The organism is Streptomyces sp. NPDC023573 (assembly GCF_055559735.1).
In genome coordinates this window covers 1-44,644 of record NZ_JBVHKB010000019.1, presented here as the reverse complement: position 1 = coordinate 44,644, position 44,644 = coordinate 1, and the positions used below count along the sequence as shown (strand labels likewise).

At 67.3% G+C, this 44,644-nt stretch carries 46 protein-coding genes; 15 read left to right on the top strand and 31 right to left on the bottom strand.

The window, feature by feature from the left end; translation table 11 throughout:
* Positions 1-340: 340 nt before the first annotated feature.
* Positions 341-1,606 (top strand): PIN domain-containing protein, encoded by a 1,266-nt coding sequence (locus ACZ32T_RS35640; protein WP_467371605.1) that lies wholly within the window; start codon positions 341-343, stop codon positions 1,604-1,606.
* 368 nt (positions 1,607-1,974) lie between these two features.
* Here the strand turns inward: ACZ32T_RS35640 and ACZ32T_RS35635 are convergent, their stop codons facing one another.
* Both ACZ32T_RS35635 and ACZ32T_RS35630 read right to left on the bottom strand, forming a co-directional pair.
* The gene (locus ACZ32T_RS35635; RefSeq protein ID WP_467371603.1) at positions 1,975-2,355 is read right to left on the bottom strand and encodes a toxin Doc; all 381 of its coding nucleotides are present in this window, start codon (positions 2,353-2,355) and stop codon (positions 1,975-1,977) included.
* Between the two features lie 3 nt (positions 2,356-2,358).
* Positions 2,359-2,598 carry an antitoxin MazE7 gene (locus ACZ32T_RS35630; protein ID WP_467371601.1) on the bottom strand — a complete coding sequence of 80 codons (240 nt, stop codon included), beginning with the start codon at positions 2,596-2,598 and terminating at the stop codon, positions 2,359-2,361.
* Positions 2,599-2,940: 342 nt separating this feature from the next.
* On the opposite strand from ACZ32T_RS35630, the gene ACZ32T_RS35625 reads away from it, so the two are divergent.
* Positions 2,941-3,531 (top strand): hypothetical protein, encoded by a 591-nt coding sequence (locus ACZ32T_RS35625; protein ID WP_467371599.1) that lies wholly within the window; start codon positions 2,941-2,943, stop codon positions 3,529-3,531.
* Positions 3,532-3,570: 39 nt separating this feature from the next.
* Here the strand turns inward: ACZ32T_RS35625 and ACZ32T_RS35620 are convergent, their stop codons facing one another.
* Positions 3,571-3,843, bottom strand: coding sequence for a hypothetical protein (locus tag ACZ32T_RS35620; RefSeq protein WP_467371597.1), 273 nt, complete (start codon positions 3,841-3,843; stop codon positions 3,571-3,573).
* Between the two features lie 778 nt (positions 3,844-4,621).
* On the opposite strand from ACZ32T_RS35620, the gene ACZ32T_RS35615 reads away from it, so the two are divergent.
* The gene (locus ACZ32T_RS35615; RefSeq protein WP_467371595.1) at positions 4,622-6,307 is read left to right on the top strand and encodes a hypothetical protein; all 1,686 of its coding nucleotides are present in this window, start codon (positions 4,622-4,624) and stop codon (positions 6,305-6,307) included.
* A 470-nt stretch (positions 6,308-6,777) separates the two neighbouring features.
* On the opposite strand, the gene ACZ32T_RS35610 is transcribed toward ACZ32T_RS35615, so the two are convergent.
* Together ACZ32T_RS35610 and ACZ32T_RS35605 are read right to left on the bottom strand one after the other, a co-directional pair.
* A complete protein-coding gene (locus tag ACZ32T_RS35610; RefSeq protein WP_467371593.1) occupies positions 6,778-7,461 on the bottom strand; it encodes a hypothetical protein in 684 nt (227 codons plus the stop codon).
* Positions 7,462-7,686: 225 nt separating this feature from the next.
* Positions 7,687-7,809 (bottom strand): hypothetical protein, encoded by a 123-nt coding sequence (locus ACZ32T_RS35605; protein WP_467371591.1) that lies wholly within the window; start codon positions 7,807-7,809, stop codon positions 7,687-7,689.
* A 180-nt stretch (positions 7,810-7,989) separates the two neighbouring features.
* Here ACZ32T_RS35605 and ACZ32T_RS35600 point away from each other — a divergent pair, with 180 nt between their 5' ends.
* The 3 genes from ACZ32T_RS35600 to ACZ32T_RS35590 all read left to right on the top strand — a co-directional run bounded on the left by ACZ32T_RS35600 (position 7,990) and on the right by ACZ32T_RS35590 (position 11,550).
* Positions 7,990-8,670 carry a hypothetical protein gene (locus tag ACZ32T_RS35600; protein WP_467371589.1) on the top strand — a complete coding sequence of 227 codons (681 nt, stop codon included), beginning with the start codon at positions 7,990-7,992 and terminating at the stop codon, positions 8,668-8,670.
* A complete protein-coding gene (locus tag ACZ32T_RS35595) occupies positions 8,667-11,252 on the top strand; it encodes a helicase associated domain-containing protein (protein WP_467371587.1) in 2,586 nt (861 codons plus the stop codon). The genes ACZ32T_RS35600 and ACZ32T_RS35595 overlap by 4 nt, the downstream gene beginning before the upstream one ends.
* A 115-nt stretch (positions 11,253-11,367) precedes the next feature.
* Positions 11,368-11,550, top strand: a complete 183-nt coding sequence (locus ACZ32T_RS35590; protein ID WP_467371585.1) for a hypothetical protein — start codon at positions 11,368-11,370, stop codon at positions 11,548-11,550.
* Between the two features lie 579 nt (positions 11,551-12,129).
* Here the strand turns inward: ACZ32T_RS35590 and ACZ32T_RS35585 are convergent.
* From ACZ32T_RS35585 to ACZ32T_RS35570, 4 genes are all read right to left on the bottom strand, one after another.
* Positions 12,130-13,095: a hypothetical protein gene (locus ACZ32T_RS35585; RefSeq protein WP_467371583.1), complete on the bottom strand. Its 966-nt coding sequence runs from the start codon at positions 13,093-13,095 to the stop codon at positions 12,130-12,132.
* Between the two features lie 28 nt (positions 13,096-13,123).
* Positions 13,124-13,810, bottom strand: coding sequence for a transcriptional repressor LexA (gene lexA, locus ACZ32T_RS35580; RefSeq protein ID WP_467371581.1), 687 nt, complete (start codon positions 13,808-13,810; stop codon positions 13,124-13,126).
* 129 nt (positions 13,811-13,939) lie between these two features.
* Positions 13,940-14,197: a hypothetical protein gene (locus ACZ32T_RS35575; RefSeq protein ID WP_467371579.1), complete on the bottom strand. Its 258-nt coding sequence runs from the start codon at positions 14,195-14,197 to the stop codon at positions 13,940-13,942.
* A gap of 133 nt (positions 14,198-14,330) precedes the next feature.
* Positions 14,331-15,068 carry an HNH endonuclease family protein gene (locus ACZ32T_RS35570; RefSeq protein WP_467371577.1) on the bottom strand — a complete coding sequence of 246 codons (738 nt, stop codon included), beginning with the start codon at positions 15,066-15,068 and terminating at the stop codon, positions 14,331-14,333.
* Between the two features lie 590 nt (positions 15,069-15,658).
* Here ACZ32T_RS35570 and ACZ32T_RS35565 point away from each other — a divergent pair.
* On the top strand, positions 15,659-16,117 hold the full coding sequence (locus ACZ32T_RS35565) for a hypothetical protein (RefSeq protein WP_467371575.1): 459 nt from the start codon (positions 15,659-15,661) through the stop codon (positions 16,115-16,117).
* 315 nt (positions 16,118-16,432) lie between these two features.
* Here ACZ32T_RS35565 and ACZ32T_RS35560 read toward each other — a convergent pair whose 3' ends face one another.
* Genes ACZ32T_RS35560 through ACZ32T_RS35550 form a run of 3 tightly spaced genes read right to left on the bottom strand, consistent with a single transcriptional unit; the run spans position 16,433 to position 17,905 of the window.
* Positions 16,433-17,050, bottom strand: a complete 618-nt coding sequence (locus ACZ32T_RS35560; RefSeq protein WP_467371573.1) for a hypothetical protein — start codon at positions 17,048-17,050, stop codon at positions 16,433-16,435.
* 4 nt (positions 17,051-17,054) lie between these two features.
* Positions 17,055-17,699 (bottom strand): RNA polymerase sigma factor, encoded by a 645-nt coding sequence (locus ACZ32T_RS35555; protein ID WP_467371571.1) that lies wholly within the window; start codon positions 17,697-17,699, stop codon positions 17,055-17,057.
* Between the two features lie 5 nt (positions 17,700-17,704).
* The gene (locus tag ACZ32T_RS35550) at positions 17,705-17,905 is read right to left on the bottom strand and encodes a hypothetical protein (RefSeq protein ID WP_467371569.1); all 201 of its coding nucleotides are present in this window, start codon (positions 17,903-17,905) and stop codon (positions 17,705-17,707) included.
* A 948-nt stretch (positions 17,906-18,853) separates the two neighbouring features.
* On the opposite strand from ACZ32T_RS35550, the gene ACZ32T_RS35545 reads away from it, so the two are divergent.
* The gene (locus tag ACZ32T_RS35545; RefSeq protein WP_467371567.1) at positions 18,854-20,287 is read left to right on the top strand and encodes a hypothetical protein; all 1,434 of its coding nucleotides are present in this window, start codon (positions 18,854-18,856) and stop codon (positions 20,285-20,287) included.
* A gap of 113 nt (positions 20,288-20,400) precedes the next feature.
* A complete protein-coding gene (locus tag ACZ32T_RS35540) occupies positions 20,401-20,991 on the top strand; it encodes a hypothetical protein (RefSeq protein WP_467371564.1) in 591 nt (196 codons plus the stop codon).
* A gap of 569 nt (positions 20,992-21,560) precedes the next feature.
* Here the strand turns inward: ACZ32T_RS35540 and ACZ32T_RS35535 are convergent.
* Positions 21,561-22,091, bottom strand: a complete 531-nt coding sequence (locus ACZ32T_RS35535; RefSeq protein ID WP_467371562.1) for a hypothetical protein — start codon at positions 22,089-22,091, stop codon at positions 21,561-21,563.
* Between the two features lie 537 nt (positions 22,092-22,628).
* On the opposite strand from ACZ32T_RS35535, the gene ACZ32T_RS35530 reads away from it, so the two are divergent.
* Both ACZ32T_RS35530 and ACZ32T_RS35525 read left to right on the top strand, forming a co-directional pair.
* Complete coding sequence (locus tag ACZ32T_RS35530) at positions 22,629-23,216, top strand: competence protein CoiA family protein (protein ID WP_467371560.1); 588 nt, start codon at positions 22,629-22,631, stop codon at positions 23,214-23,216.
* A 74-nt stretch (positions 23,217-23,290) separates the two neighbouring features.
* Entirely contained in the window at positions 23,291-23,905 is a 615-nt protein-coding gene (locus ACZ32T_RS35525; protein WP_467371558.1) for an RraA family protein, read from the top strand.
* 223 nt (positions 23,906-24,128) lie between these two features.
* Here the strand turns inward: ACZ32T_RS35525 and ACZ32T_RS35520 are convergent, their stop codons facing one another.
* The 4 genes from ACZ32T_RS35520 to ACZ32T_RS35505 all read right to left on the bottom strand — a co-directional run bounded on the left by ACZ32T_RS35520 (position 24,129) and on the right by ACZ32T_RS35505 (position 30,121).
* Positions 24,129-24,983 (bottom strand): IS5 family transposase, encoded by an 855-nt coding sequence (locus ACZ32T_RS35520; protein WP_467371556.1) that lies wholly within the window; start codon positions 24,981-24,983, stop codon positions 24,129-24,131.
* Between the two features lie 56 nt (positions 24,984-25,039).
* Complete coding sequence (locus ACZ32T_RS35515; RefSeq protein WP_467371553.1) at positions 25,040-25,468, bottom strand: RacP protein; 429 nt, start codon at positions 25,466-25,468, stop codon at positions 25,040-25,042.
* 3 nt (positions 25,469-25,471) lie between these two features.
* A complete protein-coding gene (locus ACZ32T_RS35510; protein ID WP_467371551.1) occupies positions 25,472-26,482 on the bottom strand; it encodes a DUF6192 family protein in 1,011 nt (336 codons plus the stop codon).
* A gap of 804 nt (positions 26,483-27,286) precedes the next feature.
* A complete protein-coding gene (locus ACZ32T_RS35505; RefSeq protein WP_467371549.1) occupies positions 27,287-30,121 on the bottom strand; it encodes an SEL1-like repeat protein in 2,835 nt (944 codons plus the stop codon).
* Positions 30,122-30,147: 26 nt separating this feature from the next.
* On the opposite strand from ACZ32T_RS35505, the gene ACZ32T_RS35500 reads away from it, so the two are divergent.
* Positions 30,148-30,366 (top strand): hypothetical protein, encoded by a 219-nt coding sequence (locus ACZ32T_RS35500; protein ID WP_467371548.1) that lies wholly within the window; start codon positions 30,148-30,150, stop codon positions 30,364-30,366.
* A 745-nt stretch (positions 30,367-31,111) separates the two neighbouring features.
* On the opposite strand, the gene ACZ32T_RS35495 is transcribed toward ACZ32T_RS35500, so the two are convergent.
* The 7 genes from ACZ32T_RS35495 to ACZ32T_RS35465 all read right to left on the bottom strand — a co-directional run bounded on the left by ACZ32T_RS35495 (position 31,112) and on the right by ACZ32T_RS35465 (position 36,256).
* Positions 31,112-31,420 carry a hypothetical protein gene (locus tag ACZ32T_RS35495; protein WP_467371547.1) on the bottom strand — a complete coding sequence of 103 codons (309 nt, stop codon included), beginning with the start codon at positions 31,418-31,420 and terminating at the stop codon, positions 31,112-31,114.
* 11 nt (positions 31,421-31,431) lie between these two features.
* Positions 31,432-31,926: a hypothetical protein gene (locus ACZ32T_RS35490; protein WP_467371545.1), complete on the bottom strand. Its 495-nt coding sequence runs from the start codon at positions 31,924-31,926 to the stop codon at positions 31,432-31,434.
* 298 nt (positions 31,927-32,224) lie between these two features.
* Complete coding sequence (locus ACZ32T_RS35485) at positions 32,225-32,938, bottom strand: DUF4145 domain-containing protein (protein WP_467371543.1); 714 nt, start codon at positions 32,936-32,938, stop codon at positions 32,225-32,227.
* Positions 32,939-33,114: 176 nt separating this feature from the next.
* On the bottom strand, positions 33,115-34,368 hold the full coding sequence (locus tag ACZ32T_RS35480; RefSeq protein WP_467371541.1) for a hypothetical protein: 1,254 nt from the start codon (positions 34,366-34,368) through the stop codon (positions 33,115-33,117).
* Positions 34,369-34,655: 287 nt separating this feature from the next.
* The gene (locus ACZ32T_RS35475) at positions 34,656-35,231 is read right to left on the bottom strand and encodes a hypothetical protein (RefSeq protein WP_467371539.1); all 576 of its coding nucleotides are present in this window, start codon (positions 35,229-35,231) and stop codon (positions 34,656-34,658) included.
* 90 nt (positions 35,232-35,321) lie between these two features.
* Positions 35,322-35,930: a DUF6292 family protein gene (locus ACZ32T_RS35470; protein WP_467371537.1), complete on the bottom strand. Its 609-nt coding sequence runs from the start codon at positions 35,928-35,930 to the stop codon at positions 35,322-35,324.
* Positions 35,927-36,256: a hypothetical protein gene (locus ACZ32T_RS35465; protein ID WP_467371535.1), complete on the bottom strand. Its 330-nt coding sequence runs from the start codon at positions 36,254-36,256 to the stop codon at positions 35,927-35,929. The genes ACZ32T_RS35470 and ACZ32T_RS35465 overlap by 4 nt, the downstream gene beginning before the upstream one ends.
* 366 nt (positions 36,257-36,622) lie before the next feature.
* On the opposite strand from ACZ32T_RS35465, the gene ACZ32T_RS35460 reads away from it, so the two are divergent.
* Positions 36,623-37,108 carry an NUDIX domain-containing protein gene (locus tag ACZ32T_RS35460; protein WP_467371533.1) on the top strand — a complete coding sequence of 162 codons (486 nt, stop codon included), beginning with the start codon at positions 36,623-36,625 and terminating at the stop codon, positions 37,106-37,108.
* Between the two features lie 373 nt (positions 37,109-37,481).
* Positions 37,482-38,435, top strand: coding sequence for an SMI1/KNR4 family protein (locus ACZ32T_RS35455; protein WP_467371531.1), 954 nt, complete (start codon positions 37,482-37,484; stop codon positions 38,433-38,435).
* 74 nt (positions 38,436-38,509) lie between these two features.
* Here ACZ32T_RS35455 and ACZ32T_RS35450 read toward each other — a convergent pair whose 3' ends face one another.
* The 7 genes from ACZ32T_RS35450 to ACZ32T_RS35420 form a co-directional block, all read right to left on the bottom strand.
* Positions 38,510-40,519: a hypothetical protein gene (locus ACZ32T_RS35450; RefSeq protein ID WP_467371529.1), complete on the bottom strand. Its 2,010-nt coding sequence runs from the start codon at positions 40,517-40,519 to the stop codon at positions 38,510-38,512.
* Between the two features lie 484 nt (positions 40,520-41,003).
* Positions 41,004-41,678, bottom strand: a complete 675-nt coding sequence (locus ACZ32T_RS35445; protein ID WP_467371527.1) for a hypothetical protein — start codon at positions 41,676-41,678, stop codon at positions 41,004-41,006.
* A complete protein-coding gene (locus ACZ32T_RS35440) occupies positions 41,627-42,397 on the bottom strand; it encodes a hypothetical protein (protein WP_467371525.1) in 771 nt (256 codons plus the stop codon). The genes ACZ32T_RS35445 and ACZ32T_RS35440 overlap by 52 nt, the downstream gene beginning before the upstream one ends.
* Before the next feature lie 265 nt (positions 42,398-42,662).
* Positions 42,663-42,839 carry a hypothetical protein gene (locus tag ACZ32T_RS35435; protein WP_467371523.1) on the bottom strand — a complete coding sequence of 59 codons (177 nt, stop codon included), beginning with the start codon at positions 42,837-42,839 and terminating at the stop codon, positions 42,663-42,665.
* Between the two features lie 269 nt (positions 42,840-43,108).
* The gene (locus ACZ32T_RS35430; RefSeq protein ID WP_467371521.1) at positions 43,109-43,399 is read right to left on the bottom strand and encodes a hypothetical protein; all 291 of its coding nucleotides are present in this window, start codon (positions 43,397-43,399) and stop codon (positions 43,109-43,111) included.
* Complete coding sequence (locus ACZ32T_RS35425) at positions 43,396-43,638, bottom strand: hypothetical protein (RefSeq protein ID WP_467371519.1); 243 nt, start codon at positions 43,636-43,638, stop codon at positions 43,396-43,398. Before ACZ32T_RS35425 ends, ACZ32T_RS35430 begins: the two co-directional genes overlap by 4 nt.
* 51 nt (positions 43,639-43,689) lie before the next feature.
* On the bottom strand, positions 43,690-43,974 hold the full coding sequence (locus ACZ32T_RS35420) for a hypothetical protein (RefSeq protein ID WP_467371515.1): 285 nt from the start codon (positions 43,972-43,974) through the stop codon (positions 43,690-43,692).
* A 264-nt stretch (positions 43,975-44,238) separates the two neighbouring features.
* Here ACZ32T_RS35420 and ACZ32T_RS35415 point away from each other — a divergent pair.
* A partial coding sequence (locus ACZ32T_RS35415) for an IS110 family transposase (protein WP_467371513.1) occupies positions 44,239-44,644 on the top strand: 406 nt, incomplete at its 3' end.

Here is a 44,644-nt window from a genome sequence, read left to right as displayed (position 1 = left end):
CGGCCGAGCAGAGACTCAACTCCCCAGGCTTCGTCGACCGCTACAAGAGCGCCGCAGCCGCCTACCAGGACCAGCTGGAGACCAAGCGACGCGAGAGAGACAAGCGCAAGCGCCGCCAGGTCCTCAAAGCCGTCTCCTGACCGATCGCGGCAGTAGCCCGTGTGGCAGTGCGGCCCGGGTGAGCAGGAAGACTTCGCTCAGTCGGGAACGAGCTGTTCGATCGACTCCGATGCCGACGGCCGCCTACCGCCGGTACCGGAATTCCCCTCCCCAGGTGATCAGAAGCTGAGAGGGTTGGACCCGTACGCCCTTGGAGCCGAGGACAACGGGAGCGCCCGCATTGATCATCCTGGACGCGAACATCGTCAAAGGCACGTCCCTGCGGGGGCCTGTCGCGGACGTGCTCCGCGCTATCCGGGCCGCTGGCGTCGAGCGGGTCGCCACGCCATGGATAGCCGTCGAGGAGGTCGCCGCCCAACAGGCTCTCCTTTACGCGGAGAAGCACCAAGCGGCCATCGATGCGGTGAACAACCTCCGGAAGGCCACGCCCTGGGGCAACGTAGACCACCCCAAGAGGTTCCGGGCCGAGTACGTGCGCGACCACTGGCGGGAGCGGTACGCATCGATCACCGAGGTCCTGGAGACGCCGTACTCGGCCTACCAGGAGGCCCTGTTCCGGGAGGCGAACCAGATTGCCCCGTGCAAGGTGATCGACAGCGGCAGCTACAAGACCGGGGCCCGGGACGCCGCGATCTGGCTGACGGCGGTCGAGTACGCGAAGGCCCGCGAGGACGAGACCGTGTACTTCGTCAGCAGCGACTCGGACATGTCGAAGGGTGGGCAGCTGCATCCGGAGATGCAGCGGGACATCAGGGGTATGGAGGACCGGTTCCACTTCTTCACGTCTCTTGACGGTGTTGTCACGCAATTCGCCACGGAGGTGGAGGCAACCGCTGACGATGTATCGGCGCTCCTGGCTACCGAAGAGAGCCGCGTGGCAATCCTCGGCGCTGTACGGCGCGCGTCCAAGCGCTACGGGCGGATCGACGGTGCGGTGTTGGCTACGGACAACGAACGGCAATTGCTGAGGTTCAGCGTCGCCCGCCCCTACTGGTTCCCACAGGCGGTTGCCCTGGACAAGGTGCTGGAGGTCAGCGGCCGTGAGGTCGGTGGCAACCATTGGTTCACGGCCTGGGTGCGGTGGCTGCTCACGGAGGACCAGACGCTGGGGGGCGAGGTGCGCGAGATGGGGTACGCCTGGGAGACGCGGGTTCTGCTGAGCACAGCAGCGGACCAGCCTTTGACGGTCCTCGACTTCCGGCGGCCGGATCCGATTAGGTTTGAGGACATCCCTCACATGCCGGCGCCTACCAACCCGATGGAGGCCCTCGTGGCGAGCGTGGGCAAAGCCCAGGCCGATTCGCTGATGCGCATTCCGGCGATGCGGGCCCATCTGACCAGCATCATGGACAGCCCCGGGGCGGACGTGGAGACGAGGGAGGTGGTGTTCCGGCGCCTCATGGATGGCGCAGCATCCCGTGGCTTGAGCGAGGAGTACGCGGAGAACATCGCCAACCTGCCCGACGAGGCAGACGACAAGGAGTAGGGCGGGACTACCGGCGTCCTCCGCCCACTTGGCCGTCCCCGAAGCTGCGCCCATACCGGGAGGCGCCCCTCACGCTCCGCGTCGCGTTCGCCGGGGACCGCCGCAAGGTTCTCCGCCCACAGCGCCGTACAGACCGCGTCCCCCTTGTCAGGGGAGCGGCAGAGGCGGGTGACGACGACGTCCTCATTCTGCTCAACGGCGATTCTCGGCGAGACACCGGTCGTGACGTCCCACAAGCAGGTATACGCCATGCTCGGGATCGCCCGCCTGCCCAACCTCGCCCTGCGGGCAGAGGAATAAGTTGCGTGTTGTCAGCCTTGACACCGCAGCCCAGGCCGAGTGTTCGGCAACAGGTCAATTCCTTCTGTTCATTCTGTCCGCAGAGACCGCAGTCGCTCTGCGATGGCGTACGAGTCGAGCTGCAGGGTTCGGATGTCGGCGATCAGGTCGCGCCATGCTTCGAACTTGGTGTTGATTTGCTCCCCGTGCATGCCCAGGTAGGCGACGGCGACGCCGAACCCGTACAGCTCGTTGCGAGCAGGTAGCGGACGCAGGAGAACGCACTCTTCCAGCATCACAGCGGCCCGCCAGAAGGGGCCCGGGGTGTGCTGGTCGTGGCGGGGCGGGTCGGTCTTGTGCCGGGCGGCCAGGCCGGCGAACACGGAGTAGTCGTTGACGGCCAGGTCGTCCAGCAGGTCGGCCTGGCGCTCCAGGAACCAGCGGTAGTCGACGTAGTACTCGGCAGGCACAGGTCAGGCCGCCCGCGGAGCGAGCGCGGCCGCTGCGGGTTCGCCGTATTCGGCGTCGAATGCTCCAGCTGTCGCCGTGTCGCCGGTGACCCGGCGGAAGATCTCTGCACCCTCATTGAGCGCGCGCTCACGCCTCTTCTCCGCGGCCACCTGCGCCAGGTAGCCGTCCAGCGGAAGGCCTTCTGCGTCGGCCAGGGCCTGCAGCGTGTCCAGGGTGGTGTTGTCGATCTCGATGCCAGCCATGCGTCGAGTATGCCGCGCCCATCCGTACCAGGACCACCCACCACTACAGAAAACTGCGGGGGCGGGCTGGCCCCCGCCGCCGGCGCCCCGGCCGGGTGGTGCCGGACAGTACTGCGCCCCGCCCGCTGATCAAGCTTCTTGCGCCAGGCTGGCCTTATCGAGCAGGTTGCTCTTCGACATTCACGAGCCAGCTGATCGACAACTGACTCCGGAACTGTCCTTTGACAGCCAACCCAGTCGCTGCGTCATCCAACCCAGTCGATGCCGCCGACGTCGCAGGGACGACGGCTATTGTTCCCTCTGCCTGGCAGCTGACGGGCAAGGCGGAGAGGAGAGGCACCCATGGACGGCGAACTGGTCACCGCGATCGCCGCGACTGCGGTAAGTGTGGTCGCCACGGGCTATGCGGCAATGCAGGCGCACACAGCCAAGGGCGCCGCCCGTTCCGCCGAGGCCCAAGTGCACGCGGCCGAGGCCCAACTAGCACTGCTGCTGCGGCAGATCGAGGGAGAGGAAGCAGACCGCTTCGAGACCCGCGGGCCGGCGTTCAGCATCGAATCGGCCCACACGGACGAGTCCGACGTGAACGTGCCGCGCGGGAAGCTAGTGATCAAGCAGGACTCGGGTCCGCCACTCAGCTCGGTCACCGTCCGTGCGAATGGCACCGGGGTGGAGGGCATGCGGGGCGCGTACGACCCCGGCAACGGTTACTCGAACTACAGCCGGGAGCAGAGCATCGACATCGGGGCGATGGCTGTCGGCGGGACGCACGACGTCTACGTCGATCTGGACTATCAGACGCGCCGCACACGTATACAGCTCAGCCTGATGTGTCGGGATCAATCCGGCGACACCTGGCAGCGCGGCGTCGCCGCACAAGTCGAGCCGCTGCCCGAACCGCCGCGTGGGCGAGGCCGGGCGGTGCGGGGATGACCAGCTGCAAAACCGGCTCAGTCTCGCCCAGTGCGGATTCTACTCGCGGGAATCGTCACGGACCGTGGGACTGCGGTCGTCATCCGCCCGCCCTTCGCCGGACGTCAGTTCAGGAGGTTCGGTCCGCTGCTCGGGTTCCATCTGTCCTGCCCGCGGGGTAGTCCGCTTCAGCGCTGCGCGCAGTTCGTGGAGTGCGTTGATCACAGGAATGCAGGCGCGGATGAGCTCGGCCGTCGCGTTCGGGATGCGCGCGGCGGCGCCGAGGGTGATCACGATGCCGCCGATCACGGCCAGGATGGTTGTCAGAGTCACGGGTCCCCCCGAATCGCGGTATCCCAGGACGGTGTGCCTGGTGTGGGCGATCTCCGCATGGGAGCGACCGGTCCGGCGATTCCGGAGTTCTCGGAAGACATCGTCTGTGCTGGTGAGCGGGCTACGGTGGGTTTCCTGGTCCGGATCCGGACCGGGGAAGTAGCTGACCGGCGAGGGGAAGCACATGGTCGGAAGAGAATCAGGTCCGGCGTGCACCCGGGAGTCCTTCGCGCTCAGGCTGACTGAGTTGTTGAAAGTGTCCGACCTGACACACGAACGGGCTGCTGAGAAGGCGAAGCAGCGCCGCACCGCAGGGCGAGAGCAACTAAGAATTTCCGGGCGGCTCATCAGCTCGTGGAAACGGGGCCACCACCTGCCCTCGGAGTCAGCCGCGAAGTTGCTGGTCCGGGTACTGATAGAGCACGCACGACAACGAGGTACTCGCCCAGGTGATGTATCGGTCGACCTGTTGGATGAGGCGGCTTGGGAGAAGTGGTTGCGGGAAGCCAGCGCCGCATCATCCGCGCCTACCGGTGATGAGCCGGGGCCGCTTATAGGTGGGGACGAAGGAGTCGCGGGCACTCCCGGAGCAGCCATCCAGGACCACAACCCGCACGACCTCGGAGTCCACCCTTGCGAGCTCGGGCCGATACGGACGGAAACGGGGGCCAGGTCCGAGCCGCAGCAGGGGACGTCCTCACTGTCCGGCTACGTGCGACGGCCCCATGACGAGCAGTTGGCCGCCCTGGTCAACGCGGCTGCGTCCGGAGACAGCAGGATGGCGGTGCTGGTGGGCGGGTCCTCTACCGGGAAGACCCGCGCGTGCTGGGAAGCGATACAGCCCCTGGCATGTAAGGGGTGGCGGCTATGGCACCCCTACGATCCTTCCCACTCGGAAGCCGCGCTGGAAGGCATCGAACGAGTTGAGCCCCACACGGTGGTATGGCTCAACGAGGCCCAGCGCTATTTCGGTGCCGGACAAGAACGAGGTGGACGCATCGCCGCAGCGGTCCGCTCGCTTCTCTCGTCCCCCGCTCGCGGTCCAGTTCTGGTGTTGGCCACGCTCTGGCGCGACTTCGACGACGAGTACGCGGCCTTGCCCCGTGCGGGCGAGGAAGACCCACACGCTTCGGTTCGGGACCTTCTGGAAGGGCGGCGGATCTATCTGCCTTATGACTTCGACGACGATGCCCTCGGTGAAGCACATGACCTGGCTGCGGCTGGAGACCACCACCTTGCCCATGCCCTTGTGCACGTCCGTGAAGGGCGCCTGACGCAGCAGCTCGCCGGAGCACCCGAACTCGTGCGTCGCTATCTCACGGCTGCCCCGGAGGGCAGGGCGCTCCTTCAAGCCGCGATGGATGCGCGCCGTCTAGTCGTCGACCTCGCCCTGCCTGTCAGGTTCCTGGAACAGGCTGCAGAGGACTACCTGGCGGACGACGACTTCAACGTCCTCGCTGACGACTGGCTTGAACAGGCCCTTGGCGCTCTCGGCCGTCCGGTTCACGGAAACGTTGCCCCCCTGCGCCGTATCCGCCCGCGTACCGCCCGCCCAAGAGCAGCTGAAACCGCGACGCTGAGGCTGGCCGACTACCTTGAGGAGCACGGACGCCATGAGCGCAGCCAGCTCTGCCCGCCGGAATCGTTCTGGCATGCCGCTCATCTTCACCTGGTCGATCCGGACGATTTCGTGAAACTTGCCCGACAGGCGTACTCCCGTCTTCGCCTCCGCTGGGCAGAGCTCCTGTGGCGGAAGGCCGCCGAGGCCGGCGACACGGCAGCACTGACAAGAGTCGCCCAGATGCGGGACGAGCTCGGTGACTCCGCGGAGGCCGAGCTGTTGTGGCAGGAGGCCGCAGCAGCTGGCAACGGCGAGGCCCTGGCGCACCTCGCCCGTTGCAGGGAGGAAGCCAGCGAGGTCGTCGAGGCAGAGCGTCTTTACCGACTCGCCGCTGATGCCGGCCACGGAAGGGCACGCGCCTGGCTCATCAAACGGCAGGAAGAGGACGGGGACGCTACCGCACGGGCCCGGCTCGACGCGCTAGCTGCTGGCTCCGGCGACAACGTTGACTTGGCCGACATCGAAGCCCACATCTACCTCGCCCTTGAGCAAGTGGATACCCGTGCCTTGGCCCACTACATCACCGCCCGAGACGCCGCCAACGGGGATTCCGAGGCGCGCGCCTGGTTCGTCGAGGAGGCCCTGAAAGTCGGTGACCTTGCGGAGGTCGAACGACTTCTGCAAGTACTCGCCGATGCGGGGGACACCGTGACGACGAGCCGTCTGGAGTGGCGCTGGGGGGTGACCGGAGACCGTGCAGAGGCCGAACGGCGCATGCGCCTCGCTGCCGACGCCGGCGACGATGAGTCGCGAACCGAATGGGCCAAGTGGAACCGAGGCGAGTTGGAATCCCTGTGGCCCTACGGCCTCGAACCCGACGGCACCCCCTCGGAGCAGTGGTGACTGCATCGGCTCAGTCCTGATGCCGTCACGGGTTCCGTGTGCCGAGGGCTCATAGAACCCGCCGGGGATCCGTTCTGGGTACCGGAATCAACGGCACAGCCAGGTGCGTCCGCGCGAACTCTCAGGTCTGCCTACCACCCGCAGGCTCCGGCGCACCAGCCTTCCGGACGGCGTGGCAGCGATGCCTTCTGTCCGAACAAGTTCGTCGAAGGTGCCAGTCGGGCCGAACTAGAGCGGGCGGCGGCGCAGGGCTTTCTCAAGGTCCAGCGCACGTTGTACTCGAAGGCGAGCTTGCGGTCACCGAGCCGTGTGGGGCTCGTCATTCAACGTGGTCGATGCAGTTCAGAGCGAGCCAGCCGACAAACTTCGTTGTCACCGGACAGGAACCGGTCGACAATCGCTGTTCCTTGAGATGCACGAAGCCACGCCAGGGCCTGTTCCCTCCCACACCATGCAGGGGGCAGCGCTCCTCAAGGTGTGGAGTGCGCAGCGAGGCTGGTGGCGAGCCATGCGGCGAGGGCAGCGGTGGCAGCCGGGTCGAGATGGGCGAGACGGCCGGTAAAGGGGAGCTCGGTTACGTCGGCTGGGGTCCCGGTGCGGGCGAGGGCGGAGAGCAGCGCTGCGTGGGCGCGTACAGCTGCGGGCAGGGTGGCGGTGGCCGCGGTGCGTGTAGCGGGATCCGTGTAGTGGCCGCTGTGGTCGGCGAGGGCTTGGGCGAGCCAGGCGTCGACGTTCTCGATCCGCCAGTCCCCCCGCTGTGCGAGATGGTCCCGGGCGGCTTCGTCACCAGCCTGGCTCACCATCGTGGTGCCTGGGGAGCTGGCTTGCTGGGCCAGCTCGTCGGCCCTCTCGGCAATGCGCCGCTGCACCTCGAGCTCGGCCTGCACGGCGTCCTGGCGGCGCTGCTCGATCGCGAGCTCCTCCTGGACGAAGGGGTCGGTGTCCGGCGTGTAGGGGGCCGTGGTGCCGGCGAGCAGCTGCTCGATGCGCTCCCACTCGGCGAGCACCGCTGCGCCGCGGCCTCCGTCGTCGGCTGACTCCTCGTGTCGTAGGTCCAGGCGGCGGTCGAGGCGCGCGCATTCGAGGGCGACGAGGACGTCCGCGTGGGTGAGGCCTGTCGCCCTGCGTCGCGCCGAGGAGCGGCCGGCTGTCATGGGGTCGACGCGGGGGCGAGGGGCGGCTGTTGTCGTCCGGCTTCGTGGGATGCGGGAGTGCCAGCGGTGGGGGGCGGGGGTGGTCATAGCGTCTCCGTGGTGGTTGGGGAAAGGGGTGCCGGGCGCGATCCTGGAATCGAGTGCTTTCCGTCCGGGGTTCTGGTTTATCGCATTTCGTCGTTTCGGGTGCTGGAGAGTCGAATTAATTCATTCGACCTTGCGAAATCAGGCGTCTTTCAGGGCCTTCATCGTGCCCTGGGCCCCGTCGGGGTCGACGCGGTGCCGACCTGCCGTCGTGTCCAGGACGGTCGGCGTGGAGGTGGCTGAGAGGTGGCCTCGGATGGTCATACGCCCAGGTCCCCCGGCCTGTTGGGCTTGTGTGTCGGCAGGTAGGGGGTGTGGAGTTCGGTGGCCTCACAGGGTGGATCTGAGGGCTGTAACGCATTTCTCCTCTGACATCCTCTCCACAGGCGCTCCGCTTAGAAAGTTTTCTTGTCGTCTTTATGGTCTGACGTGTAAGCTGTCCTTATGAGTGATGACGTGTGGGTCGATGACGGCGAGCGGGAGGAGGGCGTCGGCTTCGTGACGGCGCTTCAGGACCTGCTGTGGGCCGAGGCTAAGCGGCGTGAGGGCATCCCTGCGGAGGGGCATCCGCACAGCGTGGACGCCCTGCGTCCGGAGTCGCCCGCGGCCCGGCGTCTGCATCTGCGGCACCTGGAGGTCGCCGCCGAGTGCGGTGAGATCGCCGAACGGGTGATGAAGGAGGCTGCGGCACGCTCCGGGCGGGCGGGGGCGAGCTACCCGGAGATGGGGACGGCGGCGAGGATCACGCGGCAGAGCGCGCGGAACCGGTGGCCGCAGGCCGTGGGCACCCGCTGGACCCTGCACACCCTGACCGGGCGCCAGCCCCCGCACGGGAGGGACACCGTGATGACGCGGAGCAGGGAGAAGGCCGTCATCACCGGCTGGGACGCGGTCCGCAAGGGCGACGCCGCCACCGGCGGTGTTCTCGCCGCCGTGGTCAGCGACTCCGAGCACCGTGTGGTGTGGGCGTCTCTTTTCGATCCCGCCGAGTACGACGCCGTCGTCGTTGAAGTCCCCGACGACCTGGTCGACATCCCCGCCGACGGCGAAGCCCACCAGGCGTGGGCCGACCGGTGGGCCCTGTTCGTGGCTGCGGAGATCGAGCGCCGGACCGTGCGCGCATGAGCACCCCCTTAGCGACGGAGGCCTCCCCCGTGAGCAAGCTGGTTCTGCGTTCTCATCAGCGCGAAGCCCTCGACGCGATCCTGCGCGCCCTGGAGCTGGCGCCCGGGACCCGTCTCCCGGCCCGCGGCTTGCGTACCCAGGTCATCATGGCGACCGGCTCGGGCAAGACCCTCGTCGCCGCCCGGAGCGCGGATGAACTCCAGGCCGGCCGCGTCCTGGTCATCGTCCCCTCCCTGGATCTGCTGACCCAGACCGAGCAGGCCTGGCGGGACAGCGGCCGCACCGGACCCATGCTGGGCATCTCCTCGCTCCGTGGCGAGGAGGCGTCCTTCCCGAACACCACGGATGCCACCGAGCTTGTGGAGTGGACCCGCAACCTGGACAAGGTGACGGTCTTCGCAACGTACGCCTCCCTTGGCCTGGGCACTCTGGAGCGCGCCCACCAGGCGGGCCTGGGCGGCTGGGATCTGATCGTCGTGGACGAAGCCCACCGCACGTCCGGCCGGTTCGGGAAGCCGTGGGCCGTCGTTCACGACAACCAGCGCATCCCCGCCGCCCGGCGCCTCTACATGACCGCGACGCCCCGGGTGTGGCAGCTCGACGAGGACACCCCGGGCAGGCCCGGGGAGCTCGTGGCGAGCATGGAGGACGACCCCGACGGCCCGTTCGGCAGCAGGGCCTACACCCTCACCTTGTCCGACGCCGTGAGCTGGGGAATCTGTGCCCGTTACCAGGTCGTCTGTGTCGACGTCACCGACACCGAGTACCAGGACACGCTGCGCCCGGGCAGTACGGCCAGTGCCGAGGAGGTGCGCGGGGCGAGGATCGCCGCCCTGCAGACCGCCCTGGTGAAGGCCTCCGCTGAGGAAGGCTTCAAGCGCACCCTGACCTTCCACCACCTGGTCAAGGAAGCCGAAGCGTTCTCCACCGGTCTGCCCGACGTCGCCGCCCGCCTGCACAAGGACGATCCGGAGCTCTACCCGAACACCATCTGGGCCGAGTGGCTGTCCGGGGAGCACAGCCCGATTCAGCGTGCCCGGGTCCTGGACGAGTTCGCCACCGGCATCGCCGGCGACGGCACCGTCGTGGAGAAAAGCTACCTCGGCTCAGTGAAGGTCCTCGGGGAAGGCGTCGACACCCGCGACTGCGACAGCGTGTACTTCGCTGACGTGCGCGGCTCCATGCCCGACCTCGTCCAGGCCGTCGGCCGTGCCCTGCGGATGCAGCCCGGCGAGGGCAAGACCGCCTCCCTCGTCGTTCCCATCCTCTTCAAGCCCGGCGAGAGCGCCCACAACATGCTCACCAGCAAAGCGTACGGAGACCTCGCCAAACTCCTCGAAGCCCTCCGCGCCCACGACGCCCGCGTGGTGGAAGTGCTCGGCCAGGCACCCTCCCCCACCCGCACCGAGACCTCGGACGCCAACGAGGTGGACGACGTCGACACCGACCACGGGGACGGCGACGACGCGCAGGAGCCGAGTGCCGGGGCCCGGGAGCTGCTGAAGTTCAGCACCCCCCGCGATCCCGCGGTCCTGGCAGCGTTCATCAAGCTGCGGATCCTGGACCCCGAACACGAGCACTGGCGCAGGGGGATCGAAGCCTGCGTCCTCTACACCAGCCTGCATGGCGGGCTGCGCGTGCCCTTCACCTTCCGCGTCCCCGGCACCCAGGAAACCGAGGGCCTCGATACCCGGCAGGACACGGTCGGTGAGACAGGTTGGCCGGCGTCGCTGGCCGGGTTCCCGCTCGGGCAGTGGATCGCCGACGCCCGCCGCCAGTACGCCCGCGGCACCATGCCGGACGACCGCATCGACCAGCTCGAGAAGCTCGGCATGATCTGGTCCACCATCGACATCGCCTGGGAAGAAGGCCTCTCCGCAGCCCGCGCCTGGGCACGGCTGCACGGCCACCTCCTCGCACCCCTGGACGCCACCTACGAAGGAGCGAAGGTCGGCATCTTCCTCAAGAACGCCCGCGCCGCCGCCCGCCGCGCCCACGACAACCAACACCGCGAAGCCGAAGGACTCCCCCCTGACACCACCGGCTGGGCCCTGTCCGAGGAACGGCGCGAGCAACTGGAGGAGATCGACGCATCCTGGTGCCCGGCCTGGCCCGTCACCTGGCAGCGCACCTTCCACCTCACCCGCCTCCACCTCGAAGCAGGCGAACCCCTCCCCACCCGGCCCGGGCAGGCCCTGGCCCAGGGCGAGGACCTCGGCCGCTGGGTCCAATCGGTCCGCACCGGGTGGGACAAGCTCACCGGGGCGCAGCAGTGGATGTGTGATCAGGTTCTGGGCATCGAGCCGGCCGAGGAAGCTGAGAAGCCCAAGGCCTCGATGAGCCAGGCCCAGAAGTGGGCGATGCACCTTGCCGCCGCCAGGCAGTTCTTCGAGCGGGAAGGCCACCTGAAGGTGTCCCGGAAGCACATCGAGACCATCACCTTGCCCGACACCGATGATGCCCAGGCAGAGGTGCGTGCCCTCAAGCTTGGCGCGTGGGTCGCGAACCAGCGATCTCGGGCGGCGACGCTGACCCCTGGCCGGGTGGAGCAGTTGTCCGCCGTCGGGATGCGGTGGACGTGACGGGCGCCGTCGCCACCGCAGCCGCCGCGCTCGCCGCCGGCTACTTGCTCGGGCGACTGCGCCCGTGGCAGCGACTGCGCGACGGGGCGGCCGATGAGGTCCGCTTCACCGGGGCGTGGGGCCGGGGCGCCGCCGCCCGCCAGGCCGGCCGTCGCCCCTGGTCCACGCCGTCACCGCGCCGCGCACCAGCTGGCGCATCATGCGCGCCCCCGCCACCGAGACGCAGGCGCCCACGCCCGTACGCGATCCGGACTGGGTCGCCAACCGCACCCACCACGACAAGGGAGGCACCTCGTGAGCACCGGGTTGCGCCCGCGAGTGGGCCATGACTGCAGCGACCGCGCTCAGGCGCCACCGGCGACGGGATCCAGCATTGCGTCGACAATGTCGGCCGACATTGCGCGCCGGGCAATGCCGATGAGATTGCCCACGAGTGCAGCAAGGCAACTAAAACGCCATCGCGAATCTCGAATGTGCAATACCGTGAGTACAGACCGAGTGCACTACATAGTGCGTTAGGTAGGCGGTACGCGGCGGAAACCGGTGATCAGTCAGATTCCGCCACGCACCCTCGTCACGGAGCGCCGGGCTAGCTGGAGAGCCAGATCATCAGGTTGATGGTGAGATCCATCGCTGCGATGATCAGGGCCCAGTGGCCCGGCGGTTCGTTGTCGTTGATCATTGCTACTCCGGTGTGGCCTCTTTGGCGAACATTGCTGCAGCCGGGCGGGCCGGTCCTCCCGACCTAGGTGCGGGAGAACATCGGATAGCGGTGACGGCGAACTAACCGTGAGCTACCGACTCTAGATGCCTTGTCAGCCGGTCGGGCGATTTCACGGCTTTTCGCTTCGTCAGTGCTCTCGGAGCGGAGGCTGGGTCACGAGGGCAGGCCAAGCTGTGGCACCGGGTCTATGGCTTGCTCTGATTCAGGCGGCAGCCAGGTGGCCACGACTGTGCGAGTCACGCCCGCATCCTTCATCGCCCGGGCTCGATGATTGCCGTTGGTGTAGGTGGCGTTGTCTCCAAGGTGCGGCACTATGGCGACGCTCGGTTCGAGCAAGGACTGGAGCGCTACGAGGTCCTGGTTGCTGGTGCCGAGCTCTCTGGCCATGGCCATGAACTGCTCGGAGATATCGTGCTCCGTCTTCCCGCCGGCCCGCGCGTCCTCGACCAGCTGGATCGCCAGCTCACTGACTTTCGACCAGTCCTGCTGGTGGTACCAACAGCAGGATGTGCGCCTGAGGAAGCGGTTGAGGATGCGGCGGAGAGGGGTCATGCAGGCTTCCCGGAACGGGGTTGGTTCGGGAAGGTCAGCAACGTCCATGACCACGTACTGCAGTCGCTCCTCCGGAGGGGCCGGGTGGGGGACGTATCGCTCACCGCGGGTCCCGTCGACCGGCGTGCCGACCAGCGTGGCGAGCTGGTCCCCAGTGATCTGCAGCCACCCGGCGACTTGGAGATCGAAGCGGCCATCCACGCGGAAGGGAACCAGGTCGAACTCGTCAGCGGAGTGCTGCTCGTCCGGCTCGACGTAGTGCTGGATCCAGATTGGCGGCTCCGGATCATCCGGGGCATGGAGCTCCCACACGCGGGAGGCGTAGCGCTCGGCCGCGTTCGTCAGGCTGGTTCCCTCGTCGGGTGTCTGCGTGACTACCGCTACGGGTCGGTGGCCTGGAGCGGTGAAGAGCTGGAGGCGGAAGGTGCAGGGGATGCCGCAGACCTTGCCGGCCGTGAACATGTGATCGTCCACCGTCCGCTCGCGGAGAGCCGCGTGGGCGAGCAGGGTGTCCGCGGCACTGGGTTCGCTGTCCGGGCGCCGTGTGTGTGGTGACTGGTCGGGCAAGAGGGTCCTCCGTGCTGGCAGTGGCTGTTCAGACGGTGCGCAGAACGGATACGACCTTGCCGAGGATGGTCGCCTCCTCGCCGGGGATCGGCTGGTAGGCGGGGTTGTGGGGCATCAGCCACACCTGGCCGTTGGCGCGGCGCAGGCGCTTCACGGTCGCTTCGCCGTTCAGCATTGCCGCGACGATGTCGCCGTGGTCGGCCGAGTCGGCCTGGCGCACGACGACGGTGTCGCCATCGCAGATGGCAGCGCCGAGCATGCTGTCCCCTACCACGGTGAGTGCGAAGAGGTGTCCTTCACCGACCAGCTGCCTGGGGAGGGACAGGACGTCTTCGATGGTCTCTTCGGCGAGGATCGGGTGGCCTGCGGCGATCCGGCCGACGAGCGGGACGTGGGCCATGGCCGGCTCGGCCGATGTCGGTGCCTCGGGGAACCCTTCGGTCCAGCGCGTACGGATCCGGTAGGCGCGAGGCCGGTGAGGATCCCGGTAGAGCACGCCCTTGCCTTCGAGCGCCGTCAGCTGATGGGCGACGGACGAGGTGCTCCTGAGCTTCACCGCCTGGCCGATCTCCCTCATCGACGGCGGGTAGCCCTGCCTTGCCACTTCCCGCTCGATGAAGTCCACGATGGCCGACTGGCGCCCGGTGAGCTCTCCATCGTCGGCCCGTGTCCTGGGCGGCCTACCGCGACGCGGTGCGGCTTCGACGGCATCCATGTGGTGCTCCCCCCCCCTGCGGGATCTTGCTTCAAGGGGACACTAACTCGCCAACCAGCACATAGGGAACGCCCTGTCGGTAACTGCTGGTGGAGCAGGGTTCCCGCTCGGTGAGCGCAGCGGCCGGTCTCACAGCACTCGCACCCGCAGGACGTACGGCCGTCCGGTGCTGATGGCCTCGGCCTGCTCGCGCAGATCGGCCGGGGTGAACTCCAGCAGCGACTCCTCGGCGGCCCGGCGCAGCAAGGGCAGGATGTCGGTGGCGGGGCGGCCGCGGTGGCTTTCGGCGAGGCGCTCGAAGGCGTGCTGGTAGGAGGCGCCATGGGTGCTGGTGCTGTCGGCCAGCAGCCGGTCCAGGTGCTGGCCCTTCATCTTGATCTCGCCCATGATCCGCTCCTTCGTCGTGCGGTCCCGTCCTCATCGGGTACCTGCTTACGACGGTACGAGCGGGGTCTGACAACGGAGCCACCCCCGAGTACCTCCGCCGTGTGGAGAGGCCCGGGGGCGGCTGGGGGCTGTGCTACTTCGCGACCTCGTATTGCACGGTGGTGTCGGGGCAGGCTTCAGCGAGATTGAGAAGCGCGGCGCGTTCCTTGTCGTCGGCGGTCAGGCTCCAGCGGAGCTTGGTGCCGGTCCAGTCGGCCGCGTAGGTGCAGTGAGCGGCGTCGGCCGGTGGCAGCCACGTGGCGGGGTCCTTGTCGGACTTGGACCGGTTGCTCTTCGAGGTGACCGCGACCAGGGACCGTTCGGCGCCGAGGTCGTTGGCGTAGGCCTGGCGGCGCTCGGCGGTCCAGTCGTAGGCGCCGCTGTCCCAGGCTTCGGCGAGCGGGACCATGTGGTCGATGTCCAGCTTCCGGGCCTCGGTCACCTCGATGTCGTCGTAGTACGAGAGCCACACCCCGCCGGTGAGCGCGCAGCGCTCTCCCTGTTCCGGTTTCGTGGTCGCTTCCTTGAGGAGGACCTCGGCTCGGGTTTCGCAGTCGTCGTCGTCCTCGTCGATCCAGTGCCTGAAGCTGTCGCGCTCGTACCCGTCCCGCTTCTCGACCCCGTCCGGGATCTTCGCGATGGCGTTGGCGAGTGTGAGGGCGCCTTCGGCGGGTCCGCCGCCGGCCGCGCCGGACGGCGCTGCCGAGGACGGGGAGCCTGCGGCTCCGGAGGGTTTCGAGTCAGTGCTATCCGCGGCCTGGGGGTTGCACCCGGCCAGGGACGCTGCGAGCAGGACGGCGGCGACGACCGACGGGAGACGACGAAGGTTCACAGGCGGGCTCCATGATGGGCGCGGCGATACCCGCTCATGTTGGCAGCTCAGTAAGCGCACTGACAGATGGTCATGTGTGCTGGGCGTAGCCAGATCGGGCACACACCTGGTGCTGTGTGGCTTGGTCTGGGCCGACAGATGGGTGCGCAGGCGCAGAGTTTAAGGGGGGGGTCGGTCAGGAGTCCGGGATCTGGCGGCCCGGGCACGTGCCAGAGGCGGGTCTGTTCCACGCAGCTGGTTTCCCGGTGCGCCGCAGCGACGCGCAGTCCCATCCGGCCGAACCGGAGCTCGGCGACGACGAGCGGAGAACCCACGATCCGGGCGGAGCCTGGCTCCTCGCAGGCACAGTGTGAGGAGCCGGTCCGGACCGTGAAGGACGCGGCCTGCGGGGCGCGGTCCTCGCGGCCGTCCCGTACTGCGATCACCGGCCGGGACGCGCCGACGCCGTTCACGACCGGGGGCCGGATCTCGTTGTGATTAGTGAGGGCGAACCCGGTCCCAACCCCGGGACTGATAGGCCCCCATGTCGAGGTGTCGCGTACTCACCCACCACGGCCCCGCTCTGGCGGGGCCCGTGGCATGATCTGCGCATGATCAAGGGGTGGGGGGCCGCCGCGAGCATCACGTTCGCTATCGCGGCCACAGTAGGAGTATCAGGGTGCAGCGGAGACGCCGACGCGAAGAAGCCGGCGGCCCCGACCGCCGCGGCGCTGAGCTTCAGCAAGGCATCCACGGCGTTCCGGGACGTCGCGGCGAACGCGTACCTGGACGACGTGTGCACCACGGAGGCCGGGACCTGCTGGAACAAGATGAACACCATCGTCAACTCGGCCCGCGACCTACGGAAGGCGATGAACGCCGAGAAGAGTGTGGGCGCGGACTTCTGGACCGGGGCGTACACGCTGATCGACACCATGGAGAAGGGACTCGTCGTCGGCGAAGACCTGGGCGCCAACACCTCGACGGGTCTGGACATGACGAACCGGGACGACATCTTCGGTTCGGCGCACAACCTGGTGGATTGGCTCGACGTCCACCCGATCGAGTAGCCGTCGCCGACTAGGCCGCGGTGTCGGCGTACAGCGCGACGAGCGTGTCGTTGCTCAGCCGGGCCCGGATCTTGGCCGCCACGTCCGGGCCCACCGTCTCCAGGAGGTTCGTCACGGTCTCCTCGGTATCGCGGGGCGGAAGTCACTGACATCTCAGCTGTCGGCGCCCATTGCATCCTCACGTCGCCCAACACTCGTGCCCTCCTGGCCCTACCCGGCGAGCAACGGGTGCGCCCGTGGCTGCGGGGGTGGCTGGGCAGGGAAGCGCAAGGGCCGCCCGGAAAACCGGGCGGCCCTTGCGCTTCCCTGCCCAGCCTATGGGGCGTCGGTGAGCTCTTCGATCCGGTCGGCCAGGTGCTGGGCGGGGCTCAGCACTCTGCTGTAGCCGGATTCTTCGACTGCGTCGACCTTGAGGGCGCGGACGGCGGCGCGTAGGGCGTCGCGGTGGATGAGTTGGTGGCGGGTGGGTGTGCGGGGGACGGGGTTGTCAAAGGTGGCGGCTTCCAGGGCCCAGTGGTCGGCGTCGCGGAGTTCGCCGCGGGAGAGGTGGTAGAGGTGGAGGCAGTAGGCGGAGGTTGCGTTGCCGACGCCGGCGGAGAACTGCCACCAGAAGCGGGCGCCTTCGCGTTCGTCGACGAGGAACAGCAGGGAGGCGAAGCGGAGTGCGCCGTCCTCGTCGATGCCTTCGTGGGCGAGCTGGGAGACGTGTTCGGCGGCGTCGCGGTGGTGCAGGAGGTGGGCGGAGAGGGTGGCGAGTCGTCTGCTGGCCTGGTCGTGGAGGGTGGGGAACTGGCCGGCGGGGGCGGGCTGCGCGCCGAACATCATGGAGGCGGTGACGTCGCGGACGATTTCCTGCTTGAGGTCGGCGAGGTCTTCGTCGGTGAACGGGTCGGGGTATCCAGCACCGCCGAGAACGTCGTGGATGCTGCGCATTGTGTTACTCCTTCTCATTCTCGTCGGCAGCCGAGTCAGGTGACAGGGCGAGTTTGATGGCGATCCGTTCGCGGGCTAACCGCCGGTGGGAGCGGACGGTGTCGGGCTTGATGCCCATGAGGCGGGCGATCTTGGGTGAGGAGTAGCCCAGGACGTAGTGCATGACGATGACGTCGTACTGCCGCTCGGGCAGACCGGCTATCGCGGTGTAGAGGCCGAGCGCGGACTCCATCACCGCGAACTGGCGCCGCATCATCTCCAGAGTGGCGCGAGCGGCCTGCTGGAAGGCTGCGGTCTGCACCATCTGGGAAGTCTGGCCTCCCAGCCGCAGGTGGGTCTCCACCCGCTGCTTGAGCAGCTTCCAGGCGTACGCCTCGGGGCTTTCCTGTTTCAGCACGTTCGCCCAGTTCAGAGCGAGGTGGGAGTAGCAGCGCCGGACGACCGCCTTGGCGGCATCTTTGTCGCCGAGCATCGTATGCGCGTACCGCAGGTGGGCGCGGGCATAGAGGTCGTAGAACGCCTCCTGGTCCGGAGTCATCCGGTACTCGATGCCCTTCAGGTTGTTGATCTCTTCCAGGAAGCTGGAACGGGGGAGTTCGTACTGGGCTCCCGGTCCGTCAGGCTCCCCCTGTGACGAGGTGGTGGACATGTGCCTCATGCCTCCCCGCTGTGTGAGTCCGGCAGCGGCGGGCGCCCTTGGCGGGTGCCGGCGGCCGATGTGTCCTCCAGTAGTTGGGTGGTACCGACCCGCACTCCGGCGCTAAGCAGACGCCGGGTCAGGGCGCGTGCGTCGGGGGCGAATACGCGCAGGGCGGTGACGACCGCCAGCACGACGAGAAGATCGTGAACGACCACAGTTCCCATTCCTCGGGGGCACACTGGGCGGCGCTCCATCCCCTGTCCCGGGAGCACCGGAGAGCGTCTGTGCCCTCAACCGCAGCTTCTCGAAACCCGATAGGCAAACGCGCATCGCAGCCTCGTCTTTTTTGACTGAACGCGATCGGTTGGCTACACAAAGGCGTAGACCACTGCTTGCAGTCACACCTTGATCACTTAACGTCAACGCTCCCACCAGGGGAAACGTACGTGTCCAGCCCACGTTCGCCGCCGCACCGTGCACGTCAACTGCGCACCTGCGCACCCGCAACGTGACCTACATCACGATCGTTAAGCAGGGGTAAGGCACCCGCGCGGTACACACCCGCAGCGTGCAAGGACTGACCACCTCCCGCGCGCTGGCGAGGTCGACCTCAACATCGAGAAGAAGAGGTCCGGCCCGACAGCAACGGTCACGGCCACCGCCCAGCTGCACTACTCCCGGTTCGTCGACATGGCGCAGACCTGGCCGAAGCTCTGTGGCCGGTTGAGCCGACCGGCTACAGCAGTCACACACCGTCGATATGCTGACGATTCATCGTGCGAGGGGACACCATGGGCAAGCGGGACAGGCGTAGGAAGCGTGAACGGGCCAAGGCGAAAGGGGCACCTGCCACGCGCGCGCCGTCTCCGAAACAGCCGCCTCGCCTTCTGTACCCGAACGCAGCCACCCCCCTCGTAGAGATCCACATCGACGAGAACGCAGACGCCGAAACGCAGGCGTTGTGCCACGGGTACTGGGAGTTCTCCGAGCCTGGCACATGGACGCGCCCCGTCGCGTCCCTGGGATCCACGAGCCAGGTCTACAAGGCAGTCAAAGGAGCCGCGTACGCCTCACTCCTCACCGTTCTGTGCCCAGAGTGCACCGCTCCCAGCAAGGTGACCTCCCGGTCAGAGATGGCAGCCACCGGGCACTGGGCGCCGGACATGCCGACCGACCCCGTCACGGCACGATCGGTCTGCTCCGATTGCTCCGCAGCGGCCAATGCCGTACGCCAGCAAGAAGCAGCCGCGGCCAAGGAACGCCAGGACGCGCAGAAGGCTCGCCGGGTCGAGAACGCCTTGGAATGGCTGGAACAGGAACAGGAGACTGAGACTGCCTCTGGGTTCCCCTCCGTGACCGCCGCGCTCGCTCTTCTGGCCATCACAGAGATCATGACCAAAGCCAGCAGCAAGGCGGTAGGTCCGTTCGGCAAGCTCGACTACACGCTCACCGGCGCAACGGACGGCGATGTCGACGTCCTGCGCGAACTGCATCAAGGACGCTGGCTGGTCCCCACCCCGCCCACCACTCTGGACGCGGTGGCGTTCAACGACGACGACTCCGTTCGCGCCGTGTACATCAAGCTGATCCCTTGGACCCTGCCCAGGTGGATGGGTAGCGAGGAGGGAAGGAACAAGTACGCCAAGAGCGCCATGGAAGTGCATCTCGAGCGCAACCCGGAGGACATTCGCAAGGCGCTCATCGATGTCGAGACCAACATGGTCATCGACTATCTGAACGGGCTTCTGGGGCGGAAGTACCGGGAGGATCCCATCCCCGAGCACCGGCTTCCGGACGCGCATACGACGGTCAAGGACGCCTTGGCCGCCGGGTTCACGCTGGAGCAGCTTGTTGCCGTTGCCTGGAGTGCTACCGCGGGGTCTGTGGCCTGGGGGCAGCGCACCCCTGGACTCAAGCCAGGCTCGGTTGCTGCCGCGACCGTGACGAACCTGTCCCGCCGTATTGGATACGCCAGCGACCGCCCCGTTCCGGAGTACGAGCTGCCCAACTGGGTGCCACGTCCCGCAGTGCATGCAGTCGCCCTGCGCATGCAGGCCAGGTGCGACAAACTCGCCAAAGCCATGAGCACGTTCTTTGATCTACAGCAGCGGGTTAACAGCCGGCAGGCGCACGAAATGGAAGCCGACTTCGCTCCCTACCAGTTCCCCCGGCAGCAGGAGAGCTTCAAGGGGCTGGCGGAAGACCTGCGCTCCGCCCCGCAGGCCAAGGCTGAAGACCCGATCTCGTACGCGGTCCTGTCCCCCTCCGGGGCTATCACCTTCGAACACGGAACGCCCTCCGAGATGCGTAACAGTGTCACCGGGTCAGGCAGCGGATTTGTGGACCGAATCATGATCGAGGGCACGCCAACCGTGAACGCGTACGTGCGAGAGCTGGTCCCCGCCACTGCGGAGAACAGGAACACGATCGGGGTCGAGATGATGGCGCTGCTCGGTGAACCGCAGGACGTAGTCCTGGGGTCGATCGCCTTCTTTGCTGTCACGCCGACGAGCAAAGCGCCTCGTGGTCTCGACGCCGAGCAGCAGGCGCTCCTCCGAGCCGCTCATGACGCTGTGACAGCCCCGCTCCACAGCTGATCGGCCCGGGTGAAGAACTCGGCGGCCAACGGGACGTCCCCAGCCCATCCGGGTTGGGGACGTTGTTACGCAATGCCCGGACAAGCCAGGTCACAGGTGACAAGACTGGCCGCATGACTACCGACCCCGACGCACCGCCCCACACTGTTCTGCCCTACGGCCCCGGCAACCGGTGGACGTTCGCCTACAAGGGCAACGGCTACGAGAAGACCGAGGCACTCGCCCTCTACGCCGAGCCGAACGGCAGCACCCTCACGGACGACTACCTTGCCAACGAGATCAGCGCCGAAGCTCTCTGGCAGATGTGGGTCGACGAATGGGCCGACTCGTACCACAAGCGGTGGCCGAACCTGTACCGGCCCGGCGAGGTCCACATCTCCTGGTACGTCACCACACCTGACATCACCGGCACCTTCGAAGGTGCACCGCACATCACGGACTGGCGCACCCTGCCTGGCCAGCTCGACGCGGACAGGGGCCAGGAGGACTTCCTGACGCACTACACGCACCCGACTCATGTGGTCACCGGGGAGCGACTGAACTGGCTGCGCCTTCCCGTTGTCGACCGCGGGTGGAACAGCGGCGCTTCGAACAAGGGCGGCTTCATTCAGCAGGCCACGGGGTGGAAGCCGTCCCCGCTGCAGCCCACGATGGACGTCCGCCAGATCGGGGCCGCCGCTGGCCTGTACGTCCCCCCGCTGTAGCCCGCACAACCAGCACTCAGCCGCGCATCCCAGTCATCACAGGAGGTGCTCACATGGCCTTCAGCAAGACACGCGACATCGCCGTATTCGGAAAGAACGACGCCGGCGGTGTCGCCTGGCCCTACGGAGTCTAGGCAACGATCCCCAATCCGACGTGGTCGCCGGAACAGCACAGAGCCCACATCGAGGACCGGGAGGAAGCCAAGCAGCTCGTCTTCGACTGGGCGCAGAAGTACGGGCTGTGAAGGACCGGCAATCCCCGCGGTGCGCGGGGAGCAGAGCGACCGGTTCCTCGGCCGGCCGTGGCTCCCGGGACCATCCCCGGTGCGCGGGGAGCAGGTGAAGCTGTGCACCCCCGTTCTGGCCGCCGTGGGGCCATCCCCGCGCCCGCGGGGATGGCCCCACAGTCGTCTGCCCGTTCGTCTCGTCATCCGAAGCAGGCGGTGCGGGCTGGTCTGCGCTCGCAGGATCGGCCAGCGGCACCCTCTGGGGCTTTGCTGGGGCCACTCAGCCCGGTTCGCGCGCCGCACGCTGGTGTCTCCGTGACATCGGCCATGGTTCCTGGGTGTTCAGTCAGACGTCGAGTCCGCCAAGGAATGACCCTCGCCTGCTCGCTGGTCCTCGAAGAAGTCCAGCTTCCCGCCGAAGGGTCCTTCCGTTTCTCCTGTAGAAAAGACAATCTTGCCGTACAGGGCGCGCTGACAGATCGACGAGCGGTCCGAAGTGGACAGTTGAATTGTCCGACGGGCCACTGTCGGCTCTGTGAACCACTGCGCGATGCGCAGGTAACGGTAGCCCTCGGCCCCTGCGTGGTCTCCATAAACGATGTCGCTGAGACCTTTGAGTACCGCTTCGTGAGACAGTGTTTTCTTCGTTCCTGCGGGGTCGGAAAAAGACACCTGCCATGACCACCTCTGGTTCTCGGCAAGCTTGGCATCCGCAGGGAAAGTGCCGTCGAATCCAGCAAGGTATTCAGCGTTCGGACCGATCACGATGCTGTCGTTTGCCCACTCGACGTCGCCCAGCCAAGGGGAGGTTCCTAGGAACCCCTCCGCGATCTGACGAGTCTCTTCGTCGGAAATCAAATGCTCTGCGCCCACGCTTTCCTCCTCTGACCAACCACCTAGAAGCCCACGTGGCCCCGGGCCCATCCTGCGTGATCAAGGGGCGCCTGGGCGGGCGAACTAGGCAACCTGCAGCGACTCGGTGACCGTAACGGTTCGCCCCCGTCCTGACAGCACTCACCTCCGGTCCGGCTGCGCGAGAGTGCCGACGAGCATGACCGCCCTGCCTACCCATCGGGCCTGACCTGAGAGCTCCCTGACTCGCCATTGGTGGGCCGACCACGGCGAGCGCTGGCCCTTGCCGCACCAGCCATATGCAAACATCCTGGCCCTTCGGAAGCCCGGGCAGGCCCTGATCGTGGCCCAGGCCGAGCACGGCAGGCTCCTGCCCCAGGCCAAGACGCAGCACCTGCGGGAGCAGTTGGCGGCGTGGGTGAGTACAACCCGGATCTCCAGCGTGCAGCTAGTCGACCCTCCAGGTGTAGGTCAGGGGCGCGCCTGTCAGTGGCCCCTGGTATCACTTGTCGTGCCAGATAAGCCGTGCAAAACGCGGATCGCCGGGAGTTGCGATTCATGCCTTTCACTGCCCTGCACGCCGGCCTCGGCCGACTCGATTCCACTCTGCCCGATCTTGGGCACCAACTGGACTGGGCCCAGCTGCACAAGGCCCGCCCTCGACCTCTGCTCGTCTGCCCGCAGTGTAAGTGGGGCCTGCACGCCAAGGTCTCGCGCTACGGGGTGCGGTTCTTCTGCCACGACTCTGGACGGCCGCCGTCGTGCGAGCTGTCGAACGAGTCGTGGGAGCACCACATGCTCAAGCTGGAGCTGGCGGCCGCGATCCGGGCGGCGGGCTGGTTCGCTGAGCTCGAGGTCCCGGCCGCGGACGGTTCGTGGCGTGCGGATGTCATGGCCAGCTCCGCCGACGGCACCCAGCGCATGGCGTGGGAGGCCCAGCTGTCCCCGATCACCAACGACGACATCCAGTACCGCACGGAACGCTATCGAGCTGAGTGCCTGTTTTCAATCCTGAGCTGCGTGTTTGCCGGGCTCAGGATTCGAACGGTGCTTGCCGTCGACGCCTGGTGCAGGAAGTCGCTGACAGGCTTGGGCGGCGGTGGGAAGGTGGTGCTCAGGGCCGCAGGCACACTTCTACAGCCCTGAGAAGGACACGGCAGCCCACTGGTGACTGGCCCACCCCGGAACCCCGGACCCCCAACACCCCTACAGAGGAAGCGATGAACAACAGCTTCAAGGACATCCCTCCCACGACCCTCGCCGACCTGCTGGGCCGGGAGCAGGTGATGGACACCGGCATACGGCCGTTGTGGGACTCGCCGCGCGTCGCGGGACCCGCGTACACCGTGCGGTGCGAACCCGGCGACAACCTGATGCTGCACGCCGCGATCTACCGCGCGGAGCCAGGCTCGGTCATCGTCGTGGAATCGGGCGACGTCGATTACGCGCTGGCGGGCGGCAACGTGTGCGCGGTCGCGCAGCGTCGCGGCGTCGCGGCGTTCGTCGTCGACGGTGTCATACGCGACCTCGGCGAGGTGCGCGAGACGGGCTTCCCGGTCTTCTCCCGCGGTGTCATCCCGATCCCGGGCACCAAGAAGAAGCTGGGCGCGCTCGGTGCGCCGGCTCGTGCGGGCGGTGTGCTGGTGCACCCTGGAGACATCGTGGTCGCCGACGAGGAGGGCATCGTCGTCACCCCCGCCGCCCGCCAGGAGGAGATCCTCGCGGCCGCTCGGGCGAAGCTCGCCAAGGAGGCCGAGCAGTCCCTCGACGCCTGGGAGACGGACCACCGCGCCCGCATCGAGAAGGCATTGCGCGACCAGGGCTTCGCCGACTGACGGAATCCCCCCGTGCACGGACCCCTCCGGCCGAGAGCTTTCGGCGGCGCCTGAGCGGCGCGTTTGCCCAGCTCAGGATTCGAACGGAGGCGGCTTTGGTTGCTCCGGTGTCGACATCAGCGGCTCCGCTCACGGTAGTCCAGTGGCGATGAGAGGATTCGGCCTAGGCCAGAGGAACCGGGCAGCTTCTGGGTGGCGGTGGTGACCGCCACCGCCGCTTCGATCAGTCCCGTTGCGCTTCGCGAGAGTCCGGCTGACCGGTTCTGCGAGAGCTTCGGCGGGTGATTCGCCTGGTCATGAGGGTGATCGCGGCCCAGGTGATGAGTGATTCCGAGTGCTGGATGAGCCGTTCGTAGTCGCGCGCGTGTCTGCGGGCGTGCATGATCCAGGCGTGTGAGCGTTCGACTACCCAGCGCCGGGGCAGAACGACGAACCCTGGGACGTTCTTCGGACGGCTGACGGTCTTGATCGTCAGGTCGAGGTAGGTCTCGGCCCAGGTCACGAGCTGTCCGGCATAGGCGGAGTCGGCCCACACGATGGTGATTTCGGGGTGCATCAACCGCAGCCTGAACAGCACTTCCTTGGCCGCGTTGCGATCGGTCATGTCTGCCGGAGTGACCATGACGAACAGCGGCAGGCCCTTGGTGTCCACGACCAGGTGCCGCTTTCGGCCGTTGATTTTCTTGCCGGCGTCGTAGCCGCGGGAGTCCTTGCCCACGGTGTCGGCGGCCTTGATCGACTGGGAGTCGATGACGGTGGCGACCGCTCCGGGAGCCCGGCCCATCTCGCGGCGGATCCGCTTGCGGAGCTGGTCACGGATCTGGCCGACGACGCCGCAGGCGGCCCAGCGGGCCATGAACCCGTAACACGTGCGCCAGGGCGGGAAGTCCTTGGGCAGGGCCCGCCACTTGCAGCCGGTGTCCACGACATAGCGGATCGCGTCCACGATCTCCCGGCGCGGATGTTTCTCGGGACGGCCGCCCGCCTTCGTTTCGCAGGCTGGTGTCGGCAACATGGACTCGATCAAGGCCCATTCGTCGTCCCAGGTGTCGGAGGGATAGCTGCGTCGCCGCGGCAACGTTCCCTCCCTCAAGGACGGGGCGGGGCCAGCCGCGAAGCGGCTGGCCCCGCCAGTCAGGCATCGGTGAAGTCGGCGATGACGTCGAGCGTGGACTCGACCGAGCTGAGCTGGGTGTTGAGGTGTTTGATCCACCGGCCCTTGGGCTGGAGGCCAGCGTGCGGAGCGACCGTCCCGGTGATGAACCGGCGGATCTCGGTGAGCTTCCCGCGGATGACCGCGACCTCGTATGCCTGGAGCTCGGCCGGGTCGGCGCAGAACTTGTAGCCGTCCGGGCGGGTCCAGATCAGGGGCGGCCAGCCGCGTTCGGCAATGGTGTCCCGGAGACAGGCCAGGCCGGAGCGGGTCTGGTGGGGCGACAGCTCGCTGGATCTGACCAGCTGGTTGAAGGTCAGACCGGCCGGGCGGGCCTCGAAGAGTACGAACCGGACGGTGTCGGCGTGTCGCTGGGCGGCGGGCGATCTGCGCTCGGAAGCGCGAGGCATCGCCTACTCGCCTTGCAGCAGTTTGGCCAGCTCGCCGTCGACGTCGACCTTGCCGGTGTCGACCGCGGTCTCGATCCAGTCCAGCGTCGCCCTCACCCGGGCGACGTTCTCGTGGACGATGGTGCGTTCGTCGTCGCCGAGCTGGCGGTCGCGCAGGCCGGGAACGACGCGGCCGGCCGCCGCAACGAAGGAGTGGCAGGCGGTGACCAGGTCCAGGAACTCCACCGACCGGTCGAGGTTGCGGATGGCCGGGGCCACGGGGCTGGTCTCCTCGAAGTGCTCGCGCGCCTGCCGGCCCCGCTCGACCTGGGCATGGTTGACCTGGTGGCGGGCGGTGTCGTCCGACATCGCCCGGAAGGCGACGTCCGGCCTGCGGAGCAGGCTGGTCGCGGCGGTTGTCGCCACCGACTCGTCTCGGGTGAACTCCTCCACCACCCGGACCTTCTCCTGATCGGGCACTTTCGCAGCGACCGTCGGCCGCTTGAGGAAGTCGGTGGTCACCGCCGCAGCGACGTCCTCGTCGCGGGCCAGGGTGTGAATCGCGGTGATCTTCTCCTGCGGGGTGACGGGCTTGACGACCTGCCGGCCGACCCGCCGGTTGGCCTCGTCCGGTGTCCACCGGCTCTTGCCCTCGGGCGGGGTGAGGATCGTGGCCCACCGTTCCTCGTCGTCGACGATGGACGCCATGATCTTGTGGACAGTGAAGGACACCCCCGACACCCGGCGGTCCTCCGGCCACCTCGAAGCGGCCCACCTCGCCGTCCTTACCGTCGAGTACGACAGCCCGATGTCCTCAGCAAGGCGGAACAGGGAGTCCTTGACCGTGAATAGCTCGTCGCCCCGTTCCTGGCCGCCGGCCTCGCGCATGGGCTCAACTTCGAGTGCGTAGTCGCCGATCGTGAACTGGATGCGGCTGGACGACTCGACCAGTTTCCGCAGCTCAGCCACGATCGCCGCATAGCGGTTCCCGCTGACGCTGCCGACCTTGTCGGCGGACGCGATCTCTTCGGGCATGGCATTCACCACCCACCGCGGACCGGTGCACGGCCAAGAGGCCGTGGCGAGACCCGGCTCGCTTCTCGACCGAGAGTCGGACCGGAAATACGAAGATCACAACGGATGACCGTAATTGACCATATTCTGCACGGGGTTGGCTTCCGGATGCGTTCGCGATGCGGTCACCGTGACCGTTCGCCGAACGTTTCCTTCCGGGCTCTCCAGGCCCTCGTGACGCACCGCCGCGAGCAGTAGACCGCGTTCGAACGGCGGTCCACCCCGGCCACCCAAGTCGCCCCGCACTCGGGGCACTCGGCCCTGCCGGCACCACTCAACTCCGCGGCCACCCGCTTGCGCAACCGGCGGCCCCGGCGCCACTGCCTGGAACGACATGCCGCCGAGCAGTACACGGCGCCAGGCCGTGCGGCCGGCCGCAACCGTTCACCGCAGCCCCCGCACACCCGTTCCCCGGCGTCCTCGGACACCCGGCCAGCTTAGGGCCCAAAGCTACTCAAAACCGGGGATCGAAAACAGCCACTAAAACGAGGTCAGGAGCATGACCACTGCGCAGGTACACCGAGCCTCGACAGATTCCGACCCTCAAGACAAATTGCTGGGAAACTCGCGTGAGAAATCTCCGAATCACCCTGCCATTCAGTCCGTCAGAGATCACACGCAGCTTCCAATTCTCCCGTCGACTTCACCTAGCTCATGCACTACATGAGGCAAGCGGGTCCACGGAAAGATCACCGGTGCGCTCGGACGCAAGGTCTCCGAGCCACGGACCAGCCCTGAGGCTCATTATCACCATCCCGGGACTTACTATTCGCCCTCCGGACTTGTCGTCCGCTGCCGCCGGCCTCGCTCCCAGGGCACTGTGGGAGTCCCATCCGGGTCAAGACCCCAAGGCCATCGGTTCAGGCTGACCGTGTAAACGGGACGTCCGGTGTCGGCAGCCTGCAGGTATAGAGCATCGGCTCCGCTCAAGTCCCCGAGCCCTTCTCGTAGATGCGCGAGCTGCACCAAGGCGGCAGTGTGGCCGAGGTCGGCTGCGCGCTGGACCAATCTCTCGGCGCTTTGGGCATCCCCGCGTTTTTCCCAAAGTTGCGCGAGTTGGACCATTGCCGCAGTGTCACCAGCGTTGACGGCCTCCTGATAGAGGCTCTCGGCACTGTCCTCGTCGCCGCTACCCTCTCGCATCTGTGCGAGCAGGATGAAACCTTCCGTCTCGTTGCTAGTGGCCGCCTGACGGGCCAAGGCTTCGGCACCCTCTATGTCCCCGTGGCGCTCTCGCAACCCAACGAGCTTGACCAGAGCACTGGTGTCGCCGTTGTCAGCAGCTTGCTGGTACAAGGCTTCGGCGCCCTCCTTATCCCCACGTTTCTCCCGTACCCGCGCCAACTGCATCATCGCTTCGACAGCACCAGCATTGACTGCCTGCTCGTACAGGCTCACGGCGCCCACGTTGTCCCCCCGTCGCACCCGCGCCTGCGCCAATTGGAGTAGGGCATCGATGTCGCCGTTGTCAGCTTGCTGGTACAGGGTTTCGGCCCCCCTCATGTGGCCGTTTGGCTCGTGCAATCCAGCCGCACCAGTACCTTCTCCGTCCCCGTGGCGCTCTCGCAGCCCGACGAGCTTGACCAGAGCACTGGTGTCGCCGTTGTCGGCAGCTTGCTGGTACAAGGCTTCGGCGCCCTCTTTATCCCCACGTTTCTCCCGTGCCCGCGCCAGCCACATCATCGCTTCGACAGCACCAGCATTGGCTGCCCGCTGGTACCAGGCTTCGGCGCCTACGTTCTCCTCACGCATCTGCCGTGCTTGCGCCTGCGCGCGTTGCATCATCGTTTCGACATCTGTTGTTGCGGCATCACCGGCGGTGGTTACCTCTTCCAATAGCGTCGTTACGACTCGGTTCTCCGATGCTTCTCTCAGCTTGGCCAGTCGAACCATGGCGATAGTGTTGCCAGCATCGGCTGCCTGCTCAAAAAAATCCTCCGCGCTGTCTCGATCCCCGGCGAACTGCGCTAGCTCGGCTAGCCGGATCTGGGCGTGCGTACTGCCAGTGGCTGCGGCGCGGTAGCGAAGGTGGTGGGCCCATTGCAGCCGATGGCGGTCCTGAGCAGCATTCGCAAGACTGTTGAGGTCGTCTGGACTGTTGAGGTAGGCGTGGGCGGCGTGCCAGAAAGACGCTGGTGGACAGAGTAGATGCCGACTGGTCCGGCCATGTTGTTCCAGGTAGTCAGCGAGCCGGAATATCGGACCGCTTCCAGCGGCCGCAGTCCTGGCCACCGTTGTGCTATCCAGCTTGCCTGGTGGCCGACGCTGCGGCCGGATGCCAGTCCGCCGCAAGGGAGCCTGTTTGCCATGCACAGGCTCGGCAAGTTCGGCATAGGCACGCTCCGCCCAGTCCTCGGGAAGCTGGTCGTAATCGAGATCGGCGAGATAGTCGGTGGCAGCATCTGTAAGGAAGGCTTGGGGCAAGTGAAGGCCCACGCCGAGGCGGCGAGCGTCCATCGCCGTGTTCAATATTGCTTGGGCGGCCGGGGTGCCCTGCTGGTGGCGGCGCAGCAGCTCCGGTGCGCCTGCTAGATCCTGTGTCATTCGCCCGTCTGTACTGGTACGGGTAAGTGCGTCGGCCAGCAATCGGTCTCCGTTCTCGGCGAGAGCGGCTGCCCCAGCGAGAGCCTCGCGGTCGAAGGCTTCTGGGACGACCACGGTTCGGCCGGCGAGGAGCTCTCGCGCGCGACTGTGCGGATCCGGCGCTCTTGGGGCGGGCTGGGCAGTAAGTTGCGCGGCAAACTCGGGCCACAAGGTACCCAGGATGAGTACAGGTCCGCGGGCGGAATCGGTAAGCAACTGGTGCACGGCGGCTGCGATGCGCTCGCCGTGGGCGACATCACCGAGGTAATGCTGGGCTTCGTTGAGCCAGACCACCGTCCGCGCCCCCACGCGCATCAGATCGGCCAATGCGGCCTCGGCCCGGGTGGGGTCGAAGGGATGCCACAGCCTCCACCCTCGACCAGCGAGTGGCTGTACTGCCTCCCAGCACGCCCGAGTCTTTCCGGTCGATGAGGACCCAACCAGCATGACCAGTGCACTGGAGCCGACACCCGCAGCATGCACTTCGTCAGCCAAAACTCGGTCGTGCGCCCGGGAAACATAGCCGGGAAGGAGGCGCCCTGCGCCAGCTTTCGAGCCAGGTGTGATCAAGGCGGGCCCGGCCGGGTGGACCTCCAACTCGTGCGGGTTCCATTGCTTGATTGGTCGGCCAGGACATGCGCGGGCGTCATCGCCACTGTCGTCCCAGACTGCCGGTCCGCCGTTGCCGTCGACGGCGATCCGGCGCAACTCCAGCAGTTCGCTTTTCGACAGTTTCAGCGCCTGGGCCAAGGCCGCCACTGTCGCGGCCGAAGGCACCGGGCCGTTCGACTGAAATGCCGTCTGCACCGTCGTTCGGCCCAAGACGGCCCGGGCGGCCAACTGCGTCTTGGTGAGGCGGGACTTGGCCAGACCGTCCTCCAACCGCTCCCGCAGTGCAGTGAGTGCCGTGTTGCGCTCTGTCTTGCCGCTCTGCACCGGGCCGCTCCCGTATCCGATGTGTTCGTCGGTGTTCATCATCGATCGGGCGAACCACGGCGAACAACGGTTCCAGGACATTCGGTCACGTCAACGCTTCCAAATTCTTGGAGATCGTCATGCCGGAGCCGGCCGTCGTCGTGTTCACCGCTGCACTCGTGGTCATCCTCGCCCTGCTTACCGCTGGCGGGGCAAGTAAGCTCGCCCGCCTGGACGGCGCCACATACCCCGCCGCCCTCATGCGGGGGGCCGCCGCTTTCGCCGCTGTGCTCACCGTTGCCGCCGCTGTGACCGCGGCGCTCGCCCCCTTCTTGTCTGGCCGGTGATCATGCTGACGCCAGCCCTTGTATGTTGGGGCGGTATGGAGGGAAACCGGAGAGCGATGACATTCGCCTTCCAGCTAGAGCTGCCTCCCGCCTGATGGGCGCTCCACACACCATGGGCCGTTGCTTGGGCAGTGGGCCCGTGTCGTGCGCGACCTCAGGGCGATTGATCGGGCACTAACGGTCGCCACCATTATCGGACCCCCTGCTTACGGCTGGCCGGTTGGGCGAGCGTCAGCTGAACGTTGGGGGATGCTCCTGGTGGATCCGGCTACAGCCCTCGTGGGAGATCCCCAACGGTGCTGTGGAGCGGAGTCAGTCTCCCCTCGCGCCGGCGCCATGCGTGAAACGGCGGAACATCGGCTTCGGCGGAGTCGTTTGTAGCGCAGCGGTTGGCACCACACTCCATGGTCCTGGGCGGTATCAGCGCTGATCTTCGCAACGAGGACGGGGCCGACGAGACCGGCCCCAAGGGGCGCAGCTGATTCAGAAGGCGGTGAAGCGGACGTGTGCTGACCCGGTGCCCGTCTGGTGTCAGGAGGTGGTGGCCGACGACTCGCAGACCGCAGCCGCGGCGGTAGACCAGTTGAGCGACCTCGCCAGCTGCCTTTGCCGTGGCGGGTGCCGGGCCGGCCGACGGTTCGGATGCGTTCAGGCGGGCTTCTGCGCTCGTTGCGGAGGAATCCGCATAGGCTGACACCGCGACGCCCCGGCCACTGATCCTGGCCGGGGCGTCGCGCTGTGCGGGTCAAGCCTTGTCGATGCTCTGCGGCCGGTTGAAGTGCTGTGCCACGGAGTGGCCCATCTTGACCAGTGGGCGCAGGGCTGCAGACGCTGCGACCTGAAGGTCGTAGGCATCGGAGAGTGGGCCCGCTGAGAGCTCGTACTCTTCGACAGCCGGCCAGTCATTGACGAGGTAGTGGAGGCGCCACCCGTCGCCGTCTGGTTCGAAAGCAACGCCGATCTGTTGGCGGTGCGCGGTGGCGAGGAGGTCGCCGATGGCGTTCAGCAGTTCGGGCGGGTAGGTGTTGACCTCAGGGCTCAGGCCGTCGCTCATGGTCGTGGTCCTCACTGCTCGGTGACGAAGTAGATGGCCCGGTGCTCGTCGATCTTCTCCAGCAGTCCCTCGTCGGCCAATCGACGGTACACCTCGCGGATGTACTTCTCGGAGGGGTGGTATCCGGCATCCCGCAGGGTCTGCATACCGCGGCTCGGGTCCCACGTGCCGCCGAGGGCGCGGAGGGACTTCTCCAGTGATTCTCGCTGGTTGGTCTCGGCCTTCTGGACCTTGGCCATGTGGTTGCGGATGCTCTCGGGGGCGCCCTTGTAGTCGCAGTGCTCGCACTTCTTCCACTTGCCGGTTGCGACGGCGGCGTCGGTGACGGGGTTGTCGGGCCCGTAGCCCTGGCTGATGAGGAGTTCTGCGACGGACCCGTTGTGGTGGACGACCATGTAGGCCGCTTCGGCGATCTTGTCGTGACCAGCGGCGAAGGCGCGGCCGTATCCGATCGTGGTCCGGCATCCGCAGTAGCAGAGGGTAGTGGACTGCGCAGTTTCTGTCATGCCGTCAGGTTAGCGATCCCGGAACTTCCCCACAAGGCTTGGTAACCCAAGGATTCCAAGGATGTCCGGCGGTTGTCTGCTGCGGTTCTTCCACCTCATTCACCGCACTCACCGCAGCCGCCCAGTCCCGTGCTCACCCACACGCAGCTCCGCAAGAACACTGCCGGTTGCGGCTGGTGACAGCGTTCATACCGGCACCCCGACTGCTGGCGCAGCTCCCTGTGTCGAGGTTGTCTTTTGACAAGCGTTCTTGACCGTTTGCCAAGAGATCTTGGCTCTCGGTATCTGGCCGGCTCGGCTACGGGTTCCCGGCAGCGAAGGCGTCGCGCCGCGCCTTGCGAGCCTCGCGCATCGCTCGTCGTTCCTCGGACTGTACGTAGAGGATGTGGACAGCCTCGACAATCAGGTTGGCGACGTCGGCAACCTCCTCGGCGGAGAACTCCAAGCCGTCGTGCAGGCTCCAGTTGCCAAGCAATCGGGCCTCGTGGAGGTCATCCACGATCTCGCGGGTGACGCCCCGGTTAGCCAGATCGTTGATCTTGTTGAAGAGGCCATTGCCTTCGGCGCCGAGGTTCTTGCAGAGTTCCTCGACGGCGGCTCGATACATTGCCCCTGCCGCCCTGTATGCCTCAGCGGCCTCCGCTCGCGCGCCCTCCGCGAACAGCTCACGCATCGCGTTCGGGGCGGAGACATGCAACTCGCGCGACTGCCGCTCCGGCCAGACCTGCATCACCCGGAGCACCTCGCCGGTCTCCCCGTCTTCGTGGAAGCGGATCAGCTGATGTAGGACCGTGGTCTTGCGGCAGTGGTGGCAGATGGCGGGAATCTGACGCAGCCAGGTGCGCATCCCAAATTTGATCTGGTGCTCGACAGACGGGTGCTCAAACTGAGGATGCGGCCAGATGTAAGAGCTGAAGCCATGCTCGGGGACCGCAAAGCCGCTGTGGAGATGACAGTTCGGGCATAGACCCGGGGGGACGAGGCCGTGTTGGTTAACGGTGAGGCTGGTCATGGTCCATGAATAGCGGACCGTCGAGGCATCCGGCAGACATTTTCCTGTCGCGGTCCACCATGCTCTGAGCGGCGCGGTCAAACTCACCTATCAGGCGGTCAAGATCACCTGTCAGAGGTCTGAGGTAAAGTCGCGCGCCGGGACGCGTACGCCGATGTCGTCGGCTGCGGGGCCGCCTAACTGGGCGTTCGGATTGTGAGGCTCACAAGCTCCGCGTCGTCGGGGAGGTCCAGGCGCTGCCTGCGAGGGGCAGGGAGTGGTGGGTGGAGGCCGCTGGGCATGAGCCCGCGGCGGTGGAGGATCTGGTCCCGGTCGCGGCACCAGGCGGTGCAGAACTTTCGGGGCCGGCGGGTGGCTTCGGGTAGTGGCTGGGTGCATACCGGGCAGCAGCTGGGCCCGGCGACGGGCGCCAGGCGCTCCAGCAACTGCCGGACGCGTTCGGTCTCCTTGTCCGTGGCGAAGTACCGGGCGTCTGCCTGGCCCTGGCATCCGGCGAGGAGTTTCCGGAAGACGTCGCGCAGCTCGGTGAGGTCGCGGCGGCAGGCGCCCAGCAGGGCGAGGAAGTCCTCGACGGGCCAGGAGGTGAGGATGCCGGAGCGGGTCAGGTAGAGGCCGACCGTGTCGATCCGGTACTGGTCGGCGGCGTCAAGGAGCAGGTAGCCGGTCAGTTGCCAGGCCGTGCGCTGTGACATCTCCTTCAGCGGGTGGCGGGTGCTTTTGAAGTCGAGGAGCAGGCCGTCGATGACGAGGTCGGCGTCGGCGGTGATCTGGGCGCCGGCGAACGTCGGCCCACCGGTGCAGTCCTCTGGTCTGGTGCGGGCGCGCAGAGCGTCCAGGGGGCTGTGGGCGGCAGCGTGGAGCTGGTTGGTGACGTCGGCGACCAGGTCGCGGTGTGGGAGTTCCAGCAGCCGTGTGAGGGTGAATGCGCCGGGGTCCTCGAGGGCGGCCTTGGCCAGCGGGGTGAAGGCGAAGCCGACCGGGGAACGGGCGAGGACCTGGTACCAGGCCGCGGCGATGAGCATGCGGGCCAGGCCCTCCTCCTCGTCTTGGCCGTGGTCGATCGGCTGGTTCCTGTTGTCGAGGTCCAAGCGGCGCACCGTCTCTGCCAGGCGCACCGTGAGTTCGTTTCCGGTGGCGCGCATCCGAAGGCCGGCGCCGCGGCCGCCGATCCCGCCGGACAGATCGATTCCGATCAGGGAGGCGTCGTCGACGGGCGCGGCTGCGGTGAAGGCCAGGCGCAGCCGTTGGTCGATCGCCGTGCCCACGGTGCCGGCCTCGGTGGCGACGCCTGGCGGCGGGAGCAGGACCTGGTCAGCGCGGTGTTGAGCGCGGTAGTTGTCACGCAGCGGCTTCGGACCTGCGGACAGTTCGCGATCCAGAAACCGGCGCAGAGGGGTGTGAGGGCTACGCAGCCCATCGACCAGGGACATGACCGGTCACCGCCGTTTCGTCGGGCGCCATCAGGCGCGGATGTCACGGTTCGGACGGTAGGGAGTGGGACTGACATGGCGTCACCCGCAGGGAGTAGCTGGAGGGAGCCGCAGGCTAGAAATCCAGGGTGGTGGAGAGGCCGCCGTTCTGGGGGAGCCGCTTTCTTGGGTCATCACCCTCACCGTGGCGGGCCGAACCAGTGGTGGGCGACCACGCCTCAACACGGCCCTCACCGGCCCGGCAGGGGTGCGGTCGGCATCACCGTGGTGAGTACGAGCCAGGGGGCCTATCCGTGGTGCCAGACCTCAGCCGGAGTAATGTCCCAAGAGGTGCCCGCGATTCCCGCCGTGTTGAAGAACGACGCCCAGCTCACGACCGCATCGCCCGCGCGCTGTGCGCCTCGATCGAACTCGAAGCCATGCAAGTTGAGGTCGCCCCCGAGGCAGAAGCAAATGCCCATGCCCCGCTCCAGCGCATGAGCCTGCATCTCCGCGTCCAGCTCAGACGGCACACGGCCTACCAGGCGCAGCCCTTGAAAGATGACTTGGGGGCCACACAGCCCATCAACGAGCACGCACGTCAAGCCCACGCCTTCGACGAAGTAGCACTTCACCGCGGGTCGAGCGTCCGATTCAGCCCTGCGGAACTCGACCCGCCACTGGGCACGCTGAGGGTTCCAGCGCTCGATCTCGCTCTCCGCAGCTGAAAATCCATGTTCCGCCATCGCCTGGACGACCTCATGGCGATTGGTGCCGAAACTCAGCGGCCCAAGAGTCTGGCGAGGCACGTATCCCCACTGTTCCCGCTCCGTGTCCGCGAGCACCACCCAGTAGTCCAAGTTCACCGCTTGATGATCGTTCACGCGATGCTCTCAAGACAACCCGGTCCAAAAAAGGCACCTGGGGAAGCTTGCAGCTCTGCTCCATTCGCCACCACCCGAGACGGCCTCAGATTAGTGGGTGAGAGCGGCGATCAGGGCGTCTGGCCGGGGTGTGGTGCCGGTGGTGAGGCAGCGGATGCCGTTGCCTTCGGGCGGGCGGGCTGCACCCTTGGTGAGGGGGTGCCGGCGGGAGGTGGCGGTGCGCCATCCGTGCCGCTCGTCCCACACGAGTACAGGGGCCGGCGGGGTGTCGCCGTCCAGGACGAGCACGGCGGTGACGACGTCGTCGGCGGCGGGATGGTGAACGGTGGGCGCACTGGCCGTGGTGGTCCAGCCCTGGCGGTGGAGGGCCTGGGCGACGTCGGCCAGGTACGGGGCCACGCGGCGGGCGCGCAGCACGGCTCCGGCGCGGATGGTGGCGCGGCGGACTTGGGCGGCGGGGTAGCCGAGGGTTACCGCGGCTTGATCGGGTGTCAGGGGCGGGTCGGTTTGCATGAGGTCGGCCATGCTGTCGGCGCGCAGGTGCAGCAGGGCGTCCTGTGCGGTGTCGCGGTGGACTTCCAGCGCCGCGGTGACTGCGGCGGCGCTGATGGTGGGGTCGGTGTCCAGGAGATCGGCGGTGAGGGCGGGGAGCTGGTTGCGGGGGGCCTGGTCTCTGGTGTTCTTCGGGCGTCCGGTCACCGGTGGCCTTTCCTGGCCGGCTGGGCCTGGTACTGGCGCACGATGCTGCGGGGCCAGTGCTCCACTCCGCCCACCTCGGTCACGTGCTCGGCCGGGAGCGGGGCCCTCTTGTAGCCGTCCCACGTACGTGGGGAGATACCGAGTTCGGCCGCGCGCTCTTGGCGGTCCAGGAGGTCGGCGTCGTCCTGGTCCGGGAGATCCGGGACGGGCTTGCCCAGGAGGTAGGCGTCGACCTGCTCGCCGTCGTACAGGCGCGTACGGGCGCCGGCCGAACTGACCGGCGCCGGGACCCGGGTGCCGCGTACGGCTTCAGCTTCAGGTAGCACTGCAAGCTGACGCCTTTCTGCGCGGCAGGATCCGCCAGGGTACGTACGAGATGGCGGCGGCCTGCCCTGATCACGGGGGCTCCTCAGCTGACCGTCCAGAAATCGGTACTGGTGTCTTTGTCAGGCTTCAGCGTACGGGTACGCTGCCTGGACGAGGGCGTGATCCTGATGGGTTGTGCGCTTGGGTCGGCCGGTGCCCGTGCTACCCGCTACGGCGGACTGAGAGCACCGGCCACTTCGCGTCCCGGCCGAACAGCGGGCCCCTCGCCACCAAGACCCGTTCGGCTTCTCAGCGGTTTGCAACAGTTCTGCCTCTGGTCGCGAAGGACTCGCCGACGCTCCCGGACGGTGTGTTTGGGTCCGTGCATGGACGTGCAATTGGGCCCGGAAGAGTATGAGCGGACGTTGCCGCGGAAGCGGGTCGCCGCAGGTGTTCTGTTTTTCGATCCGCAGGGGCGTGTGCTCCTGGTGGACCCGGTCTACAAGCCTTTGTGGGAGATTCCCGGCGGTGCCGTGGAGCGGGACGAGTCCCCTCGCGCCGGTGCGGTGCGGGAGGTCAAGGCGGAGCTCGGGCTGGAGTGGAACCCGGGCCGGCTCCTCGGTGTGGACTGGCGCGGTCCGCGGCCGGGGCGCAGCGAGGGTCTGGTCTACGTGTTCGACGGCGGAGTACTCGGCAAGAATCGGCTTGCGGGGGTTTGTTTGCAGGCGGAGGAACTCGGGGCAATGGAGTTCGTCGCGGTCGACCGGATTCGGGAGCGTTTGGTCGAGCGGCTCGCTCTGCGGGTGGAGGCGTGCGTGCGGGCCCGCGAGCAGGGACTGACGGTCTACCTGGAGTACGGGCTGCCGGTATAGGCAAACGGCTTCCGGTGATCGGCCGGGGGCGCTCCGTCCTGTGCGGCCACTGCCCCTCGCCGAACACCGGAACCTCAGCTCTGAGGTTTCCTTTTGAACTGGAGGATCTTCCTCTCACCGACCGAGAGCTCGAACTCAGTCAGCGGTGGTCCGCTCCGCCCTGGCAGTTCGGCGCTGGCAGTTTTGCGTTGACCGCCCTGCGCGCACGGCGCCTTGTGTGCGGTCTCCCCAGTCATGCGGTGACCGTACCTAGACCCACAACCGCCTGACCCGCCCCGCACGGCAGGACGTCCGCACCACCCGCCTGTGAGCGCGGACGTCTTACTGTAGGTGAGGCACCGTCCTCCGTCCGACGAGCAAGGAGCAGCAGGCTGTGAAGGTCGAGATTCAGCCGGACGTACGCGACATCGCCGCTCGGTTAGGGGCAGGCGTTCCCTACGCGCTGAAAGTCCTGGCCGGCCAGCTGGCCGACGACCCAGACATGGGCCGACCCTCAAATCTGCCCGGCATCCTGAACGTAACGGTTGCCGGCGCCATGTTCGAGGATTGCCCGGACCTGTCCGTCGGCTACGTCCGCGAGCCGGACCGGATCGAGATCCGGTTTCTAGGAGCGGCTCCCTCCACCGAGCTTTCCGCTGCAGCCCGTGACCAGGAGCAGGCGCAAGACCGAGGGCGGGACCAGCAGGCCGATCCTGCTGCCGCCGCGATCACCGTACGGGAGGTCGCCGACGCCTGGCGGCGCATCACCGGCTGGCTCCAGGCCAACGCCCCCGACTCCTACGCTGCCCTCCGCCCCGGCGCCGGCCCCGCCGCCATCGCAGCCCTGGCGGGCGACCTCAACATCCGGATACCCGTCGAGCTGCACGTCCTGTGGCTGCTGACCTCGGGCGACAACGGGGCCAATGGCTGGGGATGCCTTCCGGGCAACAGGGCCCTGATGACCCTGGACGCCGTGGCCGCCGCCTATCGGCTGAAGATGGACGCCCAGGCCCACGAGGACACCTTGAACACCGACCGCCCCGAGGACGAGCGGATCACCGTGTGGGCGGCAACCCGGATTCCGGTGGTGGCCGTAAGCCCGGCCGACAGCACCTCGGGCCTGTACCTGGACACCGCGACCGGCTACCTGGGCCGGTGGTCCCGCTACAACGAAGGCCCCGGTGACGTACTCGACACGTTGGTCACCTACCTGGAAGAGGCTGCCGACATGCTTGAAGCCCCGGCCCTGGCCACGCGGGACAAGCCCGGCCTCATCGGCGGGACGCTGGTATGGCTCAGCAGTATCGACCCCGCGCAGGAAAACCGGTGGCAGCCCTGGACCGGCTGACCCCACACGAGGAGGGGGGCCAGCCTGGCGGGCTGGCCCCCTTCCGGCTTCCGAATGCTGGCGCTCAGGCTACGTCAGCCAATCTTTTGCCACGCGCAGGTAGTCGTAGCTGACGTGCAGTGCTCGAACCCCGGAAGGGTCACGAAGAACCCGTCACCGTCCAGCATCCGCCACGACGGAGCCGGGAACCCGCTGAACGCCCGTTGGTTTTGCACACTCGGGATCGCCGCGCGCCCGCACCGCTCCGTGCCGCTCGGCCCGTTCGTCGCCGTGCGGGTGTCCGCGAGGATGCCGAAGTTCGCCGAGCCGTCGCCCAGCTTGTCGGCGAACAACTGCGCGCACTGACTGCCTGATGTCACCAGGTTCACGCTCTTTGGATAGCCACCGGACTCGTGCGTCGAGGCCATCGCGAATTCGTCGCAGTCGACCGACCCCACCGACGCATCGGACGGGTGCACGCTCCAGGTGTTGTCACATACGCGGTTACGGCTGTTCTCCGACGTCCACGTACCGCCGTTGCTGTTCTTCAACGGAGTGTCCGGGCCCAGGTAGTGCATCAGCGAGTCCCACCGCATGGAGCCTGCGTGATCGGGCATCACTTGCTGCATGTACCAGTAGTACGCCCCTGCGGCCGGGTACAGGTTGGTGTCCACCGTCCAGTTCGTCTTGAAGAAGGGCAGCACACAGCCCGGCGCCGAGCCCCCGACGATGTCGTCACAGCGCGGTGCAAGCTCCCGTACCCCTTCGATCCCGGAGGTTCCGAAGTTCGCCGTCGCGGTCGCCGTACTACTGGCGTCCACGGTCGCGATCACCGACCAGCCCAGGTCAATGGTCTCCTTGCCCGTGCCGGACCACGTTGTCTGGATCGTGCCCCACCGGCCGCTGTACTGGCTCGAGTCGTCCGCGTCCCAGTAGGCCTTGTCGCCTGCGGAGTTGTTCTGGTTGTCGGCCCACCGAGTGCTCGACGTCACACACGAGGAGCATGTCGACGCGGTATTCCACCTCATCGTGACGCCTTCCAGCGCCTGGTCGATTGAGACTGGCACGATGGCGATCTGCTGATCGAACTCCGCGAAGTCCGACCCGGACGCACCCTTGTTCGGGTACGCCTTGATCCGCTGCTCGAAGTCGAACTCGGCGAAGCCGATCTGCGCATCGTCTACATCGACGAACACCAGCGTTCCTGACCCGATGCTCTTCAGGCACGCCTCGCCGCGGGTCATATAGTCCTTGCCCACCGGCTTGTCATAGCACCAGTCGACCAACTCCACAGCAGGTGCGGCAGCCGCAGCCGCAGCCGCCGCAGCGGGAGACTTACCCGCCTTACGGGCCCTCGTCTCCTCAGCCTCGCGCAGCGCCATGGCGCGCTTCTGTGCCCGCGCCTTGGACTCCGCGGTAGGAGGAGACAGCTCGACGCAGAGCTTGCGCCCCTCGGCGTCCTGCTTGCCGCAGGTACGCCCTTGCGTGGCCTCCCGCTTCACCGCACCGCTCGCGTCGAACGTCGGCAGAGCCGGGCCCGGATCCGTCCGGGTGATCTCGTCGATCTCCTGCACGGTCGGATCGATCGTCGACGACGCCTGAGCCGCGGGGAACTTCACGTACGGATCGATACGGAAGTCCGCCCACGGCGACCAGTTCGTCTCGTACAGACTGCCGTCGTAGGCGGAGGTCCGGAATTTGTACAGCACACCGGGCTTCAATATGCCGTAGGGCACCGTCACCTTTGCTGTTCCGCCCGAGGCCACAAACGGCGACACCAGCACCCCATACTGGCCCGACCCGTCGAGGTCGACCTGGGCCTTCGGGGTACCGTCCGCGTTCGTGGTGTACACCTGGAACGTCAGGTTCGCGGTGCCGCCGTCCGCGTCTGTCACGGTGTTGCGCAGCACTGCCCGCGGAGTGATCACCCGCCAGACGGCGCCCGACTTGGAGAACTTGGGGCCGGCCGACGGGGTCTTACCCGACACTGGCCGCGCCGCCGCTGCAATGGCCGCGAGGTCCTGCGGTCCGGCTGCTGCCACCTCGGCCGGGGAAGCCCGCAGGCCGGGCGTAGGCGGCGTGGGGGCCGCTGCTGCGGTGCCCACCCCCGCCAGCAGTGCCAGTACGGCACCAGCGGCAATATGCCGCCACGCCGACGCGCGTAAGAGTCTCACTTCGTGAATCCCCTCGTCAGTGTGTGAGTTGTACACGACAGTCCGCGAACCCAATCACGCCCACACGCAGAGCAACGTGGTCAGAAACATGGTTTGGCCGGGAGGGAACTCATTCAAGCCATGGGTCATGAGAGCACCGGGGACGTGCGGCTATGTGCTGGCTTTGCATTCGGCGGCAGTTGCCACCCAGGTAATGCTCGCCGCCCGGAGAGTGGTCGAGGCTCGTGAGTCCGTCGTCGCCCATGTCGAACTCGACCTGGGCGCCTGGAATGCTCCGCAACCGCAATCGACCAGCTTTGGCGGTGCACCCGCTGATCGTCCTCGCGCACCGGGTGCGGTGCGGGAGCGTCCTGTGGGTCGGTGTACTTCTTCGTCCTGGCGGCGGCTCCGTCGACGGCCTTCGTGAAGACCTCCGTCACGCGGCGCAGCTGCTCGGCGGTGAAGTCCAGGACCTCACGTCCGTACGCGATGCCTTCAGGGCCCGCAGCTCCTTGAAGTCGATCGCCTCCCGGGCCCCGGCCTCCGGCTCCTGGTCGTCGTTCTCGGGGTCGGCGGCCGCGGGCGCGAGCAGTTGCTCGGGCATCGCCGCCTGCTGATGTGCGATGACGTCGTCCCCCCGGCTCCGCACGACGGTGGCGCGCAGCTTCTCCCGCACCACCGCACCGGCCAGGACAGCTCGCTCGTACTGCAACGGGATGCGGGGCACTTCCCACTCCCCCGCGTCCTGGCCCGGGGGCCGGGGCGCAGCCAGCTCGCCGGGATCGGCCGGGGGTCGCCGGTCCGGCTCGGGCACGGCTGGCGTGCGGCGCCGGGCGGCGAGGTCGGACAGGGCCCACCGGGCGGTGTAGAGGCGGTAGCCAGCCTCCAGGCCGCGCACGGTCTTCGGCTCGCTGATGTCCAGGCAGTAGGTGGAGATGGCGGCGGCCACGCTCTCCTCGTCCAGGCCCGGCTCACGGCGGCGGCCGCGCAGGACGAGGGCGAGGTGGCGTCGGGCTTCGGCGAGCAGGTGCCGGCGGTGGAAGCGGCCGCCGTCGTTCATCACGAACACGGTCTCGGCGACGTCGACGGCCGCCAGGGCGACATCGACCACGGCGACGACCCGGACCCGGATCGCGGCAGCCGCGGCACGGGCGTACTCAAGGAGGGAGGTGATGATGTCGACGGCGACACCGGAGGTGAGGATCGCGCTCGCCTTCCACCACGCGATTTCGGCAGGAAGATCGGATTCGCTACCGCCTCCACCGCCTTCACTGCCTGGGAGTACGCGACGCTCGGGTTCGGCTTGATGCCGTACGCGGCGACGAGAGCTTCCCGAAGGTGAGCACCCGCATCATGCTGGAGCGCTTCCGCAGCTTGGACCGCCTCATCCAGGGTTCGGCGCAGAGTCTCCTCGACCCGCAGACACAACCCGTCCCCGTCCGGGGTGATGGTGTACGCCGACCCTCCCATTGTCAGCACGCCGTCCAGCTGCGACCGCAGGTCGTACGCTTCCCTGAGACGCTGGGGACCTCGGTGGTAGCCCACCTTGGAAAGGATGTCGAGCAGCACATCCGCCATCTCGAGAAACAACATGTCGTTGCCGGATTCGTCCGCGTTTATCAGTGACCGGGCGGGATCGGAGCTGTTAAGGACTTCGGCTGGCAGGCGCAGGCGGAGACAGACTTCCTCCGTCGCGTCGAATTCGGATGCGGCGGCCCCGATCCACCGCCTCACCGGCACCTGGAGGTGATCGGGGAGCCCGGTGAAGAGGACTTCAGGGTCGGTCTTACCTGCGAGGCGATCCGCAAATCGCCGCCATCTCGTAGTCACAGAAATGAGCTTAGTTCCCCCCAGACAACGGGAGTTCGGGTTTTTCGCACGGCAGCCCGTCGGCCACCTTCGGTACGGAAACGGCGGTACCGGGTGCCGGTGGCAGGGCTGCCACCGGCACCCGGGGGTTCGGGCCGTACTCCGGGGACCTGGACCTGTCCCGCGCACCCATACGGCACGTCTGACCGGCCCTAGTTAGCACGGCGGCGGCAGCCGCATGCGAAGGGGGCCCGCCGTCAGCGGTCCCCCTTCGCGTCGTGCTCGTTCAGGCGCGTTCGAATCGGAAACAGCGGGTCATGATGACGGCGGTGGCGAGGGCGATGACCTTCGGCACCTCCGGCTGCTGGCACAGCAGGTAGTAGGCGGTGCTCGCGACCGCGAGGTCGGCCATGCGAGGAAGCGCCCACCGGATAGGGAAGGCGTGCCAGAGTCGTGGTTCCATAGGGGAGTCCTTACCTTGAATTGAGATTGGGTTTCGGACGTTCACCGGAGGCCGCCCTGCCAGGCGGCCTCCGTCGTCTTGCACCGACATTACGGCCCCGATCCCAGGCCTGACGCTGTCAGTAGCACCCGCCAGCCAATCCCTCAACATGGTTGGCATCAGGCAATGTTCCTTGGCAATTGTCGACTTCTATAGGCTTCCCTACAGACGTGACCTGCGGTTTTACCCGCCGCTGCAACCAGAAACAAGTGAGGTTGGCCGGTAATCGCTCATCCCGAAGCGCACAAAGCAGAAAAAACGGACGCGGACTGGCGGTTCAGCCTTGCAGTCCGTGTCCGGTCGGCACACCTGGCACGGCTCGATGTCCGGTTGGCCAGGGTCACCATGGCGTCCTCCCGGGAGATCAGCCCCACCTGATCCGGATAGGTGGCGCAGCCGCCCCGGTGGAGCAGTGCCACCGACGAGGAGCGCTGCGGCTGGATCTTCCACAACATCTCCGCCCGGGCCCGCTCCCGCCGCTCCCGCTCCTGGGCTTTCTTGATCTCCAGTTCACGCATCACGCCGCACCCTCCGTCCGTCGGCCGCCCCCGGTCCGCTGCCGGAGGTCCACCCGGGCCGCGGGTGTGCGGCCGGGCGGGGTGGACCAGAAGGGATGCCAGTGGATCCGGACGGACAGGGCGAGCAGCCGGCGGCGGAGCTCGGTGGCACGGCGCGGGCGCGGGAGGGCGAGTGCACGGTAGGTGTCGTGCCATTCCTGCTGGGCGTGTACGAGGTCGTCGGGGAAGGGGAAGCGCTCCATCCACCAATTAGATCGCACGTTCGAATTCCTGCGCCAATCAGACACCCCGATCTACTTCAGCGAGACGCACGCCTTCGTGGACAAGCCCTTGAACTGCACGCAGATCCGGGTACCGCGCGGGTACACCGGGCCCGTGTGCCCGTCCCTCCCCCAGGACGTCTCCACGAACGTGCCACCCACCCGCCCCGCGCGCTTCCAGCCGCCGCCGGTCTTCCACGTCCCCCCGGGCTTCTTGACCAGCCAGCGGGCGGTACCGGAGCGCACACCCTCCCGCGAGGCATACACCCACCCCACACCCCGGGCCGAGGAACCGCGCTTGTACCAGTAGTGGGCCACAGCTCCCGGATTGCAGCCAGGCCTCCCCCATTACCGTTTTGGTGCCCCGCAACGGGGCGCCCGGCCTCCGGAGTTGGCATGACTGTCTCCCCCTGTCGATCGCATGTCTTGGGGGGTGGTGTCACCGGCTCCGGAGGCATCGACAGACCGCTGATTAGGGGCATGACCACCGGCTTCTTCGCAGGTCGGGAGGCTCTTCGTAATGTGGATGTGGCGATCGGTGCCGTGGGACGGCCGGGTGGGGACGACCGGAGGACGAACGTGATCGACACCAGCGAGATCGGTGCCTTCCTCGGCCTGGATGTCGGCAAGGGCGAACACCACGCCACCGCCGTCACGCCTGCGGGGAAGAAGGCCTTCGACAAACGGCTGCCCAACAGCGAGCCCAGGCTCCGCGAGGTCTTCGGCAAGCTGCAGGCCAGACACGGAACCGTGCTGGTGGTAGTCGATCAGCCAGCCTCGATCGGGGCTCTGCCACTGGCGGTGGCCCGGGACATGGGCTGCCCGGTCGCCTATCTGCCCGGCCTGACGATGCGACGGATCGCGGACCTCTATCCCGGCGAGGCCAAGACCGACGCCCGCGACGCCTTCGTCATCGCGGACGCAGCCCGCGTCATGCCCCACACCCTCCGCTCGGTCGACCTCGAGGACGAGACCATCGCCGAGCTGG

Excerpts from the sequence above, each read along its gene's own strand:
- ACZ32T_RS35565 (WP_467371575.1), top strand. The coding sequence starts at position 15,659 with ATGATCAAGGGGTGGGGGGCCGCCGCGAGCATCACGTTCGCTATCGCG.
- ACZ32T_RS35525 (WP_467371558.1), top strand. The coding sequence starts at position 23,291 with ATGAACAACAGCTTCAAGGACATCCCTCCCACGACCCTCGCCGACCTG.
- ACZ32T_RS35555 (WP_467371571.1), bottom strand. The coding sequence starts at position 17,699 with ATGTCCACCACCTCGTCACAGGGGGAGCCTGACGGACCGGGAGCCCAG.
- ACZ32T_RS35495 (WP_467371547.1), bottom strand. The coding sequence starts at position 31,420 with ATGAGCGACGGCCTGAGCCCTGAGGTCAACACCTACCCGCCCGAACTG.
- ACZ32T_RS35600 (WP_467371589.1), top strand. The coding sequence starts at position 7,990 with ATGAGTGATGACGTGTGGGTCGATGACGGCGAGCGGGAGGAGGGCGTC.
- ACZ32T_RS35485 (WP_467371543.1), bottom strand. The coding sequence starts at position 32,938 with ATGACCAGCCTCACCGTTAACCAACACGGCCTCGTCCCCCCGGGTCTA.
- ACZ32T_RS35575 (WP_467371579.1), bottom strand. The coding sequence starts at position 14,197 with ATGGGCGAGATCAAGATGAAGGGCCAGCACCTGGACCGGCTGCTGGCC.
- ACZ32T_RS35490 (WP_467371545.1), bottom strand. The coding sequence starts at position 31,926 with ATGACAGAAACTGCGCAGTCCACTACCCTCTGCTACTGCGGATGCCGG.
- ACZ32T_RS35595 (WP_467371587.1), top strand. The coding sequence starts at position 8,667 with ATGAGCACCCCCTTAGCGACGGAGGCCTCCCCCGTGAGCAAGCTGGTT.
- ACZ32T_RS35625 (WP_467371599.1), top strand. The coding sequence starts at position 2,941 with ATGGACGGCGAACTGGTCACCGCGATCGCCGCGACTGCGGTAAGTGTG.
- ACZ32T_RS35460 (WP_467371533.1), top strand. The coding sequence starts at position 36,623 with ATGGACGTGCAATTGGGCCCGGAAGAGTATGAGCGGACGTTGCCGCGG.
- ACZ32T_RS35605 (WP_467371591.1), bottom strand. The coding sequence starts at position 7,809 with ATGACCATCCGAGGCCACCTCTCAGCCACCTCCACGCCGACCGTCCTG.
- ACZ32T_RS35510 (WP_467371551.1), bottom strand. The coding sequence starts at position 26,482 with ATGCCCGAAGAGATCGCGTCCGCCGACAAGGTCGGCAGCGTCAGCGGG.
- ACZ32T_RS35530 (WP_467371560.1), top strand. The coding sequence starts at position 22,629 with ATGCCTTTCACTGCCCTGCACGCCGGCCTCGGCCGACTCGATTCCACT.
- lexA (WP_467371581.1), bottom strand. The coding sequence starts at position 13,810 with ATGGATGCCGTCGAAGCCGCACCGCGTCGCGGTAGGCCGCCCAGGACA.
- ACZ32T_RS35480 (WP_467371541.1), bottom strand. The coding sequence starts at position 34,368 with ATGTCCCTGGTCGATGGGCTGCGTAGCCCTCACACCCCTCTGCGCCGG.
- ACZ32T_RS35515 (WP_467371553.1), bottom strand. The coding sequence starts at position 25,468 with ATGCCTCGCGCTTCCGAGCGCAGATCGCCCGCCGCCCAGCGACACGCC.
- ACZ32T_RS35545 (WP_467371567.1), top strand. The coding sequence starts at position 18,854 with ATGCCGACCGACCCCGTCACGGCACGATCGGTCTGCTCCGATTGCTCC.
- ACZ32T_RS35615 (WP_467371595.1), top strand. The coding sequence starts at position 4,622 with ATGGCGGTGCTGGTGGGCGGGTCCTCTACCGGGAAGACCCGCGCGTGC.
- ACZ32T_RS35505 (WP_467371549.1), bottom strand. The coding sequence starts at position 30,121 with ATGTCCTGGAACCGTTGTTCGCCGTGGTTCGCCCGATCGATGATGAAC.
- ACZ32T_RS35435 (WP_467371523.1), bottom strand. The coding sequence starts at position 42,839 with ATGGAACCACGACTCTGGCACGCCTTCCCTATCCGGTGGGCGCTTCCT.
- ACZ32T_RS35425 (WP_467371519.1), bottom strand. The coding sequence starts at position 43,638 with ATGGAGCGCTTCCCCTTCCCCGACGACCTCGTACACGCCCAGCAGGAA.
- ACZ32T_RS35540 (WP_467371564.1), top strand. The coding sequence starts at position 20,401 with ATGACTACCGACCCCGACGCACCGCCCCACACTGTTCTGCCCTACGGC.
- ACZ32T_RS35630 (WP_467371601.1), bottom strand. The coding sequence starts at position 2,598 with ATGGCTGGCATCGAGATCGACAACACCACCCTGGACACGCTGCAGGCC.
- ACZ32T_RS35560 (WP_467371573.1), bottom strand. The coding sequence starts at position 17,050 with ATGCGCAGCATCCACGACGTTCTCGGCGGTGCTGGATACCCCGACCCG.
- ACZ32T_RS35610 (WP_467371593.1), bottom strand. The coding sequence starts at position 7,461 with ATGACAGCCGGCCGCTCCTCGGCGCGACGCAGGGCGACAGGCCTCACC.